The organism is Rhodanobacter geophilus (assembly GCF_040812275.1).
In the GTDB taxonomy this organism is placed as follows: Bacteria; Pseudomonadota; Gammaproteobacteria; order Xanthomonadales; family Rhodanobacteraceae; genus Rhodanobacter_A; species Rhodanobacter_A geophilus.
The window spans coordinates 114778-172149 of record NZ_JBFOHL010000004.1; the positions used below are offsets into that span (position 1 = coordinate 114778).

Here is a 57372-nt window from a genome sequence, read left to right on the forward strand (position 1 = left end):
GGATCGGCACCTCGCCCTTGTGCTTCTTGTGGTTGGACGCCCCCTTGATCTCGACCTTGCCCGAGCCGAACTTGATGTGCATGTCGAATGCCATGAACCTTCTCCTCGATCACCTGTTGATGAATTGACCCACCCGGCCGGGCTGCGCCATTGCCGGTTGCAACGTAGTTGTCGCCACTTCCCCGTGAAGTCGTCCAGACGATGTCACGTGTTTCCGCCGTTGCCAGACGGTGCCGGCACACATCCTGTCGCCCGGCACTGGCGCGACCGCCTGCGGCGGCCGCGCCCGGACCCCGCGTTCGTCAGGCCTTGGCCGCCGACGGCAGCCGCGACACCAGTCGCAGCGACACGGTGAGGCCTTCCAGCTGGTAGTGCGGCTTGAGGTAGAACTTCGAGGTGTAATACCCCGGCGCCCCTTCCACTTCCTCCACCACTACCTCCGCCGCCGACAGCGGCTTGCGTGCCTTGGTCTGCTCGCTGGAGTTGGTCGGATCGCCGTCGACGTACTGCATGATCCAGTTGGTCAGCCAGTTCTGCATCGACTCGCGGCTGGAGAACGAACCGATCTTGTCGCGCACGATGCACTTCAGGTAGTGCGCAAAACGGCTGGCCGCGAACAGATACGGCAAGCGGCAGCTCAGCGCTGCGTTGGCCGTGGCATCCGGATCGTCGTACTCCTCCGGCTTGGCCAGCGACTGTGCACTGATGAACGCGGCCATGTCCGAGTTCTTGCGATGCACCAGCGGCATCAGGCCCATCTTGTCCAGCTCGGCCGAGCGGCGGTCGGTGATCGCGATCTCGGTGGGGCACTTCATGTCCACGCCACCGTCGTCGCTGGGGAAGGTGTGCACCGGCAGGCCTTCCACCGCACCGCCCGACTCGATGCCGCGGATACGCGAGCACCAGCCGTATTCCTTGAACGAGCGGTTGATGTTCACCGCCATGGCGTAGGCGGCGTTCTGCCACGTGTACTTGGACGAGTCGGCGCCCGAGGTGTCCTCCTCGAAATCGAACTCCTCCACCGGATCGGTCTTGGCGCCGTAGGGCAGGCGCGCCAGCGTGCGCGGCATCGCCAGCCCGAGGTACTTGGCGTCGTCCGATTCGCGCAGCGAACGCCAGGAGGCGTATTCCGGCGTGGAGAAGATCTTCGCCAGATCGCGTGGATTGGCCAGCTCGTTCCAGTTGTCCATGCCCATCAGGGTGTGGTTGGCCGAGGCGATGAACGGCGCGTGCGCGGCCGCGGCCACCTGCGCGATGCCGCCCAGCAGTTCCACGTCGGGCGGGCTGTGGTCGAAGTAGTAGTCGCCGACCAGGCAGCCGTAGGGCTCGCCGCCGAGCTGGCCGTACTCTTCCTCGTACATCTTCTTGAAGATCGGGCTCTGGTCCCACGCCGTGCCCTTGTAGCGCTTCAGCGTCTTGCCCAGCTCCTTCTTGGAGATGTTCATCACGCGGATCTTCAGCTGCGTGTCGGTCTCGGTGTTGTTGACCAGGTAGTGCAGCCCGCGCCAGGCGCTTTCCAGCTTCTGGAAATCCTCGTGGTGCATGACCAGGTTGAGCTGTTCGCTGATCTTGCGGTCCAGCTCGGCCACATAGGCGTTGATGGTCTGGGTGACGTCGTCGGAGACGATGTCGGCCTTGTTCAGCACCTGTTCGGCGAGCGTGCGGACAGCGGATTCCACCTCTTCCTTGGCGCGGTCGCTCTTGGGCTTGAATTCCTTGCTGAGCAGCGCGGCAAAATCGTCGGGTACCAGGGTCTGGGCTTCGCCGCCCTGTTCGGCCAGTTTCTCGGTTGCCATGGCTTACTCCCCGTCCTTGCCGGCGTCGCCGGGCTTGGCTGCGGACACCAGCGACTGCAGCAGCGCCGGATCGTTGATGGCCTGCGAGATCAGCTTCTCTGCGCCGGCCTTGCCGTCCATGTAGGTGCCGAGGTTGGCGAGCTGGGTGCGCGCCTCCAGCAGCTTGGCCACCGCCCCCACCTTGCGGGCCACCGCCGCGGGCGAGAAGTCGTCCATGCTCTCGAAGGTGATGTCGACGCTGAGATTGCCCTCGCCGGTGAGCGTGTTCGGCACGGCGAAGGAGACGCGCGGCTTCATCGACTGCAGGCGGCTGTCGAAATTGTCCACGTCGATCTCCAGCGCCTTGCGCTCCTCGATCGGCGGCAACTCGGCGTTGTTGGTACCGGACAGGTCCGACATCACGCCCATCACGAACGGCACCTGCACCTTCTTCTGGGCACCGTAGACCTCGACGTCGTACTCGATCTGCACCCGCGGCGCGCGGTTTCGCGCGATGAACTTCTGACTGCTCTGCTTGGCCATGCGATGTCTCCCGGGACGTAGGTACTGCCTGATTGCAAGGTGTCGGCTTGCCGTGCACGCGAACTGCTGCGGGGAAGAAGAAGACGCGCGATGGCCTCGCACGCCCCGGTTCCCCGCCGAGCCTGATCCCGGGACGAACGCCGCCGAGTTTTCCTCTCACTACCCAATGCGCAACGGCGGGTGAAAGACGGGCACGCCTGCCAGAATTATTCATCCCTCATTCATGTTTCAGGCGCGACCGACCGCTCGTCGTGTTGCGACGCCGCACGGCCCGCGCGGGCCGCCGTACTAGAATGTCCGACTTGGTTCGTCGCCCCGGCCCGTCCGGGGCGACGCATACGTGTCGTTGCTGTTCCCCCGGTGGCCATCGCTGCGATGCCGCCATCCTGGATGCCTGCGGGCACCTCTCCATGGAGTCGCCGTACCAATGATTTTCGAAACCATCGCCAACACGGGTCACGAGGAAGTCGTCTTCTGCCACAACAAGGACGCCGGCCTGAAGGCCATCGTCGCGATCCACAACACGGTGCTGGGCCCCGCGCTCGGCGGCCTGCGCATGTGGCCGTACAAGACCGAGCAGGAAGCGGTGAACGACGTGCTGCGCCTGTCGCGCGGCATGACCTACAAGAACGCCGTGGCCGGCCTGAACCTGGGCGGCGGCAAGTCGGTGATCATCGGCGACCCGTCCAAGGACAAGTCCGAGGCGCTGTTCCGCGCGTTCGGCCGCTTCATCAACTCGCTCAACGGCCGCTACATCACCGCCGAGGACGTGGGCATCGACGTCAACGACATGGAATACGTGTTCCGCGAGACCGAATACGTCACCGGCGTGCACCAGGTGCACGGCGGCTCGGGCGACCCCTCGCCGTTCACCGCCTACGGCTCCCTGCAGGGCCTGATGGCCACGCTGCAGTACAAGTACGGCAACGAGGACGTGGGCAAGTACAGCTACGCCGTGCAGGGCTGCGGCCACGTCGGCAGCGAGTTCATCAAGCTGCTGCGCGAGCAGGGCGCCAAGGTGTTCGTCACCGACATCAACAAGGAAGCCGTGCAGCGCTGCGTGGACGAACTGGGCTGCGAGGCGGTGGGCCTGGACGAGATCTACGACGTCGACGCCGACGTGTACAGCCCGTGCGCGCTGGGCGGCACCGTCAACGAGCAGACCATCGACCGCATCAAGGCCAAGATCATCTGCGGCCCCGCCAACAACCAGCTGGCCACCGACGCGATCGGCGACGAGCTGACCCGCCGCGGCGTGCTGTACGCGCCGGACTACGCGGTGAACGCCGGCGGCGTGATGAACGTCTCGCTGGAGATCGACGGCTACAACCGCGAGCGCGCGATGCGCATGATGCGCACGATCTACTACAACCTGGGCCGCATCTACGAGATCAGCAAGACCCAGAACGTGCCCACCTACAAGGCCGCCGACCGTCTCGCCGAGGAGCGCATCAGCGCGATCGGCAAGATCAAGCTGCCGCACATGGGCAACGGCGGCACCCGCTTCCAGGGCCGCATGCGCGGCCAGTAGGCCCGTCCTGCCCGAAAGCCCCCGGGAGGCCGCCGCGAGGCGGCCTCCCGCATTGCGGCGCCTGGCCGCCGGCCGCGCCCGGTCCGCGGCGGGGCTCTGTTACACTGCGCGGGATCGCGGAGGCCGGCGCGGCCGGCGCCCGCGATCCAGGGGGAAGCACCTCGTCGGGAAGACCGGCATCGCCGATGCCGGCCGGGTCGGGCGTCGCCAGCGGCGACCCGGCCATCCCACACGGAACACCGCCCCGGAAGGCTTCACGACACGCACGGAACAACAAGAGCAGAACGCGATATGAGCACCATCCTGGCAGCCGACATCAGCGACACGGACATCCTGGAACGTCTGCGCGACGTGCTGCAGGGCACCTTCGAGATCGATCCGGCGCTCGTCACGCCATCCGCCCACCTGTTCAGCGACCTCGGCCTGGACAGCATCGATGCGGTGGACCTGGCCATCCAGGTGCAGGAGATGACCGGCATGCGCATCAAGCCGGAGGATTTCAAGAACGTGCGCACCGTGGGCGACGTGGTGGGCACCGTGCGCGGCCTGCTCGAACGCTGAGCCCGGCCATGCCGGACGCCCACGGCCGCTTCGCCCCCTGCGCGCTGATCCCTATCTACAACCACGGCGGCACCATCGTGGGCACCGTGCAGGCGCTGCGCGCGCACGGCCTGCCCGTGCTGATCGTCGACGACGGCAGTGACGACGCCACGCGCGAGGTGCTCGACGCGCTGGCGCGCGACGCCGATGGCGTGTGCCTGCTGCGGCTGCCGCACAACCAGGGCAAGGGCCGCGCCATCTGCGCGGGGCTGCGCGCCGCGCACGAGGCCGGCCACAGCCACGCGCTGCAGATCGACGCCGACGGCCAGCACGACACCGGCGACGTGCCGCGTTTTCTCGACGCCGCCCGTACCCGGCCGCACGCGCTGGTCTGCGGCGCCCCGGTCTACGACGCCAGCGTGCCGCGGGCGCGCCTGTACGGGCGCTACGTCACCCACGTCTGCGTCTGGCTGGAGACCCTGTCGCTGGCGATCCGCGACTCGATGTGCGGCTATCGCCTGTATCCGCTGGATGCCGCATGCGCGGAGATCGCGCGCAAGCCGCCTCCCGCGCGCATGGATTTCGACACCGAGATCGCGGTGCGGCTGGTCTGGCGCGGCCTGCCGGTGGTCAACCTGCCCACCCGGGTGATCTATCCGGCGAACGGCTTGTCCCACTTCCGCATGTTCCGCGACAACCTGCGCATCTCGGCGATGCACACGCGGCTGTTGCTTGGCATGCTGCCCCGGGCGCCACGGCTGTTGTGGCGCCGCTTCCGTGGAGAAACCGCATGCGCCGCCTGATGCTCCTGCTGTTGCTGTGCTGCCTTGCGCCGTTCGGCGGCGCACAGGCGGACGACGCCCTGCTGCGGAACGTGCTGGCCGGGCTGGGCCGGCATGCCGCCGTGCGCGCCGACTTCACCCAGACCCGCAGCAACCCCGCGCTGGCCAAGCCGCAGGTGAGCAGCGGCCGGCTGCTGTTCGTGCTCGGCCACGGCATGCTGTGGCAAACCGAATCGCCCTACCGGGAAACCCTGGCGCTCTCCGGCAACCACACCGCGCGCATCGACGCGGACGGCACGCCCCACCCCATGCGTGGCGACCGCGGCGTCAGCCAGGTCTCGCAGATGCTGCAAGGCATGCTGGGCGGCAGGCTGGACGAGGCGCTGCGCCAGTTCAGCGTCGAGGCCAGCGGCACGCCCGTGCACTGGACGCTGCGTTTCGTGCCGAAGCAGGAGCGCATGGCGCGCGTGCTGGGCAGCATCGAGCTGCAAGGCGACGACTACCTGCAGGGCATCACCATCGCGATGCAGGACGGCAGCCGCACCGAGATCCGCTTCGCGCACACCCGCGACGCCGGCCCGCTGGCTGCGCCGGAGCGGCGCGCGCTCGGCCTGCCATGACGCCACGAACACTCAAGCTGCGCGCCGGCCTGTTCGCCGTCGCCACCGTGCTGGTCGCCGCGCTGGGGGCATACCTGCTGTTCGGCCGCGGCCCGCTGCCGATCCAGACCGACCTGCTGGCCATGCTGCCCGCCACCGAGCAGAACCCGTTGGCCGAGGCCGCGGCGGAACGGCTGGCCCACGCCAACGGCGACCGCATGGTGCTGCTGGTGGAAAGCGACGACGACGCACGCGCCAAGGACGCCGCCCGCGCGCTGGGCAAGGCGCTGGCCACGCACAAGGTGTTCGGCTCGGTGACCGCGGAACTGCCGCCATTCGACGTGGCACGGATGGCCGCGCCTTACCTCTTGCACCGCTTCTTCCTGCTCACCGACGCCGACCGCGGCGTCCTCGCGCAACCGGGCCACGACCCCGCCCAGGCGCTGGCGCAACGGCTCAACGAACCCTTTGTCACCGGGGTGGGCGTGCCGCTCGCCGACGACCCCTTCGGCTGGCTGCAGCACTGGCTGGCGCAGCAGCCGTGGAGCCGCTCGCCCTTGCTGCCGGAGGACGATCTGCTGGTCGCCCATCGCGGCAAGGCCACGTACGTGCTGGTCACCGCCACGCTCGACGGCTCGTCCTACGACGACGGCGTGCAACACCGCGCGCTGGGCGCCCTGCACGACGCCGAGCAGCAGATCACGCGCGACTACCCCGGCATCCGGCTGCTGCGCACCGGCGCGGTGTTCTACGCCGCCGCCGCGCGCGCCGGCGCGGAACACGACGTGCACATGGTGGGCTGGATCTCCTCGCTCGGCATCGCCCTGCTGCTGCTGGCCGTGTTCCGCTCGCCCGGGCCGCTGCTGCTGGCCTTCCTCTCCACCGCGGTGGGCGTGGTCGCCGCCACCACCGTCTCGCTGCTGGTGTTCGGCAAGGTCTACCTGCTTACCCTGGTGTTCGGCGCGGCGCTGCTGGGCGAGGCGGTGGACTACTCGATCCAGTACCTGAGCGCGCGCGCCAACGCCGGTGCGCAATGGCAGGCCGGCACCGGCCTGCGCCAGGTGCGCCCAGCCCTGTTGCTGGCGCTGGCGACCTCGCTGCTGGGCTATGCGCTGCTGGGGCTGGTGCCGTTTCCCGCGCTGCGCCAGATGGCGGTGTTCGCGATCGGCGGCATGGGTGCCGCCTGCCTCAGCGTGTTCTGGCTGCTGCCGGCCTTGCTGCAACGCCCGGCGCAACCGATGACGCCCGCATTGGTGCGCGGTGCGCGCACCTTGCAGCGCGCGCTGGCCACGCCGGCACACGGCTGGCGCGGCGCTCTGGCGGCAGTGCTGTTGCTGCTGCTCGCCCTGCCCGGCTGGACGCAGCTGCGCCACGACGACGACGTGCACAACCTGATCGCCCAGCCGGCCGCGCTCGCCACGCAGGAGGCGCGGATCCGCGAGGTCACCGGGCTGGGCAACGGCAGCCAGTTCTACCTGGTGCAGGGCAAGGACAGCGAACAGACCCTGCAGCGCGAGGAAGCACTGGAAACGCGCCTGCAGGCACTGGCCGACGACGGCAGGCTGGGAGGCTGGCTGGGTCTGGCCGGCATGGTGCCCTCGCAGGCGCGACAGGCACAGGATCATGCCCTGCTCGCCCGGCTGTTCCACGATCCCGCGCGCCTGCGCCAGACGCTTGCCGACGCAGGTTTCCGCCCGGCCGCCATCGATGCGTACCTCGCCGCCTGGCCCGGCACGCCGCTGCGACTGGACGACTGGCTGAAGACTCCGCTGTCCACCCCGTTCCGTCCGTTGTGGATGGGCTGCAGCGCGCAGGGTTGTGCCTCGCTGGTACTGCCGCAAGGCAGCGAGAACGGCGCATTGCTCGCCGATGCCGCCGCCGGCCTGCCTGGCGTGCACCTGGTGGACAAGCCCGCCAGCGTGACCGGCCTGTTCGGCCGCTACCGCGGCTACGCCAGCGTGTGGCTGCTCGCCGCGGTGCTGCTGATCGTGCCGGTGTTCGGCTGGCGCTATGGCTGGCGGCGCGCGCCGCGCGTGCTGGCGCCGCCGGTCCTGGGCATCGCGCTCACCCTCGCCGCCCTGGGCTACCTCGGGCAGCCGCTGACCCTGTTCCACTGGATGGCGCTGATGCTGGTGCTGGGCGTGGGCGCGAACTACGCGGTGTTCCTGCACGAGGGCGAGCCGCACGCCGCGGACAAGCCGGGGGCGATGTACGCCAGCGTGCTGCTCTCGGCGCTCACCGCGTTGCTCTCCTTCGGCCTGCTGTCGCTGAGTTCGCTGCCGGCGTTGCGGGATTTCGGGCTGACGCTGCTGCTGGGGATCGCGTTTACCGCGCTGCTGGTGCCGGCCAGTCGACCGGAAATCGGAGCATCGCCATGAGGGAGACCGCGGTGGATTGCCGGCCTCTGGCCGGAGTTTCGTGCCCCTGCCGGGGCCCGAGTCACTTTCTCTTGCGTGCCCAAGAGAAAGTAACCCAAGAGAAGGGCATCCGGAGGGCGCGTCCGCGGGGTGCCCTTTTCTCTTGGCCACTTCTCTTTTGGGCACGCAAAAGAGAAGCATCTCGCGCGCCGGCAGGCGTGCGAAACGCTCGACCAAGTCTGGTCCGGGAGTCTCACGCATGAACCGCGTCGTCGTCACCGGCATGGGCGGCATCACGCCGCTGGGCCACGACTGGGCCACGATTTCCGCACGGCTGCGCCAACGCCGCAACGCGGTGCGCCGCATGCACGAATGGGATTACTTCGACGCGCTGAACGGCCGCCTCGGCTGCCCGGTGGACGACTTCGCGCCGCCACCCTGGCCGCGCCAGAAGACCCGCTCCATGGGTCGCGTCTCGCAGTTCGCGGTGGCCGCCAGCGAGCACGCGCTGCGCGACGCCGGCCTGCTCGGCGACGCATCGATCCGCGACGGCCGCATGGGCGTGGCCTACGGCTCATCGGGCGGCAGCGTGGAGCCGGTGCGCGTGGTGGGGCGCATGCTGGAGACCGGCTCGATGCAGGGCATCACCGCCACCAGCTACATCCAGACCATGGCGCATACCACGGCGGTGAACGTGGGCGTGTTCTTCGGCCTGCAGGGCCGCGTCATTCCCACCTCCAGCGCCTGCACCTCGGGCAGCCAGGCCATCGGCTACGGCTACGAGGCGATCCGCTACGGCAAGCAGAAGCTGATGCTGTGCGGCGGCGCCGAGGAACTCTCCGGTCCCGGCGCCGCGGTGTTCGACACGCTGTTCGCCACCAGCACGCGCAACGACGAGCCGCGGCTCACCCCGCGCCCGTTCGACGCGAAGCGCGACGGCCTGGTGGTGGGCGAAGGCGCCACCACGCTGATCCTCGAGGAATACGAACACGCGAAGGCGCGCGGCGCCACGATCTATGCGGAAGTGGTCGGCTTCGGCTGCAACTCCGACGGCGCCCACATCACCCAGCCCACCGCCGGGACGATGGCGGTGGCGATGCGCCTCGCGCTGGAAGACGCGCAGCTGCCAGCCGGCGCCATCGGCTACGTCAGCGCCCACGGCACCGCCACCGACCGCGGCGACGTCGCCGAAAGCCACGCTACCGCCGAGGTGCTGGGCGCGCGCGTGCCGGTCGGCGCGATGAAGAGCTACGTGGGCCACACGCTGGGCGCCTGCGGCGCGCTGGAGTCGTGGTGGGCGATCGCGATGATGCGCGACGGCTGGTTCGCGCCCACGCTCAACCTCGACGAACCTGCGCCCGACTGCGCCGAACTGGATTACCTGACGGGCGAAGGCCGCACCATCGCCACCGAGGTGGTGATGAACAACAACTTCGCGTTCGGCGGCATCAACACCTCGCTGATCTTCAGGGCGGTCGCTTGATGCACCTGCGCGACGCCCATGGCCTGCCGCGCGTGGCAGTCACCGGCATGGGCGCGGTGAGCTGCGTGGGCGCGGGCATCGCCGCGCTGCTCGACGCGTTGCGCACGCGCCGCCACGGCCTGCGCCGCATGGACGCCTTCGCCGCGCTGGGCATGCGCGGCACGGTGGGCGGCCCGGTGGACGAGGCGGCGCTGCCGCCGGAGCCACCGCGCAAGCTGCGCCGCTTCCTTCCCGCCCCGGCGCTGTACGCCTGGCATGCGGCCAACGAGGCGCTGGCGCAGGCCGGCCTGCCTGTTGCGCGCCTCGCCGGACCCGACTGCGGCCTGGTGCTGGGCGGCGGCGCGGCGCTCAGCGAGCACGAGGCGGCGCTGGCCAGCCATCGCGCCCGGGGCATCGCGAAACTCTCGCCCTTCCTCGTGCCGCGCGGCATGAGCAGCGCGCTGTCGGCCGGCCTCGCCCAGGCCTTCGGCATCGGCGGCAGCAGCTACACGATCAGCTCGGCCTGCACCAGTTCGGCGCACGCGATCGGCCATGCGATGGAGCTGATCCAGCTCGGCCGGCAGCACGTGGTGATCGCCGGCGGGGCCGAGGAACTGCACCCCAGCACCGCGATGTGGTTCGACGCGATGGGCGCGCTGTCGCCACAGGGCGAGCCGGCACGCGCCTCGCGCCCGTTCCATCGCCAACGCGACGGCTTCGCGCTGGCCGCGGGCGCCGGCGTGCTGGTGCTGGAGTCGCTGGAGCATGCACAGGCGCGCGGCGCCCGCGTGCTGGCGGAACTCGCCGGCTACGGCAGCGCCACCGATGCGGCCAGCATGGTCGGCCCCGCTGCCGACGGCATCGCCCGCGCGCTGCGCCAGGCGCTGGACCGCGCCGGCACGTTGCCGGGCTACGTCAACGCGCACGCCGGCGGCACGCAGGGCGACCTCGCCGAATGGCAGGCCATCGCCACCGTGTTCGCCGAGCGCGGCATGCCGGTGCCGCCGATCTCCTCGATCAAGGGGCTGCTGGGCCACGCGCCCGGTGCCGCCGGCGCGCTGGATGCGATCGCCTGCCTGCTGATGCTGCAGCACGGTTTCCTCGCCGCCGGCGCGCCGCTGGGCGATCCCGACCCCGCCTTCGCCGGCGCGCCCTTGCTCGCGGCGAACCGCGAGCAGCGCATCGACGCCGCGCTCAGCAGCAGTTTCGGCTTCGGCGGCAGTTGCGCCGCGCTGCTGTTCCGCCGCCCGGCGGAGGGCGCCGCATGATCGCGTTCCGCCTCGAAGGCTGGCGCGCCTGGGCGCCCGGGCTGGACAGCGCGTCCGACTGGCAGGCCTGGGCGCAGGCCCCGCAAGTCGTGCCCGACGACGCCCAGGCGCAGCCCGCCTGCGCCTTCCTGCCCACGCTGCAACGACGCCGGCTGAGCCGGCTCGCGCGGATGACGCTGGGAACGGCGTGGCCGCTGTGCGGCGACGCCGAGCAGTTGCCCTTCGTGTTCGGCTCGCGGCACGGCGAAACGCCACGCACCTGGCAGTTGCTCGGCGAGGTCGCCGACGGCCGGCCGCTGTCGCCCACCCAGTTCGGCCTCTCGGTGCACAACGCCATCGCGGGCCAGTGGTCGATCCTGCGCGGCCAGCGCGGCGAGTCGGTGGCCATCGCCGGCGAAGCCGACACCTTCGAGCACGCGCTGCTGGAAGGCGCGCTGCAGCTGGTCGCCGGTGCGCCTTCGGTGCTGCTGGTGGTGGCCGAGGAGCTGCCGCCGCCGGCCTACGCGCAGTGGATCGCGGACGTGCCGTTCTCCTATGCTGTGGCGCTGCGACTGGGGAAGACCGATACAAGCACGGAAACGCCCGCCGGCGGCGACTGGCAGTTGCGCCTGGGGCGCGGCCATGGCGATGCGCCCTGCGCCTGGCCGCACGCGCTGGATTTCCTGCGCGCCCTGCTCGCCCGCGAAACCGCGTTTCAACACACCTGGAAGGCACGCCGATGGAACTGGCAACGTACCCGCTGAACCAACGCCGCGATGCCTGGGCGTGGCGCCTGGTGGCCACCGGCGCCAGCTTCGTGCTGTTCGGCGTGGGCGGGCTGCTGCTGCGCGTGCTGGTCCTGCCCGTGCTCGGCATCCTGCCCGGCGACACGCTGGCCAGGCGCCGCCGTGCGCGTGCGGCGATCAGCAAGGCATTCTGGCTGCACGTGCAGTTCATGTACCGCACCCGCGTGCTGGACTTCGTGATCGACGGCACCGAGCGGCTGGGGCGCCCCGGCCAACTGGTGGTGGCCAACCATCCCTCGCTGATCGACGTGGTGTTCCTGGTCTCGCAGATCCGCGACGCGAATTGCGTGGTGAAGCAGGGGCTGTTCGGCAACCCGTGCACGCGCGGCCCGGTGCGCACCGCGCAGTACATCGGCAACGACGGCAGCATGGAGATGCTCGAACGCGCCGCCGACGTGCTGCGCGAGGGCCAGTGCCTGATCGTGTTTCCGGAGGGTACGCGCACCGTGCCGGGCCAGCCGCCGCGGTTCCATCGCGGCGCGGCGGCCATCGCGCTGCGCGGCGCACGCACGGTGACGCCGGTGTTCATCACCGTCGAGCCGCCCACGCTGACCAAGGGCCGGCCGTGGTATCACATTCCGCCTTGCCGCTTCCGCGTGCGCCTGCATGTGGGCGCGGACATCGATCCGGCGTCGTTCAATGCCGATGCGCCCATGCCGATCGCCTCGCGCCGCCTCAACGACCACCTGCACCAACTCTTCCTCAGGGAGCTCGCCGCCTCGTGAACGCCTCGACCCATACCGCGCTGGAGCAGGAGATCGCCCAGCTCGTCATCGACACGCTGAACCTGGAAGACCTCGCCGTCGCCGACATCCCGCCGCAGCAGCCGCTGTTCGGCGAAGGGCTGGGGCTGGATTCAGTGGACGCGCTGGAGCTGGCGCTGGCGCTGCAGAAGCGCTACGACATCCGCATCGCCTCGGACGACAGGGACGCGCGCCGGCATTTCGCCACCGTGGCCAGCCTCGCCGCCTTCGTCGCCAGCCAGCAGGCCGCATGCGCAAGCTGATCGCCATCCTGCTGCCGCTGCTCGGCGTCCTGTATCCGTTCCTGGTCTACTTCGGGATGGAGACGGTGCCGCCGCACGTGTTCGCGCTGGTGCTGGCGGCGGCGTGGCTGCTGCGCGCGCCGTTCCTGCTGCGCGAGCCGGGCGGCCGCTGGATGCTGATCGTGGCGCTGGCCTATTGCGCGCTGCTCGGCGTCAGCGGCGAATCCTCGCTGCTGCGCTGGTATCCCACCCTCATCAGCCTGTTCCTGCTGCTCACCTTCGGGCTCAGCCTGGTCTATGGGCCGCCCGTGGTGGAACGCATCGCCCGCGTGCGCGAACCGGACCTGCCCGACGCGGCGATTCCCTACACGCGCAAGGTCACCTGGGTGTGGGTGGGCTTCTTCGTGTTCAACGCCGCGATGTCGGCCGCGCTCACGCTGTGGGCGCCGCTGAAATGGTGGACGCTGTACAACGGCCTGATCGTGTACTTCATCATGGGCCCGCTGTTCGTGGGCGAATGGCTGCTGCGCAAGCGGCTGCGGGTGAACGCATGAGCGCGCGGCGCACCGGTCCCGCGATCCTCGACGAGCGGCGCGACGGCGACGAATGCACGCTGCAGCTGCAGGTGCCGGACGACCTTGCGTACTTCCCCGGCCACTTCCCGCAGGCGCCGGTGCTGCCCGGCGCGGTGCAAATCGCCTGGGCGTTGCAATTGGCCGCGTCGCGCCTCGGCACTGCGCCGCGGTGCCGCGAGATGGAGGCGCTGAAGTTCCAGCGCCTGCTGCAGCCGGGCGGCCAGGTGACGCTGGCGCTGCGCCACGACCGCGCGCGTGGCAAGCTGCATTTCGCCTATCGCGCAGGCGAGACCGCGTACTCCTCCGGCCGCCTCGTGCTGGAGCCGCACGCATGAACGAGGCGCAGCTGGCCACGCGGCGGCACTGGTCCGCGCAGCGCGAACGCGGCAGCCTGCTGCTGATGCGCTTCACCGCCTTCGTGGCGCGCTGTTGCGGGCGGCGCCTGCTGTCGCCGCTGCTGCACCTGATCGTGCTGTACTTCTTCCTCACCGGGCGCCGCGCGCGGCGCAGCATCCACGAGTTCTACGAACGCCTCGCCGCGTCGAGCGGCCGCGCCGGACTTCGCCCCACCCCGCGCCGCGTGTTCGCGCAGTTCATGGCCTTCGCCGACTGCCTGCTGGATCGCCTCGACGTGTGGCGCGGCGCGCTGCGGCTGGAGCAGGTGCGCCTGCTCGATCCCGACGGCCTGCGCGCGCAGCTGCTGGCGAGCCGCCACGGCGGGCGTGGCCAGCTCCTGGTCGGCACCCACCTCGGCAACCTCGACGTCTGCCGCGCGCTGGCCGAGCTGGGCGAACAGGTGCCGCTGAACGTGCTGGTGCACACGCACCACGTCGCCCACCTCAACCGCCTGCTCGGCGAGGCGGGCGAGCAGCGCCTGCGGCTGATCCAGGTCAGCGAGCTGGATGCCGCGCTGATGCTCGACCTCTCGCAGCGCCTGGACCGCGGCGAATGGCTGGCGATGGCCGGCGACCGCGTGCCGCTGCACGAGGGGCGCCGCATCGCGGTGGATTTCCTCGGCCGCCCCGCCCCGTTCGCGCAGGGACCGTGGCTGCTGGCCGGCCTGCTCGGCTGCCCGGTGAACCTGATGTGCTGCATCAAGCGCGAGGGCCGCTACGAGATCCGGTTGGAACGCTTCCTCGACGCGCCCGCGTGGGAACGCGGCCAGCGCGATGTGGCCATCACCGGCTGGGCGCAGCGCTACGCCGACCGCCTCGCCGAGTGGTGCCTGCTGGCGCCGCAGCAGTGGTTCAATTTCTATCCGTACTGGGACGCCACCGATGCGTAGCGCCGGCGTATTGCACGCGGACGTCGAAGTCACCGTGCCGTTCTTCGACGTCGATTCCATGGACGTGGTGTGGCACGGCCACTACGTGAAATACCTGGAAGTCGCCCGCTGCGCCCTGCTCGACCGCATCGGCCACGACTACACGCAGATGAGGGCGGCCGGTTACGTGTGGCCGGTGATCGACCTGCAACTGCGCTATGCCCGTGCCGCGCGCTTCGGCCAGCGCCTGGTGGTGCGCGCCGACCTGGTCGAATGGGAGAACCGGCTGAAGATCCACTACCTCATCAGCGACGCCGCCAGTGGTGAACGGCTGACCCGCGCCAGCACCGTGCAGGTGGCGGTAAGCCTTGCCGACGGCGTGATGCAGCTGGTCTCGCCGGCTGCGATGATCGAAGCGGTAGAACGCTGTATTTCTTGCAATCGTCCATGATTGCGAAAGTCAAACGGGCGGCCATCCATGACCGAACGGCTGTATTTCCGGCGATCATCCACGATCGCGAGGATCAAACGGGCGGCCATCCATGGCCGCACGGCTGCATTTCCGGCGACCATCCACGATCGCGAGGATCAAACGGGCGGCCATCCATGGCCGCACGGCTGCATTTCCGGCGATCATCCATGATCGCGAGGATCAAACGGGCGGCCATCCATGGCCGCACTCTTCAATAAGAGCCCATGACTTACGCTAGCCCTACCTACGTCGAAGAAACCCGCCTCGGCTTCCGCTTCCTCGCCACCCACACCTGGCAGCACCACGTGCTGCGGGTGGCGATCAACGACCTGAAGCGCCTGCTCGGCGAGCCGCTGCCACGCGGCGGCGTGCTGCTCGATGCCGGCTGCGGCCAGGGCAAGTCGTTCCGCCTGTTGCAGGCGGCCTTCGCCCCTGACCGGCTGATCGGGCTGGACGCCGATCCGCACAGCCTGGCGTTGTCGCGTGCCGAGGCGCAGCGCGAAGGCATCGCGGTGGAGCTGATCGCCGCCGACTGCGCGCACATCGACCTGCCCGATGCCAGCGTGGACGTGCTGTTCTGCCACCAGACTTTCCACCACCTGGTCGAACAGGAACGCGCGCTGGCCGAGTTCTGGCGCGTACTGAAGCCCGGCGGGCGGCTGCTGTTCGCCGAGTCCACCAAGGCCTACATCGACAGCTGGGTGATCCGCTGGTTCTTCCGCCACCCGATGCACGTGCAGAAGAGCGCCGACGGCTACCTCGCGATGCTGCGCGCGCAAGGCTTCCGGTTCGACGATGCCAACGTCTCGCTGCCGTATCTCTGGTGGAGCCGGGCGAAGGACTTCGGCCTGCTCGAACGCTGGGGCCTGCGCGCACCGCCGCCGCCCGGCCAGCGCGAGGAGACCCTGGTGAACGTGGCCGCCCGCAAGCCGGCGCAGGCATGAGCGCGACCTGTCTCAACGCACTGGGCGTGGTCTGCGCGCTGGGCGCGGGCAAGGCCGCGGTGGCGGAAGCGCTGTTCGCCGGCGACACGCACGGCCTGCGCACGGAGCCCGGCTGGATCCCGGAACACGCGCCGCCGCTGGGCGCGGTGCGTACGCCACTGCCCTCCATCCCCGGGCCACTGGCGGCCACGCGCGACAACCGCTGCAACCGCCTGCTGCTGGCCGCGGCGCAGGAGATCGAAGCCGAGATCCGCACCGCCATCGCCACGCATGGCAACGCGCGCGTCGGCGTGGTGCTGGGCACCAGCACCGGCGGCATCGAGGAGGCCACCCACGGCCTCGCCGCGTATCGCCGCGACGGCGCCTGGCCGGCGGATTACCGCTATGCCCACCAGGAGCTGGCCGGTCCCGCCGAGTTCCTCGCCGAATGGCTGGAGCTGGCCGGCCCCTGCCACGTGATCTCCACCGCCTGCACCGCCGGCGCGCGCGCCCTCATCAGCGCGCAGCGGCTGCTGCAGACCGGCCTCTGCGACGCGGTGCTCTGCGGCGGCGTGGACACGCTGGCGCGATTGCCGCTGAACGGTTTCCACGCGCTGGGCGCGGTGGATGCCGCACGCTGCAATCCGTTCTCGCGCGAGCGGCGCGGCATCAACATCGGCGAGGCCGCCGCGCTGTTCCTGATGACGCGCGAGCGCGGCCCCGTGCAATTGCTCGGCGCGGGCTCGAGTTCGGACGCGTACCACATGTCCTCGCCCGACCCGGAAGGCCTGGGCGCCCGGCAGGCGATGCGCGCCGCCCTGGCGCAGGCCGGGCTGGAACCCGCGCAGATCGACTACCTGAACCTGCACGGCACCGCCACCACGCACAACGACGCGATGGAGGCGCAGGCGGTGGCCGCGGTGTTTCCGCACGGCGTGCCCTGCTCCTCGACCAAGCCGCTCACCGGCCACACGCTCGCCGCCGCCGGCGCGCTGGAAGCGGCGTTCTGCTGGCTCAGCCTGCGCGATGGCCGGCTGCCGCCGCAGCGCTGGGACGGCGTGGCCGATCCGGGGCTGCCCAGGCTTCGCTTCACCGAAACCGGCGCGCACCTGGCGGGCGACCCACCGCACCGGCTGATGAGCAGTTCCTTCGCCTTCGGCGGCAACAACGCCTGCCTGATCCTGGGGGACGCCACGTGACGGCCTGGCCCATCGCCGAGCTGCTGCCGCACGCGGGCGAGATGGTCCTGCTCGACGCCGTGCTGGAACACGGCCCCGAACATGCCGTGTGCAGCCGCCGCGTCCCGGCCTCCGGCCTGTTCCACGATGCGGATGGCACGCTGCCCGCGTGGATGGGCGTGGAGCTGATGGCACAGGCCATCGCCGCCTGGGCCGGCTGCCAGGCCAGGGAGGCAGGCGAACCGGTGCGGCTGGGCTTCCTGCTCGGTACCCGCCACTACACCTGCAACGTGGCCGCGTTCGCGCCGGGCAGCGAGCTGCGCATCGAGGCGCGGCGCGACTTCCACGACGACGGCGGCATGGGCGTGTTCGCCTGCCGCATCGAGGCGCCCGGCGTGCTGGCCGAGGCACGGCTCACCGTGTTCAGCCCGCCCGACGCCAGCGCCCTGTTCCAGTCACCTGCCACGGAACCCTGACATGGCCGACACCATCCTGGTCACCGGCTCCAGCCGCGGCATCGGCCGCGCGATCGCGTTGCGATTGGCGCAGGCCGGCCACGACCTCGTCCTGCACTGCCGCGCGAAGCGCGACGAGGCCGAGGCGGTGCGCGCGGACATCGAGGCCATGGGCCGCGCCGCGCGCGTGCTGCAGTTCGACATCGCCGACCGCGAAGCCTGCCGCGCCGCGCTGGAAGCCGACGTGGCACGGCACGGCGCGCCCTACGGCGTGGTGTGCAACGCCGGGCTCACCCGCGACGGCGCGTTCCCCGCGCTCTCCGACGAGGACTGGGACCGCGTGCTGCGCACCAACCTCGACGGCTTCTACAACGTGCTGCATCCGCTGGTGATGCCGATGATCCGCCGCCGCGCGCCGGGCCGCATCGTCTGCATCACCTCGTTGTCCGGACTGATCGGCAACCGCGGCCAGGTCAACTACAGCGCGTCGAAGGCCGGCGTGATCGGCGCGGCCAAGGCGCTGGCGGTGGAACTGGCCAGGCGCAGGATCACCGTGAACTGCGTGGCACCGGGCCTGATCGACACCGACATGCTGGACGCCGACGTGCCGGTGGAGGACATCCTCAAGGCCATTCCCGCGCAGCGCGCCGGCACGCCGGAGGAAGTCGCCGCCGCGGTGGCCTTCCTGGCCAGCTCCGAAGCCGGCTACATCACCCGCCAGGTGCTCGCCGTCAACGGCGGCCTGTGCTGAGCGCGGCGAACCATGGCAGCATGCCGGTTCCGCGCACCCTTCACGACGGTTGCCCACCCAGCCCACCCAAGGAGACAGAAACGCATGAAAGCACTCACTCTCGGCCTCGCCGCCTTGCTCCTGGCCGTTCCGGCCGCCGCCATGGCCAGTGACAAGGTGATCCACCTGTCGTTCGAGAACGGCGTGGCGGCTGCGCAGAAGGCCGGCCTGATCGACGGCAGCGTGAAGTTCTACCTGGCCGGCAGCGGCCCGCAAGGCAAGGTGGTCAACGACAACGTCACCATCAACCGCAAGACCAATGCCTTCGGCAAGAGCGACGAGGAAACCTGCAACCACGTGCTCGCCACCGATCTCATCTACCTGCAGAACGAGGCCACGCAGGCCGGTGCCAACGCCGTGACGGACATCGTCAGCAACTACAACGACACCCAATTCAGCGACGGCCAGAACTACGAATGCCACAAGGGCTTCCTGATGTCCGGCGTCGCGCTGAAGGCCAGGCTGGTCAAGCTGCCCTGAGCGTCGACCCGCCCGAAACCCGATGAACGGGACGCCGGCCATGCGCCGGCGTTTCCGTTTCGCGCCGGGGACTTGATGCGCCGCGGAACCGCCTGCACTGCCGGCACGCTATCATTTGCGTCCCGATTCCCCTGGAATGCCGTCCATGCGTCCCTTCCCGCTAGGCGAAGAAATCGACCTGCTGCGCGACACCGTGCACGCGTTCGCCGAGAAGGAGATCGCCCCGCGCGCCACCCAGATCGACCACGACAACCTGTTCCCCGCCGACCTGTGGCGCAAGTTCGGCGAGCTGGGCCTGCTCGGCATGACCATCCCGACCGAGTACGGCGGCACCGGCATGGGCTACCTCGCGCACATGGTGGCGATGGAGGAAATCTCGCGCGCGTCGGGCTCGGTGGGCCTGTCCTACGGCGCGCACTCCAACCTGTGCGTCAACAACATCTTCCACAACGGCAACGAGGCGCAGCGCAAGAAGTACATCCCGAAGCTGTGCTCGGGCGAGTACGTGGGCGCGCTGGCGATGAGCGAGCCCGGCGCCGGTTCCGACGTGGTGGGCTCGATGAGCTGCAAGGCCGAGCTGCACGGCGACACCTGGATCGCCAACGGCTCGAAGATGTGGATCACCAACGGCCCCGACGCCGACGTGCTGCTGGTCTACATGCGCACCGCGCCGCGCCCCGCCGGCAGCCGCTGCATGACCGCCTTCATCGTCGAGAAAGGCATGAAGGGTTTCAGCACCGCGCAGAAGCTGGACAAGCTCGGCATGCGCGGCTCGAACACCTGCGAGCTGGTGTTCGAGGATTGCGAGATCCCCGCCGGGAACATCGTGGGCGAGGTGAACGAAGGCGTGCGCGTGCTGATGAGCGGCCTGGACACCGAGCGCCTGGTGCTCTCCGGCGGCCCGATCGGCCTGATGCAGGCGGCGCTGGACCTCACCCTGCCCTATGTGCGCGAGCGCAAGCAGTTCAATGCGCCGATCGGCACCTTCGAGATCATGCAGGCCAAGGTGGCCGACATGTACACCGCGCTGCAGTCCTCGCGCGGCTTCGCCTACATGGTGGCGCAGCAGTTCGACGGCGGCGTGAAGTCGCGCATCGACCCCGCCGCCTGCCTGCTCAACGCCTCGGTCAATGCGGTGAAGGTGGCGCTGGAGGCGATCCAGTCGCTGGGCGGCAACGGCTACATCAACGAATTCCCCGCCGGCCGCCTGCTGCGCGACGCCAAGCTGTACGAGATCGGTGCCGGCACCAACGAGATCCGGCGCATGCTGATCGGCCGCGAGCTGTTCCACGGCAAGGCGTGACCGCGCGCATCCGGCAACGGTAGGAGCGGCTCCTACAATGCCGCCGCACTGCGGATCGCCGCACCCTCGGTGCGGTGCATGTCGAACACCAGCACCTCGTTGTCGCCGGCCTTGAGCCATGGCGCGGGGCAGTACAGCCGCTGCTGCGGGCCCAGGTTCCAGTAGCGGCCCAGCAGGTGGCCGTTGACCCACAGGTAGCCCTTGGCCCAGTCCGCCATGTCGAGGTAGCAGTCGCCGGGCTGCGCGAGTGGGAACCTGCCCTTGAAGAACACGCCGGGGCGCGTCGGCTTGCCGCGCAGCGGCCTGAGCCCGGCCAGCCAGGCATCGCCCAGCGGCAGGCTCACCGCCTCCCAGCCTTCCTGCGGCTTGCCGTCGAGCCGCACCTCGCCGACGAGGCCCTTGCGGTCGGCCATGGCCTGGCCGTAGCCCACGTGGCCGAAGCTGTCGATCAGGATTTCCAGTGGCGCCTCGCCCTTGGTCGCCGGCAGTTGCACCGTGTTGCCGGCGTGCAGCCTCGGATGCTGCATGCGCGAGACGTAGTCGACATAGTGGCCGCCGTGGAACACCGTGGCGTAGTCGCGCACACCGTCGACGACCAGTTCGCCACCACCCTGCACCTGGCGGCGATACAGCACCATGCCGTGGTCCTGGCCGAACAGCAGTTCGTTGGGTTGCGGGCGTCGCACCGGCTTCGCGGCGGGCAGGTTGTCCCACAGCGCAGCGTGCGGCTGCGGCGTGAACGGCGCGAAGCCCGTCATCGGCGGCGTGGGCGGCAGCTCGGGCAATGGCTGCGCCGTGTGCGCGGCGAGCAGCTTGCGGAAGACGTGGTAGTCCGCCGTCGGCGCACCGTGCTCGTCGATCGGCGCGCCGTAGTCGTAGCTGGTAATGACGGGCTGGAAATTCGAATAGTCGTTGTCGGCATTGGCGCCCGCGCCGAAGCCGAAGTTGCTGCCGCCATGCACCACGTACATGTTGAACGAGCGGCCTTCGGCCAGCAGCGTGGCCAGCGTGCCAGCGAAGTCACCGCGCGAGAAATCCTTGTCGCCCCAGTGGGTGATCCAGCCGGGATAGCCCTCGCCCATCCACACCGGCATCTCGCCGGCGATGGACTGCGCGCCCGCGAAATCGGTGTCGCCGTCCAGGCCCAGCGCGGTGCCGGGCAAATAGGTCTTCTGCTTGCGGACCTGGCCCAGCCCGTCGGAGATCGAGAACGGCCCGTGCACGCCGTGCTGTTCCCACAACGCGCGGATCGCCTGGAGGTAGCCGAGGTCGTGGCCAAACGAGGCGTATTCGTTCTCCACCTGCACCATCAGGATCGGCCCGCCGCTGGCAGCCAGCAGCGGCTTCAACACCGGCGCGATGGTGGCGACGTAGCGGCGCACCGCGGCCATGTAGCCGGCGTCGTCTTTGTCGCGCACGCGGATGTGCGGATGGCGCAGCAGGTACGGTGGCAGGCCGCCGTAATCCCACTCGCCGCAGATGTAGGGACCGGGGCGCAGGTACACCCACATGCCCTCTTCCTGGCAGGTGCGGATGAACTTCGCGAAGTCGCGGCTGCCGGTCTCGAGGTCGAACACGCCCGGTTCGGATTCCAGCGCGTTCCACATCAGGTAGATGGAGATCGTGTTGAGCCCCATCGCCTTCGCCATGCGGATGCGCTGGCGCCAGTACCCGGCGGGGATGCGGATCGGGTGCATCTCGCCGCTGCGGATCTGGAACGGCTTGCCGTCGAGCAGGAAGTGTTGTGCGGAAAATTCGAAACGATGCGGCCGGCCATCCGGCCTGATGCCGACCATAGCCGCGGCGGCACGCGCACTGCCGATGCGCCACCCGGTGCCCAGGGCCAATGGAGTCAGCACGCTCAGGCGCAGGAAGGTTCGACGTTGCATGCGTACTCCTCGTTGGACGTCGTCAGTGGCGGCTGTGCGGCCAGCGCACCTGCAGGGGGTTCGACCAGCGCATCGAATAATCATACAAATATGACTGCCAGGCACGGAAGCCGGGCATGTCACCCTGTGACCAGGCGGAGCCGGAAGCGAAGCGGATGCTGTCGCCGTCGGCCACGTCGAACAGCGCCCAGGCCGCGTCATGCGAGACCGCGTAGCGTGCGGTTTCGCCCGGCGCCAGCAGCAGCGCGGTGGCGATGCGGCCGGCGCTGGCTTTCTGCGGCATGTCCCACACAGCGATCCGCATGGCACCGTCATGCACGAGATTGGCACCCGCATGCACCGCCACGCCAGCGGCCACGGTAGCGCGCGGCGCGCCTTCGATGCGGTAGCTCACCATCTGCCGGTTGAGATGCGAACCGGCGTCCAGCGTGACGACCTTGTGCTGATGAAACAGCACGTTGCCGACGTGCCACGCCGGATAGTCCACCTCGAAGCGCAGCCGCACCGGCCCCAGCGCGGTGATGCGCACCCGCAAGGCATTGCGCGAGGCCACCGGCGCGCCATCCAGCCAGCCCGCGGTGCCGCCGTCGCCGGGCGTGTGGCCCACGTCGTAGCTGTCCAGGCCGTCGCCGTGGTCGATGTGGTACGACATCGAGGGATCGTTCAAACGCTGCCCTTCGGCGTCGCGCCTGTACCAGGCATCGACCACGTGCCGCGGCGGGCGCTTCGACCACACGTCGATGCCTGGGAACACCTGGCCGGTCTTTTCCAGCGCAGTCCCGTAGATGCGGTACGCCACCTGCTCGTTTTCCCAGGCGAAATCGTCGGCGCGCTCGGGCACGAGGCGTGCGAACAGCGGATTCGGCGTTGCCGGCATCGCAGCGGGCGCGGGGAGGATCTCCAGTTGCTCGGTGGCCTTCGGCGCGATGTCGAGTTGCACCAGCAACCGGTCCGGCGTGGCCCCGCCATCGCTGGCATACGCCTGCACGGGCAACCAGGCGGCACTGCCTTCGACGCGTGCGGCCAAGGCGCGCGAGCGCCACTGCGGCCGCCGTTGCAGCACCTCGGCCAGGGGCAGCGACAGCACTTCGCCATGGCGGGCCAGCGCGAGCGGGTTGCTCACCGCCAGTTCCAGCGGCGCCGATGAAGCCGGTGCTGCATCCGCCGCGGCCAGCCAAAGTGCCGCCAGCAGCGCGATGCCGCCCCCGATGCCGCGTGCCGCCCCCGCCATGCCCGATCTCGCCCGACAGAAAGAATTCGAAAGTTTCAAAAGTTATTGAAACTTTTTGAAACTCTAGCCTAAGCTCGACCCGGCCCACAACATGCCCAGATCCCGGATCGCCATGTCGACCGCACGTCCTGCTCCGTTCCCGTCTTCACCGCGCCTGCTGACGTGCGTGCTGTGCCTGCTCAGTGCGTCGCTGGTGTTGTCGCCTCGACCGGCGCGCGCCGATGATCCCCGGTCCGGCGACGCGCCGGCCAACCCCGGGCCACGCGCGCAGCTCTCCGGCGCGGTGAAACCCGCCGACATCCGTCGCGCCGCTGCACGGGTGGCAGGCTGGCAACTCGCGCGGGTCGAACACCACGACAGCCTGGACTGGACCTTCGCCCCGCTCTACCTCGGCTTCCTCAGCGCCAGCGACCAGTTGCACGATGCGCGTTATGCGGACTACGTGCGCCGCGAAGGCGTACATTTCGCCTGGCGTCTCGGCCCGCGCGTGCACCACGCCGACGACCAGGCGGTGGCGCAGGCCTGGCTGGCGCTGTACGCGCGCGCGCCCGATCCCGCGATGATCAAGCCGCTGCGCGACCGCTACGACATGCAGATGCGCACGCCCGACGATCCGCGGCACCCGCTGTGGTGGTGGTGCGACGCGCTGTTCATGGCGCCGGCGACCTGGGCCGGCCTCGCCGACGCCACGCACGACAGGGCGTATCTCGACTACATGGATCGCCAGTGGTGGATCACCAGCGCGCTGCTGTACGACCCGGTGGAGCACCTCTACAGCCGCGATGCCTCCTACCTGCACAAGTACGAACGCAATGGGCAGAAGCTGTTCTGGAGCCGCGGCAACGGTTGGGTGATGGCCGGACTGGCGCGCGTGCTGACACTGATGCCCGCCGACTACCCGCAGCGCCCGCGCTACCTGCAGCAGTTCCGCGAAATGGCTGCGCGGCTGGCGCAACTGCAAGGCCACGACGGCCTGTGGCGCGCGGGCCTGCTCGATGCGGACGCCTACCCGCGCCCCGAAACCTCCGGCTCCGCCTTCATCGTCTATGCGCTGGCCTGGGGCGTGCACCACGGCGTGCTCGACGACGTCACCTATCGCCCGGTCATCGATCGCGGCTGGCGCGGGCTGGTGGGCGAGATCTACGCGGATGGCCGACTCGGCGACATCCAGCCGATCGGTGCCGCTCCCGGCGACTACCCGCCCGGCGCCAGCCACGTGTACGGCGTAGGCGTCTTCCTGCTCGCCGCCGGCGAAGTCGAAGCACTGAGCGGGAAGAAATCGCGATGAACGCACGCCACCGCCTTCCCGCCGCCCTGCTCACCCTCGCCTGCACGACCGCGCACGCCGCCGATGCACCGCGCTGGTGGTGCCCGCTGGCGACGCCATCGCCCGCCAGCGCAAACGATACCGTGGTGACCGATGCACTGGCGCACCTGCGCGACCAGCCGCACCCCATGGCCCACCTGCACACGCAAGGCCTGCTGCCGCACCAGGGCATCCACGACGCCAGCGACGCAGCCGAGCACGACTGGCCGCTGGCGCTGCGCGCCGCAGTGGCATGGCGCCTGCGCGGCAAACCGGAGCTGCTGCAGCAGGTGACGCGCTATCTCGACGCCTGGGCCACCACCTACCAGCCCGACTTCAATCCCATCGACGAGACCAACCTCGCCGACCTGTTCCAGGCCTGGGCGCTCACCCGCGATGCCCTGCCTGCTTCCACGCGCGACGCGATGGCCGCGCTGATCCGCCGCATCGCCGAAGGCTATCTCGCGCGACTGCAGGCCAAGACCGGTTCCACCTACATCAACGACATGAACAACTGGCAGAGCCATCGCATCAAGCTGCTCGCCACCAGCGCCGCCGCGCTGGGCGATCCGCAACTCGTCGCCGCCGCGCGCGAGCGGCTGATGATCCAGGTAGCCGCGAACATCCGCCCCGACGGCGGCACGGTGGACTTCGCGCAACGCGATGCCCTGCATTACGTCACCTATGACCTCGAACCACTGGTGCAGGCTGCGCTGGCGCTCTCACCCTACGGCAAGGACAACCTGCTCGAAGCGCGCTCGTCCACCGGCAGTTCCATCGCCGCCGCGCTGGACTGGCTGGCGCCCTATGCCGACGGCCGGCGCACGCACCAGGAATTCGTGCGCACCAGCGAGCCGTTCGACATCGAACGGCAGAGGGCCGGGCTGAAGGGCTACGGCGGCACGTGGGACCCGCGCAACAGCGCCGCGCTGTATGCGCAGGCGACGGTGCTGATACCGAAGTACCGAGCACTGGCCGGACGGCCGGGCGATGCACCGCCCGTGCTCCAGGTCTGCACGCCAACCCAGGAACACAAGTGATGAACCGCCTCGCACTCGCAGCACTCGTGCTCGCCACCGGTCTTGGCATGCCCGTGTGCCAAGCCAGCGAAACCACCACCGCATGGCACGACCAACGCTTCAATGCGGATGTCGGGGGTGTAGTGGGCCGTTCCGACATCGTGCTGAAGCATCCCAACCTGCGCGCCGACGAGGCCATGCCGCTGGGCAACGGACGCCTCGGGCTTGCCGTGTGGTCGGAAGCCGGCCTGACCCTGCAGCTCAACCGCGCGGACACCTTGCCGGGCCGCCTGTCGCCGGGCCAGGTGGTGCTGACCGGCCTCAAGCGCCTGGCCGAAGCGCCCGACTATGCGGGCCGGCTCGACCTCCATGACGGCGAATTCCGCGAAAGCGGCGCGGGCATGCATGCCACGGTCTACGTGCAACCCGACACCGATGTCGCCGTGATCGAAGTGCGCGGCGCCGATCCGAACACACGGCAATCGGTGCTGCTGCACCTGTGGCAACCGCGCAAGCCGCAGGCCGTCGCGCAGCATGGCGTCGCTGCGCTCGCCGAAACGTGGAAGGACATCGGCGAAGCCGGCGCGTCCGGGCAGACCTTCGGTTCGCTGGCCGCAGTCACGGCGCACGCCCGCGACGTGCGCGTGCAGGCACAAGGGCCGCAGGCGGTGGAACTGTCGTTCAAGCCCGATGCGGACGGCTCGTTCCGCGTGCTGGTCGCCGCACCGGAGTGGAAAGGCGGCGATGCCACGCAGCGCGCGCGGCAACTGCTCGCCGACGCCGGCAGGATTCCCGTCAGCGCGCATCGCGACTGGTGGCACGCGTTCTGGCAGCGCGCCGGCCTGATGAAACTCGGCTCCGCCGACGGCAGCGCCGAGTACATGGAAAACCTGCGTGCCATCGACCTGTACGCCACCGCCGCCGAAAGCCGCGGCCCGCTGCCCGGTTCGCAGGCCGGCATCGCCGACCTGTTCTCGCCGTTGCGTGACACACACCAGTGGGCGCCGTCCGCGTACTGGCACTGGAACCTGCGCATGCAAGTGGCCGCTAACCTCGGCGCGGGCCTGTATCGCCTGAACGAACCCTACTTCAACCTCTATCGCAGCAACCTCAGCAACATCGAGGCTTGGACCCGCGCGCAGATGGACGGCCGCCCCGGCGCCTGCGTGCCGGAAACCATGCGCTTCAACGGCGACGGCTACGAGGACGAAAGCTGGCTGAAGCAGCCCGGCCTCAACTGCAGCGCGAAGTCCGAGCCGTATTACAACGCGCGCACGCTGTCGACCGGCGCCGAAGTGTCGCTGTGGATCTGGCAGCAATACCTCACCACGCAGGACCACGCCTTCCTCGTCGCCAACTACCCGGTGATGGCCGCCTCGGCGCGCTTCCTGCTCGCCTACGCCAGGCCGGCCACGGACGGACTGCTGCACACCGCACCATCCAATGCGCACGAAACGCAGTGGGATGTGCGCGACCCCACCACCGACGTCGCGGCGATGAGGGCACTGTTCCCCGCCGTCATCGCCGCTGCGCACGCCCTGCATACCGACGCCGCACTGGTCGCCCGGCTGCAGCAGGCACTGCCGAAGCTTCCGCCGTTTCCGCTGGAACACACCGGCGATCGCGCCGTGATCGGCCTGTCGTCCGATCCGGGCGCGCGTATCAACAACAGCGAAAACATCGGCCTCGAACCCGTCTGGCCCTACGGCCTGATCGGCGACGGCGGGACACTGCACGCGACCGCCGTGCGCACCTACCTGCAGCGGCCGAACAAGCTCGAGGACGACTGGAGCCTTGACCCCATCGATGCCGCGCGGCTGGGGCTGGCCGACGAGATGAAGACGGCGCTCGTCCAGCTCACCGGGAAATACCAGCAGTACCCGTCCGGTTTCGCCCATTTCGTAGGGTCAGAGTTCTATGTGGAGCAGGCCGGCGTGGTCGCGGCGGCGCTGCAGGAGGGGCTGGTGCAGGACTACGATGGCCTGATCCGCATCGCTCCCGCATGGCCGAAGGGCTGGAATGCCGACGCCACCGTTTACATCCGCTCGCGCAGCAAGGTCGACCTGCAGGTACACGACGGCGTGCCGGGCACGGTGGTGATCGAGGCCGGCGCCGACGGCGACATGGCGGTGCGCAATCCGTGGCCCGGCAATGCCGCGGAAGTCGTCGTGTCCGCCAGCAGCCAGCGCGTGGCCGAAGCGAACGGCCAAGGCGTGCTTCGCTTCCGCGCACAGGCCGGCAAGGCCTACCTGGTCCAACGCGCCGACCAGCCCCATGCGAAGCTTCCGTTCGCCGCCATCGACGGGACCGCCGCCGGCAAACCGAAAGCGCTGGGTACGCGGCATATCGGCCTGCCCTGACGCGGTGCCCACGCTTCAATCGTGCAGGTTGATGTCGCCACGAATCGGCGCGGCGCGCGTGCGATGGAAATCCAGCACCAGGATCTCGTTGGCGCCCTTTCGCCACCAAGGCGCGGGGCAATACAACCGCTGCTGCGGGCCCAGGTTCCAGTAGCGCCCGAGCAGGTGGCCGTTGACCCACAGGTATCCCTTGTGCCACGCGCTCATGTCCATGTAGGCATCGGCATCGGTTTCGCGCGTTACTTCGGCACGGAAGAACAGGCCAGGTCGATCGGGAGCGGACGGCGCAGGCGCATTGCGCAGGCGCTGCAGCAGCGCGTCGTCCACCGGCAGGCTGTACACGTCCCAGTCCAGCAGCGTCTGCCCATCCAGCAGCGCGTTGCCCAGCAGCCCCTTGCGGTCGCCGCGCTGCTGCGCAAAGCCGATGTGGCCGAAGCTGTCGATCAGCACGTCGAGCAGTCGCTCCTGCCCGTCCAGCGCGAACTTACCCGTTGTATGCAAGCCGGGTTTGACGATGCGCGAGACGTAGTCCACGTAGTTGCCGCCCGCGAACACCGTGGCGTAGTCATGCACGCCATCGAGCTGCAGCCGCTTGCCACGCACGCGCTTGCGATAGAGCACCATGCCCTGGTTCTGGCCGAACAGTTCCTCGTTGGAGCGCGGCTCGTGCACCTTCCGCGGCGATGGCAGCAGATCCCACAGCGAGGCCACCGGCTGCGCCAGCACCGGATCGAAGCCCGCGATGGGCGGCGTCGCCGGCACTTCGGGCGGGCTGCGTTGCTGGTGTTGTGCGAGCAATGCGCGGAAACGGTGATATGCCGGCGTGGGCGCGCCGTGCTCGTTGATCGGCGCGGCGTAGTCGTAGCTCGTCGTCACCGACGAGAAATCGCTGCCGTCCATGCGCGAGCCGCCGCTGGAGGTGAGACCGAAGTTGGTGCCGCCATGCACCACGTAGAGGTTGAACGAGCGACCGGTGGCCAGCAGCTGCTTCAGCGTCGGCTCGAAAGTATCCTGCTGGAAACCAGGATCGCCCCAGTCGGACAGCCAGCCCGGGTAGCCCTCGCCCATCCACACCGGGTGGTCGCCGGCGATCGCCTGCGCCGCGTCGAAATCGGTGTCGCCGTCCAGGCCCAGCGCCACACCCGGCAGGTAAGTGTGCGTGGACTGGATCTGGCTGAGCCCGTCGGAAATCGAGAACGGGCCCTCGATACCACGCTCCAGCCACAGCTGGCGCAACGCTTCGAGGTAGCCGAGGTCGTGGCCGTACGAGGCGTATTCGTTCTCGATCTGCAGCATCAGGATCGGCCCGCCGTTCGCCACCAGCAGCGGCGCGATGCGCGGCGCGACGTGGTCGAAGTAGCGGCGCACCGCGGCCATGTAGCGCGTATCGTCCCTGGTACGCACGACGATGGTGGGATCGCGCAGCAGGTACGGCGGCAGGCCGCCGAAATCCCATTCGGCGGCGACGAAGGGACCTGGGCGCAGGTACACCCACATGCCCTCCTCCGCGCACAGGTGGATGAAGCGCACGAAGTCGCGCGCGCCGCCGGTCATGTCGAACACCCCGGGCTCGGACTCATAGGCGTTCCACATCAGGTACAGGCTGACGGTGTTGAGGCCCATCGCCTTCGCCATGCGGATGCGTTGCCGCCAGTACACGGGCGGGATGCGGACCGGGTGCATCTCGCCGCTCATGATCTGGAATGGTTTTCCGTCGAGCAGGAACTGCCGCTTGCCGAAGCTGAAGCGGTGCGGCTTGCCGTCGTTCGGCCGCGGCGCGTGTTCGTCGTGCGCGGGAAGCGCATCGGCACGCAGGCGGAAATCCGCGGCCAGCGTGCCGGCCACGCCCAGCGCGCCGAGTTTCAGGAAGTGCCTGCGTTGCATCGGCGTTTCTCCTACTGCTTCGGACAAGCCGGCGGCACGCGGATGGGCAAGCCTGGCCGGGGATGACCGATCCGCGCGCCGGCCGCGCGTTGTATGGCCAGCGCCGCCGCAGGCAAGGTCTTCAGGCCGGTGAAGTTGGGCGACCACAGCTTGGTGGGGCCGGGGTTGTGCGGCTTGCCCGCGGTATCGGTCCAGTTGCCGACGATGCGCAGGTGGCCGCTCCACGATGCCCAGGCGCTCACCCACGAGCCCAGCACCACATTGTGCTCAACATCAAAGTACGTGCTGTGCTCGTCGAGGTAGATGCCATTGCCTTCGCCGCTGTGGCGCATGTCGATGGCGTTGCGCAGCACGCATGAAGTGTCGGGGGTCGACTGCGCCTGCGTGTAGATCGCGCCGCCGTCGGCCAGCTGCAACATCACCCGCTCGATGCGGTTCGCCACAATGTGGATGGCCGACTCCACCGGCGCGTCGCCCTCGTAGTCCCAGCCCCAGCCCACCGAGATGCCGCTGTACGGCAGGTCGCTGAGGGTGTTGTGCGCGATCTCCAGGCCGTTCACGAAGCCGGCCATGATCGCCACATTGTCGCGGTAGGCCAGCGCGACATGGTCGATGCGGTTGTCGGCGACCACGACGTCGGAGGTCTTGCCGGCCGGATCGGCGGGGTGCCCTTCCGTATCGCCGACGAACACCGCACCGCCGCCGAGGTCGGTGAAGCGCGAGTTCGTCACCGCTGCACCGTGTGTGCCGCCCGCCAGGGCGATGCCCGCTGCCGCGAGCTGCCGGAAGCTGTCGCGGTCGAACACGATGTCGCGTCCCGCTTCCACGTCGACAGCGCGGCCTGTGCGCGTCATGCCTTCGCCGTTGTCGGGCAGCGCGGTGCGGCTGTTGCCATCCACCAGGTAGCCGGCCTGCAGGGACACGTAGCCATCGCCGGACTTCGGCTTGCGCCATTCAGTGCCGGCGAAGGTGATGCCGCTGAACACCAGGTCGTGCACTGGCGCCTTGAGGGTGCCTTTCAACACAAGGAGCTGTTCAAGTACGGGCAGCTCGATGGACGGCGCGCGCGTGGCTTCCTCGGGCGATGGCCGATAGCTAAGCACGCGCTGCACCGCGTCCACCGTATAGCTGCCGGACGTGGAAGGGTCGCCGGCAAGGTTCTCGAACCAGTCCACGCCGGCGTAGTACTTGCCCACGGGACTGGCCACCGACCAGCCGTTCTTCGCGGAGTCCAGCGTGACGTTGTGCCAGCACGGCTGTGCCAGATCGACGCGGCCCCTCCCCAGTGCGACCACGCGGCAACGGAAGTCGCGCCAGCGTTCGTGCATCACCGCCAGCGAGCTCACCTGCAATGCGTGCAGGATCGCCGGCGGCACGTTCGACAGGCCCTTGGCATCCACCACACAGTGCGGGCAAGCTGCGGTACGTGCCGGCCAGCGGCGCCGGTCGTCGACATAGACGCTCGACGGAGCATCTCCCGCCGGCAATGCAAAACGCCACAAGGCGCCCTCGCGCGTGCCCTGCAAAAGTCGGGCACCGGACAGTACTGGGTGCGCCCCTGGCGCCGCCTGCCAGCGCACGGGGCGGCCTTTCGCGCCGCTGTCCGCCGCGTCGAACTGCAGCGGTTGCTGCAGTCGATAGGTGCCGTCCTGCAATTGCACGGTGATGTCGTCATGGCCCTGGATGCGCAACGCGCGAACCTTCGCCTGCGCTGCCTGCAGCGTGCAAGGCGACGATGCCTCGCATGCACCATTGGCCGAACCGGCCGGCGCGACGTGCAAGGTTTCCGCACGGCATGCGAGGGGCAGCAGAACCATGCACAGCCATGCCGTCAGCACAAACCGGCCATGCGAAGCCCAGCTCCCACCGTGGAAGCTGTCGGGGGTGAGAATCCGGATTTGCCGTGGTGCACTGCTCCGGCCGGACCCGCTCCCGGCTGGATTCGCGCCCTCCATGGCGCGCACCCCTTTCGGGGCCGGCCTCGCCGTTCCGCAGGCGCTCCTGCGCCTGCAGGTCGCCACCCTCTCCCGCAGGGAGAGGGATTCACTCGTCAGCGGTCGCACAGGCAGCATGTGCTTCTCCGGATGCATCGGGCATTCCTCATTTCAGCGACGGGATCGCGGCATGAATCACGGCTTGCAGGCTCCGAGTCGTTGCGCCACGTCGGAGGCCAGTTGCCACGGATCACCCTGCGGTGTGGTCGGCTCGGTTGTGCGCGAGACCGTCCACGCGTGCTCCATCGCGTACCAGTCGATCTTCGCCGGCGGCTTGCGCGTCGCCAGTGACTGTTCCAGCGACGCGAAGAAGCGCCGCCAGCGCGGCGCGTACAGGCCGCTCACCAGGCCGGCCAGCTCGCGGTTGGCATAGTCGTGCAAGCCGCCTTCGTCGGCGCCCTGGCGCCCGCCCCAGGTAGTGATGAGCGTGCGCTGGTCGTATTCGAACTGCGCCGCTTCGGCATCGTCGGCCGCTGCCGCCTGCGCTGGCGCGAGCCAGTTGCCGAGCAGGAAATCCGGATCGCTGGCGAGCAGGCGATCGAGCAGCGCCATGTCGTCCAGCCATTCGCTGTCGAGTGCATGCAGACGCGCGGCGTCCTTCGCACCGTAGGCTGCCTCGATCCGTGGCAGCAATGCGCGGGCGCGGTTGGCCAGCGTCTGCCGCGCCACGTCCACCACGTCGTGGCGATAGGCGCTGGTGGCGCGCAGCGCGGGCGCCACCTGCAGCAGTTCGCAGATGGCCCGGCCGAAATGCCCGGCGTCGTAGCGCATCGCCCTGGGCGACCAGGTCGCCGCCGTGGATGCGTCTTCCGAAGGCCGCGCCTCGAACAGGCTGTCCTGCGGCTCCGAGTCGCCGTCCGACGGCATGGCGTAGGCGGTTTCGCCGAGGATGCGCCACGCGGCTTCGGCATGCGCGTCGGCGCCGCCGTAGCGGTAATCGGCATAGGTCTTGAACCACGCGGTTTCGTCCTTCGGCACCGGCTCCCACGCCAGCGCGGTGAACAGGGCGAACGCCGCCGGGTCGATGCCGCTGCCCTCGGGCATCCAGGCGATGCCGTGCAGCGTGCTGCCCGGCTTGTCGCGCCACGCCGCGAAGCGCCTGAGCCACACGCCGGCATTCGCGCCCAGCGTGCTGTGGCCGCCGAAGTTGGGGATGCTGCCGAAGGCATACGGCGTGCCGTGCCAGTCCTTCTCGCGGTCCAGCCCGTCGTAGCGGTCCGACAGGCCGTCGACGACCAGCAGTTGCCGGCGGTCCACCGCATCGAGCACCGCCGGCAACGGGTTGTGCTGCCAGCCCAGCAGCACCCAGCGCGCACCCGGATGCGCGGCCTGCAACGCGGCCATCACGCCGCGCGCGGCGCCAGCCACCGCCACGTTGCCGGCGCGGCCGCCTTCGTGCAGCAGGTCCATCTTGTACATCGTGCTGTCGCCGAACAGCGCACGCTGCCGACGGTAGAAATCCGCCGCGACCTTGGCATAGAGCGGATCACGCGGATCAAGCCAGTCCGGCCGCGTGAAGCCCGCCCACATGCCCTGCGGCACCACGTTCGCGCCAGGATGCTTCGCCGCGAAACCCGGCGGCACGGTGCCAAACCAGCCGGGGAACACCGGCGTGATGCCCAGCTCGCGCAGGCGTGCCACGATCTTCCGCGCCACCGCCACGCGACGCGCGTACTGCCGCGGCGACAGCGGCGCGTCGAAGCCGGACATGTTCTGCAGCAGCCACCACGGCTGGTGCGCGGTGGCGGGAATCCACGCGCGCATCACCGCGTCGGTGTAGCCAAAATCCTGGAAGGTGCGGCGGTATACCTCCTCGGTGCCGACCGTCATGAGTACTTCGTTGATGCCATGCAAGGCGAGCAGGTCGATCTTGTGCTCCCACGCCGGCCACGCCAGGTAGGCGTTGGAATAGCCGTCGTCGGTATCGTTCAGCGCGTAGCGATCCGGCACGGCAGCACGATGTTCGATGGGCGACGACGGCGCCGGTAGCGTGGCCGGCAAGCGGGAAAGGCTGTCGCCAGGCCAACCGATGGACACGTGCGCCGCTTGCTCCAGATACGTTTCCACGCCGGTGAGGATGACCGCCGGCGAGGTGCCCGCCACCACGATGTGCCCCCGCGTGCCGCTGATGCGGAAGCGATCCGCGCCCTGCCCGCGATCCAGCGCGACCAGGGCGAACTGCGCCTGTTGCTTCGGCAGCAGGCGCAGCAAGGCCGCGCGTGCCGGCGCGGTGTCGAAGGCCGGTTGCGCCGGCGTGGCGGCAAAGGCCGCGGGCATTCCGGCACATGCCAGCAGCAGGCATGCCAGCAGTCGTTGCAGGGGGCGTTTCATATCGCGTTCCTCGCAATCACGTCGCGGTAGAACCGCGAGCTGAGTTTCGGCGTGCGCTTCTGCGTGGCGAAATCCACCCAGGTGATGCCGAAGCGCTCGGAATAGCCGCGGCTCCATTCGAAGTTGTCCAGCAGGCTCCACAGGAAATAGCCGCGTACCGGCGCGCCGTCCGCGATGCCGCGTTGCAGCTCGCCGAGGTACTGCCGCAGGAACATCACGCGGTCGATGTCCAGCACGCGCCCCTCGGCGTCCGGCGCCGCCGTGCTGGAGGTACCGTTCTCGGTGATGTAGATGGCGCCGATGCCCAGTGCTTCCGCCATCAGCTTCGGCCCCCAGTACAGGGCATCCGGCGCGAACTGGATCCAGCTGCTTTGCATGCGCGGGTACGATGCAGGGAACGGCACCGCCTCGTAGCCGCGCTCGTTGTCGGCGGCGATGTAGTAATTGCCCGTGTAGATGTTGAGGCCCTGGAAATCGGTCTTGCTGCCGATGATGCGCATTTCTTCGGCCGTGAACTTCGGCGCGGCCGCGCCCAATGTCTCGAGGTACAGGTCGGTGTAGCGGCCAGTGTGCATGGCGGTGAGGTAGCCGGCGTTCTCCTCCACCGCGGCCTTGCGCGCGGCGGCCACGTGCTCGGGGGCATCGAAGGCTGGCATGGGTGCGTCGATGCCTTCGGCCGAACCCACCCTGGTCTTCGCGTTGGTGGCTGTGCGTATCGCCTGCACGGCCAAGCCATGGCCCAGCAAGGCATGGTGCCGCGCCTGCTGCAGTGCCTGCCCTTTCAGCCCCAGCCCCGGCGCCATCGCAGTGCTGCCGTAGCCGTTGCCGATGAAGGTGCTGATCTCGTTCATGGTCATGAAATGGCTCACGCGACCATCGAGCTGACCGGCCATGTAGCCGGCGTAATCGGCGAAGGCCTTGGCGGTATCGCGGTTCTGCCAGCCGCCCTTGCGTTGCAGCGCCTCGGGCAGATCCCAGTGATAGAGCGTGCAATACGGCTCGATGCCGGCCGCGTGCAGCGCATCGACCAGCCGCTTGTAGTAATCCACGCCCTTGGCATCCGGGCGGCCCGCGCCATCGGGAAAGATGCGCGGCCAGGCCACCGAGAACCGATACGCGCCCACGCCAAGCGCGTGCATCAGGGCGATGTCCTCGGGATAGCGGTGGTAGTCGTCGTCGGCCACGTCGGCGTTGCTGCCATCGACGACTTTGCCCGGCGTGTGCGCATACACGTCCCAGATCGACTCGCCCCGCCCATCCGCTCCGGTCGCCCCCTCCACCTGATAGGCCGCGGTGGCGGTACCCCACACGAAGCCCCTGGGGAAGGCACGCTTCGCCGCGTTGCCTTGCGCGTCCGTGGCTGCGACTGTTGCCGCGCGCGTTTTCGCCGCCAGCGGCATGGCGCATGCCGCCGCGAGGCCGCCGATGGCCTTGGTGAATTGCCGGCGTGTCAGGATGGGATTCATGCGTGGGCCTCTGCGTTTATTTGGTCTTGCGCGCCAGCGTGAAGGCGTCGATCAGCTTGCCTTGGCTGTCCGTCACCCGGACCTTGAGTTCGGTGCCGGTGGCTTCCACCCAGGCCACCTGGTCCTGCCCGACGACGAGGATGGGGAAGTCGTTGCCCTGCTCGCCGGGCTTGATGTGCTTGAAATAGTGCAAGTGGCCGGCGATGAAGAGATCCACGTGCGCCTGGTTGGCCAGTCGCGCCCACTTCGCGTTGTCGCCGCCGGTCCAGCCCCAGTCCGGCTGGTGGCGGAACACCACGGTGAACGGTGCGCTGCACGTGCGCGCGTCGGACAATGCCGCGCCAAAGCGGACCAGGCCTTCGCGGCGGTAATCGCGCAGGTCGTTGAGGCCGGCATAGACGTTGGTGTCGTCGGGCTTGTCCTCGCCCGTGTCCACCACGATCAGGTGCAGCGGGCCGTCGTCGCGCACGTAGTCGTAGCGGCCGCCCTGCTCATGCAGGTATAGGCCGAGCTGCCGCGCGAACGGGCCGCGGTATTCGTGGTTGCCGCGCACGTACAGCAGCGGTGTGCTGCCGCCGAGACCCTCCGCAGCGGGCGAAAGGAAGACGTCCTTGAACTGCTGTTCGCTCGCCGCCCAGTTCACCGTGTCGCCCAGGTGCGCCACGAAATCCTCGGGCGTCTTGCCGATCTCGCCGAGCAGCGTGTGGATGCGCGGCACCTTCTCGTGCGTGTCGGTGATCACCGCGAAGCGCGCGCTCGTATGTGCCGGATCGAGCGTGGTGAAGCGCGGGGTCGCACCTTGCACGGTGTTGCCCCGCTCGGGCCGGTAGGGCTTGACCGCCACCACGCGGCGCGCGGCCACCTGGTACCGGTAGGTATGGCCCGGTTCGAGGCCGCCGATCACCACACGGTGGAAAGTGCCGACGTCGAGCAGGCCGTCGTGTCCGGCCACCGCCGCGTGGTCCAGCCCGTGTTCGCCATAGCGCACGGTGCCGTCGCTGTCGCTGTCGGTCATCCACTCCACCACCACCGAAGTGCCGGACACATCGAGCAGCAGCGGTGGCATGGTGATTGCCGGGGTGCTGTTCCACACCTTGCAAGGCGCATCCGCATCGTCATCGTGGAAGGGCTGGGCCTGCTTGGTGGCGGCCAGTGCGGGCAACGCCAGCAGCAGGCCGGCCAGGGCCTGGCCGAAACGCGGCCGGCGGGATGGCCTGGGCGAACATGCACGGGACACCGGCCTTCATCCTCCGTGCGAGGGCACGGCCGGATGCACCAGCGGCGCAAGCTCCACGGCTTCGATGGTGGCCGGCAGGCGGTCACCCTTGTGGAATGGCGCGACGGGCGTCAGCTCGACCTGCATTGCATACGGGAAGGCGCGCGGGTCGCGGCTCACGCGCACGCTGGCGGTGCCCTCGCCTGCCGGCAACGCCAGCCGATGGGGATGGCCATCCACCCAGACATCCAGTGGCGCCGGCGCATGCGCGCCGCGGCAATGCACGATCAGCACGTAATCGCCCGCACCGGCCTGCGCATGCCAGCGCAGCTTGTAGAGGGTGGACGGATCGTCGTAGCCGTAGCCGTTGTAGTTGAGGAAGTGCTCGGCCTGCGCCGCCGCGAGATCCACGCGGCCGTCCGCGCCCGGCGCCACGGCATCGGGCCGCACGTGGAGGGTGCCGTCGAGCGGAATCGCCAGCACCGGCATGTAGCCCGCCTTGCCCAGGCCGCCCACCTTCACGCTCGCGCCCGACACACCGGCCGTGACGCTGCCGACACTCGCCTGCGCATCGCCCAGCACATGTGCCTGCCCGAAGCGGGTATCGACCACGCCGGGAAGATGCAGCACGCCGTCCGCCGGCGGCTTCTCCACGAACAGGTACAGCGTGTGGGCACCCAGCGTGGCGTAGCCGAAATCCAGCTTCTTGAACGGCGAAGCATGCGTGCCGTAGACCGCCTCGCCGCGCGGCTTGAGCCATGCGCCGATGCCACGCAGCACGCCTGCCTCGTAAGGCACCACCGAGCCATCGCCTTCCGGGCCGATGTTGAGGATGTAGTTGCCGCCGGCGCTCACCACACGCACCAGCCGCGCGATGTTCTCGCGCACCTTGCCCTGCAGGTCGTCGCGCACCTGCCAGGAACGGTAGCCCCAGGTTTCGGGGAACATCGACGCGGGCGATTGCCAGGGCTCTTCCATGCCCTCGCCCGGCTCGCTGTTGTCGCCCATCACGCTGAAATCGCCCTGGTGGTTCCACACGCGGCCGGACACCATCGCCTGCGGCTGCAGCTCGTGCACAGTGCGGGCGAAGCGCGCGCTCTGCGCCGGCGTGGGCTTGCCCATGTCGAACCACACTTCGCTGATAGTGCCGTAATGGCTCATCAGCTCGCGGATCTGCGCCACGTTGAAGTCGGCCTGCGCGGGCGTGATCGGGTTGTCGTTGTCGGGCCGGTACTGGCCGTGCATCCAGTGCCAGTCGATGGTGGAGTAATACACGCCGAACGGCATGTGCGCCCGCGCGCAGGCGTCGGCCAGCTCCTTCACCACGTCGCGCCCGTACGGCGTGGCATCGACGATGTCGTACCTGTCCTGCGCGGTGTGGAACATCGCGAAACCGTCGTGGTGCTTGGCGGTGAGCACGATGAACTTCATGCCCGCGGCTTTCGCCAGCGCCACGATGGCATCCGGATCGAACTTCTCCGGGTCGAAGCGCGTGGCCAATGCTTCGTACTGGCCGATCGGCACCGGCGCGAAGGACTGGATCTGCTCGCTGTAGCCCTGCGTGATGCGCTTGCCGTGCCATACGCCGCCCAGCATCGAATACAGGCCGAAGTGGATGAACAGGCCGAACTTGCGTGCCTGCCAGGCCTGCACGGTGGCCGCGTCCGGACGCGGGCCCGCCAGGGGCAACGGCTGATCGGTGACGGCTCCAGGCGCCGCCGGCAAGGTCGCCGGAAGCAGGCAGGCCAGCACCAGGGCGGTTCGCACGACGATGTTCATTCGCCCTCCCTTCCCCATGGTCGCGCTCATGCCAGCCGCAGCCACGCGGCGCTGCCCTTCGGCACCGTGATGCGGCAGGCGCCACCGGCATCGGCGGACACATGGCCATCCGCCGCGAAGCTCACGTCGCGACGGCTGTCCAGCGACGGCGCGCGCAGGCGCAGCAGTTCGCCCTTCGCACCGTGCGGCAAACCGCCCAGCGCGACCGTGACATCGTGCTGCGCATCCTTGTTGATCAGCGCGACGAGTACGGCATCGCCCTGCTTCGCCGCATGGGCGGCGAGATTGACGCCACCCGCATCGAGCCGGCCCGGCAGCATCCGCGCGCCGGCGAAGCGCTGCGCCAGCGCGATACCGTGGAACAGCGGGCGCGGCTGATAACCCAGCGCGCGGTTGCCGGCGATGGCGGAATAGCGCGAAGCCTGCGCATCGCGCTGCGCCACGATGTCGCCGCCCGTGGCCACCTTCGCCACGCGCCCCAGCGAGCTCTCCACCGAATGCAGCGTGCCACCGTGGAAATGCATGCCCGCCACGCCGCGCTGCGCCAGTGCCAGCATGAAATCCGCGCCCCACAGTGCGGAGGCGAACACGTTGCTGGTGCCGTCGCGACCGCCGTTGTAGTAGGAGTTGCCTTCCGAGATGCGGAACGGCAACGCGTACTGGTCCGCCACCTGCATGATCTGCTCGACCTCGCGGAAGAAACCCGGGTCGCCGGCGAGCAGGTCCGGGATCGAGCCGTTCTCCGCCGCCTCGCGGTAGTAGTGCCGGCTGAGGAACACGTTCTCCCCGGCGTGGCGCCTGGCGTATTCGATCACCCAGTCGGTGTTCGCGCCGGTGTCCGGCCCGGCGATGGGCAGGCCGGCGGCGCGCAACGCCTTGGCATACGGCGTCCACGCCGCGTCGAAGGCGGCGTAATCGTGCTCGTAGTTGTTCGCCTCGTTGCCGATCTGGATCGCCAGCAGCTGGTCGCCCACCAGGCGCTGCACGGCCTGCGCCAGGTCCAGCGCCATTTCCGGCGAGCCGATGCGCAGGTTCACGCCGAACACCAGCTTCCAGCCGGTGGCGCGCACGAAGCCGGCCAGCGCCTGCAGGCCTTCCGGCTGCAACACGTGCGGCTGCAGCAGCCTGCCGTGCCGGCGCGGGACATAGGCGGGCATCCTGCCCCGGTAGCCGCCCCATACGGTGTCGTCGCTGGTGTTGCCGCCGATGCGGAGCACGCCGTGCGGGTTCATCTCGCGGAACAGGCGCACCAGGCCGCGGTTGTCCGCGGCGAAGAAGGTGGGGTCGGAGAGTTCCAGCGTTTCGTAGCTGAGGCTGGCGAGGCTGGGGTCGACGCGCCGGCCGGGACGGCCCAAGTCCAGCGCGTAGCTGGCTTGCCCCGCGGGTGCGTCCGCGCCCCAGGCCAGGCCATCGCAGACGGCGGCCAGCGGCAGCAAGGCGGCCGCCTTGAGCAAGTTGCGGCGTGACTTGTTCACCATGATCTGCGCACCCCTCTCTGTGCCTTGGTTGAAAGCGGCCGCAACCGCGCGCCACACCTGCCTTCCCGGGACCGATGCCATCGCAGGCGATGCGATGGGTGACTACCCGACCGTATAGCGATCCGCATCGATGCGCCAGCCATTCACGGAACCGCGATGCGCCGGATTTCCGTGGGCGGCGCATCGCCATGCCGGATGAAACACCGTCATTCCGGCGCCAGCTCCAGCGTCAGCACCTCGAACGGCGCCAGCGTGATCGTGCTTGCGTGGTCGGCATCCAGCGTCTTCGGCACGTCCGCGCCGCCGTTCTTCCACACGTCGTGCACGCTGAAGCGGCGCGCCACGCCCGGCGGCAACTGCAACTGGCGCTGCAGGTCGACCACCGCGAGCTGCGGCTTGTCGTCGGGGTTGCGGAAGGTGACGATGGCCTTCTTCGGCGACCAGGCGGCCCAGCCATAGACGTCCAGGCGACCGGGGTCGCCACCGATCCAGTGGCTGTCGCGCAGCACGCCGGCGTTGGCGCGCGACCACTTCGCGGCGTCCGCCAGCGTGTCCCAGTCCTGCGGCGTGAGCAGCGAGGGCGTGATGTACATCTCCTGCAGCTCGGTACCGGTGGCGAAGTAGGAGCGCACCTCGTTGGCGAAATCGTGGCCCGGGTCGGTGTTGAGGCGCGGGTTCTTCTGCGCGTAGATGATGCCGTGGAGCATCAGCGAGTCGATCGGGAACAGCGGGCCCTTCAGCACGATGTTCTGGTAGGTCTGCTGGTCGCGGTAGGTGATCCACTTTTCGCGCATCGTGCCCACGCCGGTGTACCAGTCGTCCTCGCCGTCGCGCCAGATGGTGTCGGCGTAGCGCAGCCAGAACGGCGAGGCCCAGGTGCCGGTGGTGAGGTTGATGAAGGTGTCCGGCTTGTCCCTGCGGATGTCGCCGATCAGCTGGATCGCCGCGGCGAAATCGCTGTCGAAGCGGCTGCCGGGGAACACGCTGCTGACGTTGCCGGTGCCGTCGAACTTGAACTGGTTGATGCCCTGCTTGTCGAGCATGTCCATCACGACCTGATGGAAGCGCTGGTAGTACTTCGGGCCGGACAGCGCGAAGCCGTCGTCGATGATCTCGTAGCCGACCGCCTTGCCGTTCCTGAGGCGCTCGTCGTGGGGCTTGCCGTAGCCGCCCCACGGCGACAGCCAGATGCCCGGCGCGGCGCCGTATTTCGCGGCGGCCTCGCGCAGCGGCACGAAGCCGTGCGGGAAATCCTTGCTGAAGTTCCAGCTGCCGCTGCGGTCGTCCCAGCCGTCGTCGAACAGGAAGGAGTCGAGCTTCACACCGCGCTTGACATGCAGCTCCTCGCCGAAGGTATTGATGCGGTCCAGCGCCTCCGCCTCGGTGTACGGCGTGAAGTAGCCGATGTCGTACCAGGAGTTGTAGTGCAGGAAGGTACGGTAAGGATGCGCGCGCTCGCGCTCGACGTAGCTGTTGAAGTCGCGGCGCAGCTGGCCGTCGCGCACCACGCCGACCACCGCGGAGTAATCCACCGTCTTGCCCTTTTCCAGCGGCAGCGTGCGCGACAATGTCAACCTCGCTTCGCGGTGGTACGCCGTGCTGTCGGACAGCGGGTTCTCGAAGCCGAGGTAGACGTCGCCGTCGACGATGGGCGAACCGTTCACCGTGCCCACCACCTCGGGGGCCTCCGCCTTCGACTGCAGCAGCGACACCTTGGCGATCTTCTCGTCCTGCTTCAGCGCGGTGATGGCCACTTCCTCGCGCAGGTAGGGCGAGCCGTCGCGCTGCACGAGTCTCCAGTCGATGCGGAAGCGGCCGTCCGCATCGCCGAAGCTGGCCTCCACCGCTTTGCCGGGAACGCGCGAGGAATAGCGCGAAGCCTGCGCGTCCACCGGCAACGCGACCACCTTCGGCGACGACAGCAGATTCATGTCGGATGCCTTGATCGTGCCGCCGTCGGCCATCGCCAGCGCGAACGGCGCAGGCACCTCGAACGTGCGGTTGTGCACGCGATCCGTCACCGTCATGCCGACGAGGTGCCTGCCGTCCAGCTTCCACTTCGCCTCGATCGCGGCGTTGCCGAAGCTCGCCGTTCCCTGCTTGTCGACAAACGCCGCAACGCCGGGCTCGAGCACCAGTTTGCCGGTGGCGACGCTGTCCTCGGCATGCGCCGCGCCGAAACCCGCCAGCACCGCCAGCAGGCAGGACGCCAGCACGCTCATGCGCGACGAACGAAGGGGATGCGGATGCGGTACTGCCATGGTTGCCTCTCGTGTTGATCGGTTGGCATCGACCGGCTGGCGCGTGGACAGATCCGGCGGTGTCACTTGAAGCAGAGCGCCGCCCGGCATCGCCGGGCGGCGGGGGTTGTTGCACGCGTGCTAGTAGTCGTAGGTGACGCCGAGCCGCACGTAGCGCGGCTGTTGCAGTACCAGCGGCGTGCCGTAGAGCGGGTTCGACGTGCCGCCGCTGTTGCCGTTGTAATCGGGCGCCAGGTTGAGCGGCGCCTGGCCATTGAAGACGTTGAACACGTCCACGCTCAGGGACAGCCTGTGGTCGGCGAACGCCGGGCGATAGTGGATGCCCAGGTCAAGCTCCTTCATCCACGGCAGGCGTCCGGTTGCCCCCGGCGGCGACGGCAGGCCGTTGCACCAGTGGTAGTTGGAACCGTAACCGTCCGGATCGGTCATGCCCGGCCCGTAGTAGCCAAGGCAGTACTTCGGCCCACCCGAAGTCAGGTTGAGGTTGGCCGAAACCATCCACTCGGGCGTGATCGCGTAGTAACCGTAGGCCTTGATCACGTTCGTGTGGTCGTTGCCCTGCGGACCGTTGGCGTAGACCATCAGCTCCGGGAAATCCCAGTCCTCGTTCTGCGTGCCGCCGGTGGCGCGGATGTCGGACTGGCCCTGGCCTTCGCTGTTGCCGTAGCTGCGCGAGAAGGTGTAGCTGATCCTGCCGTACCACTTGCCGTCGAACGGGTGCTCCAGGAAGGTCTCCAGGCCGTAGTACCGGCGCACCGCATGCGGGAAATGCATGTCGGCGCTGGACATCGTCACGCTGTGGAAGGCTCCGCCCGGATCCTGTACCGCGAAGGTGTTGGCCACGCCCGGGTTGACGTAGTAGCAGGTGTCAGTGTTGACGTCGGTGATGCCCTCCGAGGCCGCCTTGTTCACCAGCGCCCCGACGTCGCACCAGTCGTCGATCACGTGCCGCAGGATGCGCCGGGTGATCTTGGCGCCATACACCCAGTTCGGGCCGGCGGTCTTCTGGAAGCCGAGCATGAACTCGTCCTGGTCCATGGCCTTGAGGCTGGTCGCCGTCATGGTGCGCGGGTCGGGCGTCTGGCCGTAGGCGCCGTTCGCCGACACCGGCGCCGACATCTGCGTCAGCCCGGTCGGCGTGCCGTCCGGCGCGATGCCGCTGTACGTGTAGAACTGCGAGGTGGCCACGTAGCCGTTGGCGGGATCGCCCGGGGCGATCGGCGAGCCGAGGTAGTAGCGCCCGGCATTGCCGAACACCTTGAAGCTGCTGTCGCCGAACACGTCCCAGCTGAAGCCCAGGCGCGGCGCCCATTGCGGCTTGGTCTGCCGCATGTAGGCCAGGGCACTGGCATTGGAGTTGGTGAAGCCGTCGTCGCGCAGGCCGATGGAGAGCAACAGGCGGTCATTGACCTGCCACTGGTCCTCGATGTACTCGGCGTTTTCGGTGGAGAACAGGTTGCCGCCCTGGTTGAAGATGTACTTGTAGGCGTAGTAGCCGCTTGCCCCGTTGGGATAACTGGCGGGAGCGCCCACCCCGAGATTGGGGAAAAGCGGCGCATTCGGGGTGGCCGTATAGCCGTAGATCCACTGGTAGCCCGGGCCGGAGGTCAACTCGTCCTGGTCCCTGGCCGCCGTGCGCAGGTTGTCGATGCCCGCGGTGATCGTGTGGTCGCCCAGGGAATACGTCAGCGCGACCCGCAGGTTGGTCGTCACGAAGTTCTGGCCCGGGTTGGTGATCTCGGTGACGGTCTGGTTGTTGGTGATCGGGTTGCCGCCGTTCAGCGCCGGATTCTGGTACGTGTAGCCGCCGATGTAGGTCTCGCCCGGGTCGTAGGCGGGATTCTCGCTGTAGCTGCGCGTCTTCATGCTGCCGTACATGGCGGTCAGGGTCAGTTTGTCCGTGATGTAGCTGGTGAATTTCGCCAGCCACAGGTCGCCGCCGTGCTTGGTGTTGTTGGCGTAGGACTTGAAGCTGGAGTCGTTCAGCGTGTTGTAGTCGTAGTTGTAGACGGTGCCGGTGTCTTCGCTCTTCTCCGACGCACCCGTCAGTTCGAGCAGGTTGTTGTCGGTGATGTTCCAGTTCACCTTGGCGTACCACTTGGGCAGCTTGTTCTTGTAGTGCGAATCGGTGCCGGACTCGACGCTGTTGACCGTGTTGCCCTGCGTGTTGGTCATTTCCGCCGAGGCGAAGAAGAACAGCTTGTCCTTGATGATCGGACCGCCGACGTAGAGGTCGTACACCGACGACCAGTAGTCGTTCCTGCTGCTGGGCTGGTACAGCCGGCCCGCCACCGGCGACGGCGGCAGGCCGTTTGCGTAGTAGACGTTGTCCTGGCTGCCCACCATCGACGACGGCTCGTAGAGGAACTGTCCGCCGAAGTGCCATTCGTTGGTGCCGCTCTTGCCGATCATGTTCAGCACGCCGCCGTCGCTGCGGCCGTACTGCGCGCTGTAGCCGCCGGTGTAGACCTCTTCCTGGTCGATGGAGCCGTACGGCAGGGTGATGCCGCCTTCGGAGATGTTGGGGTCGGTGGTGTTGAAGCCGTTGAGGTAGTACGCGTTCTCCGTGGCCGACGAGCCACCGAAGCTGATCAGCGACTCGCCAGTCGTGCTCTTCGCGCCACCGGCGCCGATGTTCGTCGCCGGCGCCAGCAATGCCACCGCTTCCGCGGTGTGCCCCAGCGGCAGCTTCGCCAGCTGGTCGGCGGTGAGCACCGTGCGCGAGTCCACCGAGCTGACGTCGATCGGCGGCAACGCGTTGGCCGTCACGCTCACGCCCGACAGCTGTTTCGCGTTCGCCGCGCTGCCTGCAGCGGCTCCCTCGCTGAACGAGACCTCCGCGCCGACGCCCACCTTCAGCAGCACGTCGGCGCGCTGCTGGATGACCTGGCCATCGCGCATCAGGCTCACCGTGTACGTGCCGATGGGCAACTGGTTGGCGTTGTAGCGGCCCTGGCTGTCGATGCCGACGGTGCGCGTCAGGCCCGAGCCGTTGCTGACCGTCACGCTTTCGCCCGCCTGCACCGGCACGTGGCCGAAAATGCTGCTGGTGGTGGACTGGCCATAGGCGGCCGTGGACGCCAGCAACAGGCCCAGCGTGGTGGCCAGGCTGGTCTGTCGCAGCGCAATGCTTCTGCTGGAATTCATGATGCCCCTCGGAACGAGTGAACCGCTTATGGATATCCGCGAGCGAAGCACCCCCGCAGCTCACGGACAGTTCGGACGCCGATGGCTCATCCTCATCGGCAAGCTGACGGACTCCGCCGCTGTGTCAGCGCTTCCATTCCCGCACCCGCACCCGGCCGAGCAATGCCTCGACCTGGTCCGGACGCACGTAACCGGTTTCCACATCCATCGCGTTGGCGGCACCGCAGGCCACCGCCAGCCGCAAGGCCTCGCGCAGCGGCTCGCCGCGGCGGAGCGCCACGGCCATGCCCGCCAGGAAGCAGTCGCCCGAGCCCACGGTGTTGCGCACCTGTTCCAGCTCGACCGCCGCATGCCACGTGCCGCTGTCGTCCATGCCCAGCGCGCCCTGCGCGCCCAGGCTCAGCACCGGCATCGCCACGCCGCGCGCATGCAGCTCGCGCAGCGCGGCGACGGCGGCGTCGAGATCGCCGACCGTGCGGCCGAACAGCGCCTCGGCCTCGTCGCGGTTCGGCTTCAGCAGGAACGGCTGCGCCGCCACCGCCTGCCGCAGCACTTCGCCGCTGGCATCGACCAGGCAGCGTTTGCCCGCCGCGCGCACCTGTTGCGTCAGCGCGGCATAGGTGTCGGCCGGCAGGCCGCGCGGCAGGCTGCCGGACAGCACCACCAGCTCGCTTTCCGCCAGCGCGAGACGGAACGCGCGGAACAACGCCGCGCGGTCGCATTCGCCGAGTTGCGGCCCCTGCCCCAGCACTTCGGTGATCTGGCCGTCCGCGTCCTGCAATGCGATGCAGTGACGCAACGGCGCATCGATCTCGACGCCGTGGAACAGCACGCCGCGCTCGCTCATGCGCCGCGCGGTGAGGTTGCGGTGCGCCGCGTCGATCAGGCCGATCAGTTGCACCGGCTCGCCCAGCGCGGCGACGGTCTGCGCCACGTGCAGGCCCTTGCCGCCCGGCAACACCTGCTCGTGCAGCGTGCGGTTGACCTCACCCAGACACAGCGTGTCCACCCGCATCAGGTGGTCGATCGCGGTGTTGAAGCCGGCGACGGCGATCACGCCGCGCTCCCCAGCAGGGCATGCGCCTCGGCCGCGTCGGCCTGCCGTGCGGTGCCGCCCACGCCGCGCGTGGAGAGCGCGCCGCAGGCATTGCCCCAGCGCATGGCCTCGGCCAGCGGCAGGCCGCGCAGCCAGGCATGCAGGAAGCCGGCGTCGAAGGAATCGCCGGCGCCGGTGCTGTCCACCGCGTCCACCGCGAAGGCCGGCGACTCAAGCAGGCCGCCCGCGCCGTCCAGCGTGGCGCAGCCGTGCCGGCTGCGCTTCACCACGGTGCGCGTGCGGCCGTTGTCCAGCGCGCGCAAGCCGTCCAGCGGCGATTCGCAGCCGCTGATCCCGGCAAGTTCCACGTCGTTGGGCAGGAACAGGTCGACCTCGGAAAGCAGGCAGGGCCATTCGTTGCCCCAGCGCTGTTCGGGGTCGAAGCCCGGATCGAGCGAGGTGCTCAGGCCCAGCGCGCTGGCCCGTGCGAACAGCGACTTGAGCTCCGGACGCAGGGCACTCTGCAGGTAGTAGGAGGACACGTGCAGGTGGTCGGCCGTGGCCAGCAGTGCATCGTCGATGTCCGATGCGCGCAGCGCGCCGATCGCGCCGGCGAAGGTGACCAGTGCGCGGTCGCTGCTGGTGGAGAACGAGGCGGTAATGCCGGTGCGCAGGCCGGGGTCGCGCCGCACCGCCGCGACGTCGATGCCGGCGCCCTGCAGCGCCGATACGCAGAAACCGCCCCAGCCGTCCACGCCCACCTTGCCGGCGAAGGCCACCGGGTTGCCCAGCCGGGCCAGCCCCATCGCGCAGATCATCGAGGAGCTGCCCGGCACGACCATGGCGTCCTCGGCCAGCACCTCGCGCCCCGGTGCGGGGAACGCCTGGCAGTCCCGGAACACCAGGTCGACGTTGAGCTCGCCGGCGACGAGGATGCGTTTCACGCCGTGCCTCCCGTGTGCAGTGCGAAGGACTCGACCACGCGGGTGAGCACGCCCTGCGCCGGCGCATCCGGCTTGCCGCCCAGCGCCAGGCAGCGGAAAAACGCCAGCGTCTGGCCCACCACCACGTCGGCCAGCAGCGGCAGCGCATCGTCGCCGGCCTGCAGGCCCTGCAGATCCACCGCCACGTCCTGCGCGCCGATCACGTCTTCGGCGATGCCCTCCCCCACCAGCACGCGCACCCGGCCCAGCTGCTTGCGGGTGAGTTCGCGCAGCAGGTCGTATTCGTAGGCGCGCACCGCCGGATCGGGCGACAAAAAGGCCACCACCAGGGTGTTTTCGTCGAGGCTCGACATCGGGCCGTGGCGCAGGCCGAGGAAGGTTTCGGCCATCGTGTGCACGCGGCCGCCGGTCATCTCCAGCATCTTCAGCGCGGCCTCGCGCGCGGCGCCCAGCGCGCCACCGCTGCCGAGGAACACCACTTGGTCGAAGCTGCCGTAGGCGACCGCCGCCAGCGCATCGGCCTGGGTGTCGAACACGTGTTGCACGCAGCCGGCGAGGCGCCGCACGCCGTCCGCCCAGTTGGCTTCGTTGGCGTGTCCGCCCAGCCCGCTGCCGGCCAGCACCAGGTTGGTGAAGCTGCTGGTCATCACCAGGCTGCGGTCGTTGGTGCGCTCGTCCAGCACCAGTGTGGCGTAGCGCGATTCGCCGCGGTACTGCGTGGCCAGCTTGCCGTTCGCGTTGCAGGTGATGGCGAGATGGCGCCAGTCCGGTGCGTGTGCCAGCAGCCGATCCACCACGCCGGCGCTTTCCGGGCTGTCGCCCGAGCGCGCGATCGAGACCAGCAGGCCGCCGCCCGGTGGCAGCGCGCTGCGCCAGTGCGTGAGCAGGGTGCCCGCGGCAATCGCCTGCACCGGCACACCCAGCGCCTGCTGCAGATCCGGGGCGATGCATTCGCCGGCATAGATCGAACTGCCCGAGCCGGTCAGCACCACCTGGGCGGGGCGCGGCGTCAACGCGGCCTGCAGTTGCGCCTGCACCGATGGTTCGCGCAGCAGCGCGGCCGTGGCCTGCCAGGTCGCCGGCTGCTGCAGGATCTCGCGCAAGGTGTCGGCATAGCCGAGCTTGCGCTGCACCGCTGGCACGGCCGCCGCGAGAGCGGCAAAACCGTCGAATTCTTTCGTTTTGTTTCCAAGTATTGACATTTGGCATGTTTCGTTCGAATGTGAAGCCATTCGCCCACCAGCTCAGCGTATTCGAAATGAAACAGAACTTACAAGTCCCTTCGCAAGCTTCCGAAAAGTTTTCACAGCTGTCGCTGTCGCAGGGCAAGCGCGCCCGCCTGTGGCGCCTGCTGTACGGCTCCGGCCCGCGCAACGGCAGCCTGCTGGTGCTGCCGCTGGACCAGGGTCTGGAACATGGCCCCACCGACTTCTTTCCCCATCCGCCAGCCGTCGATCCGGGCTACCAGTTCGAACTCGCCACGGCTGGCGGTTTTTCTGCCATCGCGCTGGGCATCGGCCTGGCCGAGAAGTACATGCGCGAGTACGCCGGCCGCGTGCCGCTGATCCTCAAGCTCAACGGCAAGACCAACATCCCCAGCGACGCCGAGGCCACCTCGCCGCTGTTCGCCTCGGTGGAGGACGCCGTGCGCCTGGGCGCCGACGCGGTGGGCTACACCATGTACGTGGGCTCGCCGCGCCAGCACGACGAGTTCCGCCAGTTCGAGCAGGTTCGCCGCGACTGCGAGCGCTACGGCATGCCGCTGGTACTGTGGTCCTACCCGCGTGGCAGCGCGGTCGACGCCAAGGGCGGCACCAATACCTTGTACGCGCAGGACTATGCCGCGCGCGTGGCGCTGGAGCTGGGCGCCGATATCGTCAAGCTGCACGAGCCGAACGACAGCGTGGCCAATGTGCCCAAGCCCTACGACAAGCTGCAGGAAGACTCCGCCGCCCGTTGCGCCCGCGTGGTGCGCTCGGCCGGCCGCACCATGGTGCTGTTCTCCGGCGGCGAGAAGAACGACGACGACGCGGCGGTGCTGCGCAAGGTGGAGCACTACATGCAGTCCGGCGCGAACGGCGTGATGTTCGGCCGCAACATGTGGCTGCGCCCGTTCGACCAGGCGGTGAACCTCGTGCGCCAGGTGCACGACATCATGGCGAAGCACCCGCGCTGATCCCTTCTCCCTCTCCCCTCCGGGGAGAGGGCAGGGGTGAGGGGCCAACCTCGCGAGCGCCCGCAACGAAGCGACCTGTACTAGCCTCGTCATCGCGGGCACCCACCCCTCACCTCAATCCTCTCCCCGGCGGGGAGAGGAGGCGAACGCAAGAAGCGAGTGATCAGATTGAAGCGGACCCACCAGAAATCCTGCCTCTGCTGCGCCCCGCCCGCCGGCGCCGGCACCGTGCGCATCGAGGCCAGCGGCAAGAACCCGCTGCAGACCGCACGCGACGCCAGCAAGGGCGCGCTCAAGCTGAAGGATTTCAGGCCGCGCAGCATGCTGCGCGTGCCGCAGACGCACATCGAGCGTCCGCGCTTCCCGGTGATCGACGTGCACGCCCACCTGACCTGGTCGAAGAACGTGCGCAACGGCGTGTCGGTGGGCGAGGAGATCACCGCGTTCACCACGCCGGGAGCTCTGCTGCCGGTGATGGACCGCAAGGGCGTGCGCACCCTGGTGAACCTCACCGGCGGCGTCGGCAAGGGGCTGGAGGAAAGCCTCCGCCTGTTCGACCAGGCCGCGCCGGGGCGTTTCCTCACCCTCACCGAGCCCTCGTTCGCGCTGTTTCCGGAAGCGGACTATCCGCAACGCCAGGCCGACGCGATCGAACACGCCAGACGCGTGGGTGCCCGCGGCCTGAAGCTGCTGAAGACGCTGGGCCTCTACCTGCGCGAGCGCATCGACGAGGGCCTGCTGGTGGGCGTGGACGACCGCCGCTTCGACCCGATGTGGGAAGCCTGCGCCGCGCACGGCATGCCGGTGTTCCTGCACGTCTCCGATCCGGAGGCGTTCTTCCTGCCCACCGACGGCGGAAACGAGCGCTACGAGGAACTGGCCAACCATCCGGACTGGTCGTTCTACGGCCCGGAGTTCCCCGGCCACCAGGAGCTGATCGCCGCGCGCGACCGCATGATCGCGCGCCACCCGAAGACCACCTTCGTGCTGCTGCACGTGGGCAACAATGCCGAGAACCTGGCCGCCGTCGTCGACTGCCTGGAACGCTTCCCCAACACCCTGGTGGACATCAGCGCCCGCATCGGCGAGCTGGGCCGCCAGCCGCGCATCGCCCAGCGCTTCTTCGACCGCTACCAGGACCGCATCCTGTTCGGCACCGACGCGGTGCCCTCGCCCTGGGGCGACGACGTGCCCCAGCAGCTGTTCGGCGACGAGCTGTACGAGATCTACTACCGCTTCCTCGAAACCGAGGACGAATACTTCGACTATGCCCCTGCCCCGGTCCCGCCGCAGGGGCGCTGGTCGATCTACGGGCTGAATCTGCCGGACGCCGTGCTGCGCAAGGTCTATCATGACAACGCCGCCCGACTCCTGCATATTCCGCCAGCATGAGCAAACTCCAGACCACCAAGCCAGCCGCCCAACCCCGCCCGCGCCTGCTGCTCGGCGAACGCCGCCGCCTGATCGTGGAACACGTAGAGGAAAACGGCCGCGCCACGGTGGAGGAACTGGCGAAGAAGTTCGACACCTCCGCCGTCACCATCCGCGCCGACCTCGAGGCGCTGGCGAACGCCTCGGCCATCGTGCGCTCGCACGGCGGCGCGCTGCCGGTGATGCCGGTCAGCAGTGACATCCCGCTCAACATCAAGGAAACCCGCCGCCACGCGCAGAAGCTGCGCATCGGCCAGGCGGCGGCGGAGATGATCCGCGATGGCGAGACGATCATCCTCGACTCCGGCTCCACCACGGTGGAGATCGCGCGGCAGATCCGCCAGCGCAAGTTCGAGTCGCTCACCGTGATCACCAACGCGCTGAACATCGCGCTGGAGCTGTCGGGCCTGCCGCACATCCGCGTGATGATGCTGGGCGGCCTGCTGCGCCAGACCTCCTACTCGCTGGTCGGCCCCGACGCGGAGCACGCGCTGGCCAGGCTGTCCGCCGACCGGCTGTTCCTCGGCGTGGACGGCCTCGACCCCGAGGTGGGCGTGACCACGCCCGACCCGCTGGAATCCGCGCTCAACGCGCTGATGATCCGCGTGGCGCGGCAGACCGTCGCCGTGCTGGACGCCAGCAAGCTGGGCCAGCGCAGCCTGTCGGTGATCGCGCCGGTGCGCCAGCTGCACAAGGTGATCAGCGACAACAGCGCGCCGGCCGAGATCGTCGAGACGCTGCGCAACATCGGGGTGCAGGTCGAATTGGTCTGAAGCCGGTCGCCCGAATGGTCGTTGCCCGGACGGAACGACCCGACTACGCTCGGCTCGTTGTACTCATGCGGCTCTGCAAGGGGGCGAATGATGGACGCGGCATCCGGTCTGGGGGGCGCGCGCGCTGAATCGCGCGCATGGTTGGCACGATGCCTTGCGCTGGGCGCGGACGCCCCGGCCGCGCGCGGCATGGGACCTGGCCGCGTATTGCTGGCGCTGGTGATGGTCGCGCTGGGCCTGCGCGGACTGGTGTTCGGCGATTTCGCCGGCGTCTGGCAGCGCATTCCGGTCACGCACCTGCCCGCACAGGCCGTCTTCGTCTACCTAACGGCGCTGGTCGAGCTGGCGACCGGCATCGGCATCCTGGTCCCACGTATCGCGAAGGCTTCCGCCGGCGTGATGTCCGTGTTCACGCTGCTGTGGATGGTGCTGCTGAAATTCCCGGCCATCGTCCACGCGCCGTCCATGGAGGCGACCTGGCTGGGCGCGGGCGAGATCGCGGTGATCCTTGCTGGCGCGTGGGTGGTGTTCGCATCGCTGGCGACGCCCGATGGACGATTCCTCTCGGGCCGCCCTGGCATCCGCAACGCCCGGCTGCTGTTCGTGTTGGCGCTGCCGACCATTGGCCTCTCGCACTACTTCTACGCCGACATCACGGCCGGTTTCGTGCCCGCGTGGCTGCCGTGGCGGCATGGCTGGGCCTGGCTGACCGGCGCCGGCAGCCTGGCCACGGCGATCGGCCTGCTGTTCGCGCTGTGGCCGCGCCTGGCCGCCACCATGGAAGCGGCGATGCTGGGCATCATCACGCTGCTGGTCTGGCTGCCGCCGTTGCTGGCGCACGCGCACGACAGCGATGCGTGGTCGGCCTTCCTGATATCCAGCGTGATCACCGCCGGCGCCGCGGCGGTGGCGGATTCCTACCGCGGCATCGGATGGACGACGCGGGGGCCGCAGGCCTGAGCCAGCAGGCGGCGCCGGCTTCGCCGGTGGCGGCGCGTTGCCACGCCGCCACCGGGTCAGGTCAGAACGACCAGCGGTAGTTCAGCGTGGCCATCTTGGCCGCATCAAGCTGGCCGAAGTACTGGTCGTAGCCCAGCGTGAGGTCGCTGCGCGGATTCATGCTCCAGTCCAGCGTGGCGCCGGCCACCCCGCCGTAGCGCGCCAGGCCGATGCCGCCCAGCGGGGCCCACTGGTTCACGCCGCTGAAACTGGCGTCGAACGCCTCGCCGCGCAGGCCGAAGGACTGCTGCCACGCCAGCCGCCCCTGCAGGCTGAGGCGGCCGCCGCGGGCCAGCTGCCAGCCGCGGCTGGCGCGCAGGCCCAGCCCCGCCTGCCAGCGCGCGGTGGTCAGCGAGCCGGACTTCAGGCCGAAGCCGTCGCCGCCCAGCTCGTCGAAGCCGTCGCGATTGATCTGCGCGTATTCCAGGCTTGCGTACGGCGTGACGTGGACACCGTCCAGGCTCAGCCGGTAACCGCTCTCGCCGTAGGCCACGCCATAGCGGCCGCGGCTGTCGCTGGTCACGCCGCTGAGTTGATAGCCCAGTTGCAGTTGGCGACGCATGGTTTCCTGGTAACTGCCCACGCCGAACCGGCCCATTGCATACCAGGCGCCGCGCACCGTGCCGCCGTACAGCATGCCTTCGATCGCATGGCTGTAGCCCTGGTCCGCGCTTTCGGTCAGCCGTCCAAGGCCCTGGCTGCGGCTCAGCGCGAAGCCGGCCACGCCGCTGCCGTCCAGGCGGAAGTCCTGTCCCACCAGCCAGCCGCTGAGGTCGTAGCCCACGCTGCCGTAACCGCTGCGCGACATGTCGCCGTGGTAGCCGAGGCCCTGCGTCCACGCACCGGGTTGGGGCGTGTCTAGCAGTTGCTCGAAGCGCTGCGACAGCGCGCGCGTGCCGGCGTCGATGGCCTCGAAGGTCATCGCCGCGCTGGCCGCATGCAGCTGGCCGGAGAGGCTTTCCAGCGAGCTTTGCAGCGCGGCCAGCGTGGCCGTCTGCTGCAGGCTGGCCGCGCCCGCGATGAAGCTGCTGGGCACCGGCGATCCGGACGCCGCGCCAGCGCTCAGCTGCGTGTCGATCTGCCCGAAGGCCGTGTCCACGCGCTGCGCGGCGGCGTAGGACGCGGTCGTGTAGCTGGCGCCCTGCACCGCGCTGACGGTGACCCTGCTTACATCGAGCCAGGCACTGTTGGCGTCATAGCCTGGCGTGTCCTGGAGCACCACGTTCGAGGCCGGGTTCACCGCGGCAAACGTGCCGGTGAGCCCCTGTGTGGCGGTGAGCACGACGGTATGCGAGTTCATCGTGTAACCCGCGTTGGTGCCGGTCACCAGCAGGTTGCCGGCGATCGAGGCCGTGCCGGCCACGTTCAACGCCGAGCCCAGCGACAACGCCAGCGTGCCCGTGCTCTGCTGCGTGTAGTTGCCGCCTACGCTGACACTGGTGTTCGCGATGCTTAGCGTGCCGGCATTGCTCACGTTGCCGCCGATATTGGACATGCCGCTGAGGGTGGCGCCGCTGCTGATGGTCGCCGCGCCGGCCAGCGACTTGGCCGTCAGCGTGCCGGCCTGTACCTGGGTGAGCCCGGTGTAGCTGGACGGCTGGGTGAGGTTGAGCGTGCCGGTGCCCTGCTTGATGAGGCCGCCCGCGCCGGAGATCGGGTTGTTCCAGTTCGAGCTGCCGCTGAAGCTGACGGTGACGTCGCCCCAGTTGAACTGCATCGGCCCGTTCACCGCGCGGCCCACGTCCAGCTCGCCGTAGCCGAAGGTGGGATTGGGCTGCGAGCCGCCCAGCGGATCGGCGGTGCCGAGCAGGGTCTGTCGCACCAGGTCGTTGCTGAAGTACGGATAGGCCTGCCAGACAAGCGCAGCGGCGCCAGCCACCTGCGGCGCGGCGAACGAGGTGCCCTCGACGATGTAATAGGAGGGATTGGCGGTGCTGGCCGTGGTGTCCTTGTCCAGCACGATCACGTCGCCGGGCGCGGCCAGGCAGTAATTCATCGCGCTGCCGCACTGGTTGGAATAGCCTTCCAGCTGGGTGGGGTTGTTGCTGTTTACCGCCACCGCCACCAGCCAGCCCTTGGCGAGATCGGGCGCCACATTGGGCAGTGCCGCGATGGTGCTGGGATTGGCCTGCGAATCGTTGCCGGCGGCAAACACCACCAGGCCGCCCTGCTGGTTCACGAACGGACTGTAGGCCTGGTCGAAGGCCTGGTTGATGCTGGCGTTGGTGGTGTCCCAGGTGATGCCTCCCCAGGAATTGTTCATCACCTTGACGCCGGCGTTGATCAGGTCCGCATTGACCTGGCCGAAGAACTGCGCGTCGCTGGTGGTGACCTGCGAGGGCGCCGTGGAACCGTTGTCGTCCGGCGCGTTGTCCGAAATGATGCGTGCCGAAACCAGGTCGGCGCCTGGCGCAATGCCACCGGCGAATTGCCCGAACGGCTGGCCGGCGGCGACCTCGGAGACCCAGGTGCCGTGGCCGACCACGTCCTGGATGTTGGTGTTGTTCTGTGTCGGATCGACATAGATCAACTCTTTCTGCACCCGCCCGACCACGGCCGGATTGGCCGACATGATGCCGCTGTCGACCACGCCTATGGTCACGCCGGCACCGGTGTAACCCAGGTCGTGGGCTGCATAGGTGTTGGTGATCGACAGCTGGGCGTCCAGGGGCGGGGGCGACGGCGCGGTCGATGCCGGCGGCGGTGCCGGTGCCGAAGGTGTCGGCTTGACGTTGCCTCCGCCTCCGCCGCCGCCGCAGGCGGCCAGCCCCAGGGCCATACCGACGGCACACGCCAATTGGCCGCAACGCAGGCCACGCGCAACCATTTCCCCATGCGGTTTCATGATCCCCCCCCTGATCCCTGGATGACGCCCGCCACCTCGAGGAGCCGCTGCCCCGGTAATGCATGCCGACATGGCCCCGGTGGAAGTCCAGTTTGGCACAACGCAAACCCGGCCAGATGCGGTTACAGGTCATGTGCGCATGCCCCTGCCGGTTTGCCGCACTGCGCCATCGACTGCGATAATCGGCGGGTTGCTTCCCCGGCGCCCTGCGCCATTCGTGTTCTGCGGAGATCCCCATGTCGGACGTCAGCGTTGTCATCGCCGGTGCCAAGCGCACCGCCATCGGCTCCTTCCTCGGCCAGTTCACCGGCGTGCCCACGCCGAAGCTGGGCGCCACGGCGATCAAGGCCGCGCTGGAGCAGTCCGGCGTGGCCGCCGACGACGTCGCCGAGGTGATCATGGGCTGCGTGCTGCCGGCCAACCTGGGCCAGGCGCCGGCCCGCCAGGCTTCGCTGGAAGCCGGCCTGCCGCCGGCCGCCGGCTGCACCACCATCAACAAGGTGTGCGGCTCGGGCATGAAGGCGATCATGCTGGGCCACGATCTGATCAAGGCCGGCTCCGCCTCCATCGTGGTGGCCGGCGGCATGGAATCGATGACCAATGCGCCGCACATGGTGCAGGCCCGCACCGGCATCCGCTACGGCGACGGCAAGCTGGTCGACCACATGGCCTGGGACGGCCTCACCAACCCCTACGACGGCAAGGCGATGGGCGTGTTCGGCGAGCTGTGCGCCGACAAGTACCACTTCAGCCGCGAGGACCAGGACGCGTTCGCGACGGAATCGGTGAAGCGCGCCCTGGCCGCGCAGCAGTCCGGCGCGTTCGCCGGCGAGATCGTCCCGGTCACCGTGGCCGGCCGCAAAGGCGACGTGGTGGTGGATAGCGACGAGCAGCCCGGTCGTTCCGACATCGCCAAGATCCCCTCGCTGAAGCCCGCCTTCCGCAAGGAAAACGGCACGATCACCGCGGCCAGCTCCTCGTCCATCTCCGATGGCGCCGCGGCCGTGGTGCTGTTGTCGGCCGACGATGCCAAGGCGCGCGGCCTCAAGCCACTGGCCCGCATCGTGGCGCACGCCACCCATTCGCAGGAGCCGGAATGGTTCACCACCGCCCCGGTGGGTGCCATCCGGAAGCTGCTTGAAAAAACCGGCTGGAAAATCAGCGATGTCGACCTGTTCGAGGTCAACGAGGCATTTGCCGTGGTGGCGATGGCGCCGATCAGGGAACTCGGCATTCCGCACGACAAGCTCAACGTCAACGGCGGCGCCTGCGCACTGGGCCACCCGATCGGTGCCAGCGGCGCCCGCCTGGTGGTGACCCTGCTCAATGCCCTGAAAACCCGGGGGCTCAAGCGCGGCATCGCCAGCCTGTGCATCGGCGGCGGCGAGGCCACGGCGATCGCGGTGGAATGCCTTGATTGAATCACGGGGCCATAACACCGGCACATCGATACTCACACGCTGAAAGCGCGTTGAACCGGCTTGCAATGGCGCCTGAAGGGAGTCTCCGAAAGTTATGGCGCAGAACCCGGGAAAGCGCTATTAATAAACGGCCATTCGGCATTCCACGGCAAAGGAGATCCACCATGAAGTTTACGCGTACCCTACTCGCCTCCGCGCTCGTCGCGCTGCTGGCGGCTTGCAGCAACGGCGCGCAGGATTCCGCGCAGAACGCCCAGCAGTCTGCTGACCAGGCTCAGCAGTCCGCCGACCAGGCCCAGAAGGCTGCTGAGCAGACGGC

The 57372-nt window shown here is 68.9% G+C and carries 48 protein-coding genes (2 of these 48 cut by a window edge); 30 read left to right on the forward strand and 18 right to left on the reverse strand.

Features of this window, described 5'->3' with window-relative positions; all coding sequences use genetic code 11:
* The 3 genes from ABQJ56_RS06055 to tssB form a co-directional block, all read right to left on the reverse strand.
* On the reverse strand, window positions 1–94 hold the beginning of the coding sequence (locus ABQJ56_RS06055) for an Hcp family type VI secretion system effector (protein WP_367844094.1). The gene continues 410 nt to the left of window position 1, outside the view; 94 of the gene's 504 nt are visible here — the first part of the coding sequence; its start codon is at window positions 92–94; its stop codon lies beyond the left edge, outside the window.
* 208 nt (window positions 95–302) lie between these two features.
* The gene (gene tssC, locus ABQJ56_RS06060) at window positions 303–1796 is read right to left on the reverse strand and encodes a type VI secretion system contractile sheath large subunit (RefSeq protein ID WP_367844095.1); all 1494 of its coding nucleotides are present in this window, start codon (window positions 1794–1796) and stop codon (window positions 303–305) included.
* Window positions 1797–1799: 3 nt separating this feature from the next.
* A complete protein-coding gene (gene tssB / locus ABQJ56_RS06065) occupies window positions 1800–2318 on the reverse strand; it encodes a type VI secretion system contractile sheath small subunit (protein WP_367844096.1) in 519 nt (172 codons plus the stop codon).
* Window positions 2319–2745: 427 nt separating this feature from the next.
* On the opposite strand from tssB, the gene ABQJ56_RS06070 reads away from it, so the two are divergent.
* The 21 genes from ABQJ56_RS06070 (at window position 2746) to ABQJ56_RS06170 (ending at window position 20067) form a co-directional block, all read left to right on the forward strand.
* Window positions 2746–3849, forward strand: coding sequence for a Glu/Leu/Phe/Val dehydrogenase dimerization domain-containing protein (locus ABQJ56_RS06070; protein ID WP_367844097.1), 1104 nt, complete (start codon window positions 2746–2748; stop codon window positions 3847–3849).
* Between the two features lie 291 nt (window positions 3850–4140).
* Window positions 4141–4410 carry an acyl carrier protein gene (locus ABQJ56_RS06075; protein ID WP_367844098.1) on the forward strand — a complete coding sequence of 90 codons (270 nt, stop codon included), beginning with the start codon at window positions 4141–4143 and terminating at the stop codon, window positions 4408–4410.
* A gap of 8 nt (window positions 4411–4418) precedes the next feature.
* A complete protein-coding gene (locus ABQJ56_RS06080; RefSeq protein WP_367844099.1) occupies window positions 4419–5192 on the forward strand; it encodes a glycosyltransferase family 2 protein in 774 nt (257 codons plus the stop codon).
* Window positions 5180–5791: a LolA family protein gene (locus ABQJ56_RS06085; protein ID WP_367844100.1), complete on the forward strand. Its 612-nt coding sequence runs from the start codon at window positions 5180–5182 to the stop codon at window positions 5789–5791. Before ABQJ56_RS06080 ends, ABQJ56_RS06085 begins: the two co-directional genes overlap by 13 nt.
* Complete coding sequence (locus tag ABQJ56_RS06090; protein WP_367844101.1) at window positions 5788–8148, forward strand: MMPL family transporter; 2361 nt, start codon at window positions 5788–5790, stop codon at window positions 8146–8148. Before ABQJ56_RS06085 ends, ABQJ56_RS06090 begins: the two co-directional genes overlap by 4 nt.
* A gap of 238 nt (window positions 8149–8386) precedes the next feature.
* Window positions 8387–9610 (forward strand): beta-ketoacyl-ACP synthase, encoded by a 1224-nt coding sequence (locus tag ABQJ56_RS06095; protein ID WP_367844102.1) that lies wholly within the window; start codon window positions 8387–8389, stop codon window positions 9608–9610.
* Window positions 9610–10857 carry a beta-ketoacyl-[acyl-carrier-protein] synthase family protein gene (locus tag ABQJ56_RS06100; protein WP_367844103.1) on the forward strand — a complete coding sequence of 416 codons (1248 nt, stop codon included), beginning with the start codon at window positions 9610–9612 and terminating at the stop codon, window positions 10855–10857. Before ABQJ56_RS06095 ends, ABQJ56_RS06100 begins: the two co-directional genes overlap by 1 nt.
* Complete coding sequence (locus ABQJ56_RS06105; protein WP_367844104.1) at window positions 10854–11600, forward strand: beta-ketoacyl synthase chain length factor; 747 nt, start codon at window positions 10854–10856, stop codon at window positions 11598–11600. The genes ABQJ56_RS06100 and ABQJ56_RS06105 overlap by 4 nt, the downstream gene beginning before the upstream one ends.
* Complete coding sequence (locus tag ABQJ56_RS06110) at window positions 11576–12367, forward strand: lysophospholipid acyltransferase family protein (protein ID WP_367844105.1); 792 nt, start codon at window positions 11576–11578, stop codon at window positions 12365–12367. Before ABQJ56_RS06105 ends, ABQJ56_RS06110 begins: the two co-directional genes overlap by 25 nt.
* The gene (locus tag ABQJ56_RS06115; protein WP_367844106.1) at window positions 12364–12648 is read left to right on the forward strand and encodes a phosphopantetheine-binding protein; all 285 of its coding nucleotides are present in this window, start codon (window positions 12364–12366) and stop codon (window positions 12646–12648) included. The genes ABQJ56_RS06110 and ABQJ56_RS06115 overlap by 4 nt, the downstream gene beginning before the upstream one ends.
* A complete protein-coding gene (locus ABQJ56_RS06120; protein WP_367844107.1) occupies window positions 12636–13181 on the forward strand; it encodes a COG4648 family protein in 546 nt (181 codons plus the stop codon). The genes ABQJ56_RS06115 and ABQJ56_RS06120 overlap by 13 nt, the downstream gene beginning before the upstream one ends.
* On the forward strand, window positions 13178–13537 hold the full coding sequence (locus ABQJ56_RS06125; RefSeq protein ID WP_367844108.1) for an ApeI family dehydratase: 360 nt from the start codon (window positions 13178–13180) through the stop codon (window positions 13535–13537). The genes ABQJ56_RS06120 and ABQJ56_RS06125 overlap by 4 nt, the downstream gene beginning before the upstream one ends.
* Window positions 13534–14487 (forward strand): lysophospholipid acyltransferase family protein, encoded by a 954-nt coding sequence (locus tag ABQJ56_RS06130; RefSeq protein ID WP_367844109.1) that lies wholly within the window; start codon window positions 13534–13536, stop codon window positions 14485–14487. Before ABQJ56_RS06125 ends, ABQJ56_RS06130 begins: the two co-directional genes overlap by 4 nt.
* Window positions 14480–14917, forward strand: coding sequence for an acyl-CoA thioesterase (locus tag ABQJ56_RS06135; protein WP_367844110.1), 438 nt, complete (start codon window positions 14480–14482; stop codon window positions 14915–14917). Before ABQJ56_RS06130 ends, ABQJ56_RS06135 begins: the two co-directional genes overlap by 8 nt.
* 27 nt (window positions 14918–14944) lie before the next feature.
* Window positions 14945–15109 (forward strand): hypothetical protein, encoded by a 165-nt coding sequence (locus ABQJ56_RS06140; RefSeq protein ID WP_367844111.1) that lies wholly within the window; start codon window positions 14945–14947, stop codon window positions 15107–15109.
* A gap of 53 nt (window positions 15110–15162) precedes the next feature.
* A complete protein-coding gene (locus ABQJ56_RS06145; protein ID WP_367844112.1) occupies window positions 15163–15882 on the forward strand; it encodes a class I SAM-dependent methyltransferase in 720 nt (239 codons plus the stop codon).
* Complete coding sequence (locus ABQJ56_RS06150; RefSeq protein WP_367844113.1) at window positions 15879–17060, forward strand: beta-ketoacyl-[acyl-carrier-protein] synthase family protein; 1182 nt, start codon at window positions 15879–15881, stop codon at window positions 17058–17060. The genes ABQJ56_RS06145 and ABQJ56_RS06150 overlap by 4 nt, the downstream gene beginning before the upstream one ends.
* Complete coding sequence (locus tag ABQJ56_RS06155; RefSeq protein WP_367844114.1) at window positions 17057–17515, forward strand: hotdog family protein; 459 nt, start codon at window positions 17057–17059, stop codon at window positions 17513–17515. Before ABQJ56_RS06150 ends, ABQJ56_RS06155 begins: the two co-directional genes overlap by 4 nt.
* A gap of 1 nt (window position 17516) precedes the next feature.
* A complete protein-coding gene (fabG, locus tag ABQJ56_RS06160) occupies window positions 17517–18245 on the forward strand; it encodes a 3-oxoacyl-ACP reductase FabG (protein WP_367844115.1) in 729 nt (242 codons plus the stop codon).
* An 84-nt stretch (window positions 18246–18329) separates the two neighbouring features.
* Window positions 18330–18764 carry an excinuclease gene (locus ABQJ56_RS06165; protein WP_367844116.1) on the forward strand — a complete coding sequence of 145 codons (435 nt, stop codon included), beginning with the start codon at window positions 18330–18332 and terminating at the stop codon, window positions 18762–18764.
* Between the two features lie 145 nt (window positions 18765–18909).
* The gene (locus tag ABQJ56_RS06170; protein ID WP_367844117.1) at window positions 18910–20067 is read left to right on the forward strand and encodes an isovaleryl-CoA dehydrogenase; all 1158 of its coding nucleotides are present in this window, start codon (window positions 18910–18912) and stop codon (window positions 20065–20067) included.
* A gap of 32 nt (window positions 20068–20099) precedes the next feature.
* Here the strand turns inward: ABQJ56_RS06170 and ABQJ56_RS06175 are convergent, their stop codons facing one another.
* Window positions 20100–21956 carry a beta-galactosidase gene (locus ABQJ56_RS06175; RefSeq protein ID WP_367844118.1) on the reverse strand — a complete coding sequence of 619 codons (1857 nt, stop codon included), beginning with the start codon at window positions 21954–21956 and terminating at the stop codon, window positions 20100–20102.
* Window positions 21957–21978: 22 nt separating this feature from the next.
* Window positions 21979–23187, reverse strand: coding sequence for a DUF4861 family protein (locus tag ABQJ56_RS06180; RefSeq protein ID WP_367844119.1), 1209 nt, complete (start codon window positions 23185–23187; stop codon window positions 21979–21981).
* Window positions 23188–23299: 112 nt separating this feature from the next.
* Here ABQJ56_RS06180 and ABQJ56_RS06185 point away from each other — a divergent pair, with 112 nt between their 5' ends.
* The 3 genes from ABQJ56_RS06185 to ABQJ56_RS06195 are packed head-to-tail and all read left to right on the forward strand — an operon-like array spanning window position 23300 to window position 27872.
* Window positions 23300–24475 (forward strand): glycoside hydrolase family 88/105 protein, encoded by a 1176-nt coding sequence (locus tag ABQJ56_RS06185; protein WP_367844120.1) that lies wholly within the window; start codon window positions 23300–23302, stop codon window positions 24473–24475.
* A complete protein-coding gene (locus ABQJ56_RS06190; RefSeq protein ID WP_367844121.1) occupies window positions 24472–25533 on the forward strand; it encodes an alginate lyase family protein in 1062 nt (353 codons plus the stop codon). The genes ABQJ56_RS06185 and ABQJ56_RS06190 overlap by 4 nt, the downstream gene beginning before the upstream one ends.
* Window positions 25533–27872, forward strand: coding sequence for a glycosyl hydrolase family 95 catalytic domain-containing protein (locus tag ABQJ56_RS06195; protein ID WP_367844122.1), 2340 nt, complete (start codon window positions 25533–25535; stop codon window positions 27870–27872). Before ABQJ56_RS06190 ends, ABQJ56_RS06195 begins: the two co-directional genes overlap by 1 nt.
* A gap of 15 nt (window positions 27873–27887) precedes the next feature.
* Here the strand turns inward: ABQJ56_RS06195 and ABQJ56_RS06200 are convergent, their stop codons facing one another.
* The 12 genes from ABQJ56_RS06200 to ABQJ56_RS06255 all read right to left on the reverse strand — a co-directional run bounded on the left by ABQJ56_RS06200 (window position 27888) and on the right by ABQJ56_RS06255 (window position 48541).
* Complete coding sequence (locus tag ABQJ56_RS06200; RefSeq protein WP_367844123.1) at window positions 27888–29756, reverse strand: beta-galactosidase; 1869 nt, start codon at window positions 29754–29756, stop codon at window positions 27888–27890.
* Between the two features lie 11 nt (window positions 29757–29767).
* Window positions 29768–31573, reverse strand: a complete 1806-nt coding sequence (locus ABQJ56_RS06205) for a right-handed parallel beta-helix repeat-containing protein (protein WP_367844124.1) — start codon at window positions 31571–31573, stop codon at window positions 29768–29770.
* A 312-nt stretch (window positions 31574–31885) separates the two neighbouring features.
* On the reverse strand, window positions 31886–34081 hold the full coding sequence (locus tag ABQJ56_RS06210; RefSeq protein ID WP_367844125.1) for an alpha-N-acetylglucosaminidase: 2196 nt from the start codon (window positions 34079–34081) through the stop codon (window positions 31886–31888).
* Window positions 34078–35547 (reverse strand): GH1 family beta-glucosidase, encoded by a 1470-nt coding sequence (locus tag ABQJ56_RS06215; RefSeq protein WP_367844126.1) that lies wholly within the window; start codon window positions 35545–35547, stop codon window positions 34078–34080. The genes ABQJ56_RS06210 and ABQJ56_RS06215 overlap by 4 nt, the downstream gene beginning before the upstream one ends.
* 16 nt (window positions 35548–35563) lie before the next feature.
* Window positions 35564–36784 (reverse strand): purple acid phosphatase family protein, encoded by a 1221-nt coding sequence (locus tag ABQJ56_RS06220; RefSeq protein WP_367844127.1) that lies wholly within the window; start codon window positions 36782–36784, stop codon window positions 35564–35566.
* Window positions 36785–36790: 6 nt separating this feature from the next.
* Window positions 36791–38542, reverse strand: a complete 1752-nt coding sequence (locus ABQJ56_RS06225) for an alpha-L-fucosidase (RefSeq protein WP_367844128.1) — start codon at window positions 38540–38542, stop codon at window positions 36791–36793.
* A 26-nt stretch (window positions 38543–38568) separates the two neighbouring features.
* Entirely contained in the window at window positions 38569–40017 is a 1449-nt protein-coding gene (locus ABQJ56_RS06230) for a glycosyl hydrolase family 79 C-terminal domain-containing protein (protein ID WP_367844129.1), read from the reverse strand.
* Window positions 40018–40226: 209 nt separating this feature from the next.
* Complete coding sequence (locus ABQJ56_RS06235; protein ID WP_367844130.1) at window positions 40227–42281, reverse strand: alpha-galactosidase; 2055 nt, start codon at window positions 42279–42281, stop codon at window positions 40227–40229.
* Between the two features lie 120 nt (window positions 42282–42401).
* A complete protein-coding gene (locus tag ABQJ56_RS06240) occupies window positions 42402–45428 on the reverse strand; it encodes a TonB-dependent receptor (protein WP_367844131.1) in 3027 nt (1008 codons plus the stop codon).
* A gap of 124 nt (window positions 45429–45552) precedes the next feature.
* Entirely contained in the window at window positions 45553–46485 is a 933-nt protein-coding gene (locus ABQJ56_RS06245; protein ID WP_367844132.1) for a 1-phosphofructokinase family hexose kinase, read from the reverse strand.
* Window positions 46482–47408: a carbohydrate kinase family protein gene (locus tag ABQJ56_RS06250; protein ID WP_367844133.1), complete on the reverse strand. Its 927-nt coding sequence runs from the start codon at window positions 47406–47408 to the stop codon at window positions 46482–46484. Before ABQJ56_RS06250 ends, ABQJ56_RS06245 begins: the two co-directional genes overlap by 4 nt.
* Window positions 47405–48541 carry an SIS domain-containing protein gene (locus ABQJ56_RS06255; protein ID WP_367844134.1) on the reverse strand — a complete coding sequence of 379 codons (1137 nt, stop codon included), beginning with the start codon at window positions 48539–48541 and terminating at the stop codon, window positions 47405–47407. The genes ABQJ56_RS06250 and ABQJ56_RS06255 overlap by 4 nt, the downstream gene beginning before the upstream one ends.
* 125 nt (window positions 48542–48666) lie before the next feature.
* On the opposite strand from ABQJ56_RS06255, the gene ABQJ56_RS06260 reads away from it, so the two are divergent.
* The 4 genes from ABQJ56_RS06260 to ABQJ56_RS06275 all read left to right on the forward strand — a co-directional run bounded on the left by ABQJ56_RS06260 (window position 48667) and on the right by ABQJ56_RS06275 (window position 52748).
* On the forward strand, window positions 48667–49584 hold the full coding sequence (locus ABQJ56_RS06260) for a class I fructose-bisphosphate aldolase (RefSeq protein ID WP_367844135.1): 918 nt from the start codon (window positions 48667–48669) through the stop codon (window positions 49582–49584).
* A 168-nt stretch (window positions 49585–49752) separates the two neighbouring features.
* Window positions 49753–50976 carry an amidohydrolase family protein gene (locus tag ABQJ56_RS06265; protein WP_367844136.1) on the forward strand — a complete coding sequence of 408 codons (1224 nt, stop codon included), beginning with the start codon at window positions 49753–49755 and terminating at the stop codon, window positions 50974–50976.
* Entirely contained in the window at window positions 50973–51788 is an 816-nt protein-coding gene (locus ABQJ56_RS06270; protein ID WP_367844137.1) for a DeoR/GlpR family DNA-binding transcription regulator, read from the forward strand. The genes ABQJ56_RS06265 and ABQJ56_RS06270 overlap by 4 nt, the downstream gene beginning before the upstream one ends.
* A 189-nt stretch (window positions 51789–51977) precedes the next feature.
* Window positions 51978–52748 carry a DoxX family membrane protein gene (locus tag ABQJ56_RS06275; protein ID WP_367844138.1) on the forward strand — a complete coding sequence of 257 codons (771 nt, stop codon included), beginning with the start codon at window positions 51978–51980 and terminating at the stop codon, window positions 52746–52748.
* Between the two features lie 61 nt (window positions 52749–52809).
* Here ABQJ56_RS06275 and ABQJ56_RS06280 read toward each other — a convergent pair whose 3' ends face one another.
* Complete coding sequence (locus ABQJ56_RS06280; protein WP_437343398.1) at window positions 52810–55566, reverse strand: S8 family serine peptidase; 2757 nt, start codon at window positions 55564–55566, stop codon at window positions 52810–52812.
* A gap of 302 nt (window positions 55567–55868) precedes the next feature.
* On the opposite strand from ABQJ56_RS06280, the gene ABQJ56_RS06285 reads away from it, so the two are divergent.
* Both ABQJ56_RS06285 and ABQJ56_RS06290 read left to right on the forward strand, forming a co-directional pair.
* The gene (locus ABQJ56_RS06285) at window positions 55869–57053 is read left to right on the forward strand and encodes a thiolase family protein (protein WP_367844139.1); all 1185 of its coding nucleotides are present in this window, start codon (window positions 55869–55871) and stop codon (window positions 57051–57053) included.
* Window positions 57054–57217: 164 nt separating this feature from the next.
* A protein-coding gene (locus tag ABQJ56_RS06290) for a hypothetical protein (protein ID WP_367844140.1) crosses the window boundary here: on the forward strand, window positions 57218–57372 show its 5' portion. The gene runs 127 nt beyond the window's last position; 155 of the gene's 282 nt are visible here — the first part of the coding sequence; it begins with the start codon at window positions 57218–57220; the stop codon falls past the right edge of the window.

Excerpts from the sequence above, each read along its gene's own strand:
- ABQJ56_RS06130 (WP_367844109.1), top strand. The coding sequence starts at position 13,534 with ATGAACGAGGCGCAGCTGGCCACGCGGCGGCACTGGTCCGCGCAGCGC.
- ABQJ56_RS06180 (WP_367844119.1), bottom strand. The coding sequence starts at position 23,187 with ATGGCGGGGGCGGCACGCGGCATCGGGGGCGGCATCGCGCTGCTGGCG.
- ABQJ56_RS06095 (WP_367844102.1), top strand. The coding sequence starts at position 8,387 with ATGAACCGCGTCGTCGTCACCGGCATGGGCGGCATCACGCCGCTGGGC.
- ABQJ56_RS06070 (WP_367844097.1), top strand. The coding sequence starts at position 2,746 with ATGATTTTCGAAACCATCGCCAACACGGGTCACGAGGAAGTCGTCTTC.
- ABQJ56_RS06080 (WP_367844099.1), top strand. The coding sequence starts at position 4,419 with ATGCCGGACGCCCACGGCCGCTTCGCCCCCTGCGCGCTGATCCCTATC.
- ABQJ56_RS06205 (WP_367844124.1), bottom strand. The coding sequence starts at position 31,573 with ATGGTTCTGCTGCCCCTCGCATGCCGTGCGGAAACCTTGCACGTCGCG.
- ABQJ56_RS06100 (WP_367844103.1), top strand. The coding sequence starts at position 9,610 with ATGCACCTGCGCGACGCCCATGGCCTGCCGCGCGTGGCAGTCACCGGC.
- ABQJ56_RS06280 (WP_437343398.1), bottom strand. The coding sequence starts at position 55,566 with ATGGCCCTGGGGCTGGCCGCCTGCGGCGGCGGCGGAGGCGGAGGCAAC.
- ABQJ56_RS06140 (WP_367844111.1), top strand. The coding sequence starts at position 14,945 with ATGACCGAACGGCTGTATTTCCGGCGATCATCCACGATCGCGAGGATC.
- ABQJ56_RS06185 (WP_367844120.1), top strand. The coding sequence starts at position 23,300 with ATGTCGACCGCACGTCCTGCTCCGTTCCCGTCTTCACCGCGCCTGCTG.
- ABQJ56_RS06195 (WP_367844122.1), top strand. The coding sequence starts at position 25,533 with ATGAACCGCCTCGCACTCGCAGCACTCGTGCTCGCCACCGGTCTTGGC.
- ABQJ56_RS06090 (WP_367844101.1), top strand. The coding sequence starts at position 5,788 with ATGACGCCACGAACACTCAAGCTGCGCGCCGGCCTGTTCGCCGTCGCC.
- ABQJ56_RS06240 (WP_367844131.1), bottom strand. The coding sequence starts at position 45,428 with ATGAATTCCAGCAGAAGCATTGCGCTGCGACAGACCAGCCTGGCCACC.
- tssC (WP_367844095.1), bottom strand. The coding sequence starts at position 1,796 with ATGGCAACCGAGAAACTGGCCGAACAGGGCGGCGAAGCCCAGACCCTG.
- ABQJ56_RS06275 (WP_367844138.1), top strand. The coding sequence starts at position 51,978 with ATGGGACCTGGCCGCGTATTGCTGGCGCTGGTGATGGTCGCGCTGGGC.
- ABQJ56_RS06270 (WP_367844137.1), top strand. The coding sequence starts at position 50,973 with ATGAGCAAACTCCAGACCACCAAGCCAGCCGCCCAACCCCGCCCGCGC.
- ABQJ56_RS06210 (WP_367844125.1), bottom strand. The coding sequence starts at position 34,081 with ATGAAACGCCCCCTGCAACGACTGCTGGCATGCCTGCTGCTGGCATGT.
- ABQJ56_RS06135 (WP_367844110.1), top strand. The coding sequence starts at position 14,480 with ATGCGTAGCGCCGGCGTATTGCACGCGGACGTCGAAGTCACCGTGCCG.
- ABQJ56_RS06235 (WP_367844130.1), bottom strand. The coding sequence starts at position 42,281 with ATGGCAGTACCGCATCCGCATCCCCTTCGTTCGTCGCGCATGAGCGTG.
- ABQJ56_RS06170 (WP_367844117.1), top strand. The coding sequence starts at position 18,910 with ATGCGTCCCTTCCCGCTAGGCGAAGAAATCGACCTGCTGCGCGACACC.
- ABQJ56_RS06125 (WP_367844108.1), top strand. The coding sequence starts at position 13,178 with ATGAGCGCGCGGCGCACCGGTCCCGCGATCCTCGACGAGCGGCGCGAC.
- ABQJ56_RS06190 (WP_367844121.1), top strand. The coding sequence starts at position 24,472 with ATGAACGCACGCCACCGCCTTCCCGCCGCCCTGCTCACCCTCGCCTGC.
- ABQJ56_RS06110 (WP_367844105.1), top strand. The coding sequence starts at position 11,576 with ATGGAACTGGCAACGTACCCGCTGAACCAACGCCGCGATGCCTGGGCG.
- ABQJ56_RS06200 (WP_367844123.1), bottom strand. The coding sequence starts at position 29,756 with ATGCAACGCAGGCACTTCCTGAAACTCGGCGCGCTGGGCGTGGCCGGC.
- fabG (WP_367844115.1), top strand. The coding sequence starts at position 17,517 with ATGGCCGACACCATCCTGGTCACCGGCTCCAGCCGCGGCATCGGCCGC.
- ABQJ56_RS06085 (WP_367844100.1), top strand. The coding sequence starts at position 5,180 with ATGCGCCGCCTGATGCTCCTGCTGTTGCTGTGCTGCCTTGCGCCGTTC.
- ABQJ56_RS06120 (WP_367844107.1), top strand. The coding sequence starts at position 12,636 with ATGCGCAAGCTGATCGCCATCCTGCTGCCGCTGCTCGGCGTCCTGTAT.
- ABQJ56_RS06165 (WP_367844116.1), top strand. The coding sequence starts at position 18,330 with ATGAAAGCACTCACTCTCGGCCTCGCCGCCTTGCTCCTGGCCGTTCCG.
- ABQJ56_RS06075 (WP_367844098.1), top strand. The coding sequence starts at position 4,141 with ATGAGCACCATCCTGGCAGCCGACATCAGCGACACGGACATCCTGGAA.
- tssB (WP_367844096.1), bottom strand. The coding sequence starts at position 2,318 with ATGGCCAAGCAGAGCAGTCAGAAGTTCATCGCGCGAAACCGCGCGCCG.
- ABQJ56_RS06150 (WP_367844113.1), top strand. The coding sequence starts at position 15,879 with ATGAGCGCGACCTGTCTCAACGCACTGGGCGTGGTCTGCGCGCTGGGC.
- ABQJ56_RS06105 (WP_367844104.1), top strand. The coding sequence starts at position 10,854 with ATGATCGCGTTCCGCCTCGAAGGCTGGCGCGCCTGGGCGCCCGGGCTG.
- ABQJ56_RS06285 (WP_367844139.1), top strand. The coding sequence starts at position 55,869 with ATGTCGGACGTCAGCGTTGTCATCGCCGGTGCCAAGCGCACCGCCATC.
- ABQJ56_RS06175 (WP_367844118.1), bottom strand. The coding sequence starts at position 21,956 with ATGCAACGTCGAACCTTCCTGCGCCTGAGCGTGCTGACTCCATTGGCC.
- ABQJ56_RS06145 (WP_367844112.1), top strand. The coding sequence starts at position 15,163 with ATGACTTACGCTAGCCCTACCTACGTCGAAGAAACCCGCCTCGGCTTC.
- ABQJ56_RS06215 (WP_367844126.1), bottom strand. The coding sequence starts at position 35,547 with ATGAATCCCATCCTGACACGCCGGCAATTCACCAAGGCCATCGGCGGC.
- ABQJ56_RS06260 (WP_367844135.1), top strand. The coding sequence starts at position 48,667 with ATGAAACAGAACTTACAAGTCCCTTCGCAAGCTTCCGAAAAGTTTTCA.
- ABQJ56_RS06225 (WP_367844128.1), bottom strand. The coding sequence starts at position 38,542 with ATGAACATCGTCGTGCGAACCGCCCTGGTGCTGGCCTGCCTGCTTCCG.